Below are 55,385 nucleotides of genomic sequence, written 5' to 3'. Positions count from 1 at the left end.
ACCTGGTACGACCCGACCGCGCTGCTCGACCTGCGCGCCGGCGGCCGCTACTGGTACTCCGGCGGCATCGCGTGGCGCGCCGTCATCGCCTGGGCCGTCGCGATCGTCGTCGGGTTCCTGTTCACGAGCGTGCAGGTCGGTGACGCCGACCCGGTGTTCGTCGGCGCGTTCTCGAGCACGTGGATCGGCGCGAACGGGCTCGGGTGGGTCGTCACCTTCGTCGTCGCTGCCGCCGTCTACCTGCTGAGCGGGGGTCCGAAGGGCCTGCTGCACGAGCAGGCCGACGAGTCCGCGCCGCTGACGTTCGCCGGTCGCCGCTGATGCCCCGACTGGTCTCCGTCGGCAACGTCATCGTCGACCTGGTGATGCGGGTGGGTGCGCTCCCCGAGCCCGGCGGCGACGTGATCGCCTCGTCCTCGGACATCACGGCGGGCGGTGGCCTGAACACGATGGTCGCCGCCCGGCGCGACGGGATGGAGGTGGTCTTCGGCGGCCAGTACGGCACCGGACCCTTCGGCGACGTCGTCCGTCGCGCACTCGTCGACGCCGACGTGCAGGTCGTGCAGCCCGGCATCGACGACGTGGACAGCGGGTACTGCGTCGCGCTCGTCGATGCCTCGACCGAGCGCACCTTCGTCACGTCCGTCGGCGCGGAGGGGCGGCTCGGGCCGGCTGACCTGGCCCGCATCGCGCTGCGGGACGACGACACGCTGTTCGTCTCCGGCTACGGCCTGGCGCACGCCGAGAACGGCGCCGCCATCGCCGACTGGTTGCCGACGGTGCCGGCGTCGGTGCGCGTGGTGCTGGACCCGTCACCGCTCGTCGACACGCTCGACCCGGGGGTGCTCGGCCCCGTCAGGGCACGTGCGGACGTGCTGTCCACGAACGCCCGGGAGGCCCGGCTCATGTCCCCGACGTCGGCCGACCTGCGGCAGGCGGTCACCGCCATGGCCGCCGGGGCGCGCGGCGCCGTGCTGGTCCGCGACGGCGGGGCCGGGTGCTGGGTGGCCGACCGGTCGCTGCCGGACGGTCCGGTCCTGGTGCCGGGCTTCCCGGTCGCGGCGGTCGACACGAACGGCGCCGGCGACGCACACGGCGGCGTCCTGGTCGCCGCGTTGACCCGCGGTGAGCCGGTCCTCGACGCGGTCCGGCGTGCGAACGCGGCCGCGGCGATCGCGGTGTCCCGCCTCGGCCCGGCGACGGCACCCACGCGGGCCGAGACCGACGCCTTCCTCGCCGCCCACCCGGCCTGACCCGCGCGCCGGACCGGTGCCGGGCCTCCCGTCCCGCCTTCCGGGCCCGCCGGGGGACAGTCGGCTGACGGGGCCGGGAGGCGCGCTGCGTACCGTCGAGGACATGACGGACCAGCAGATCGACCAGTACACGATGCAGGACCCGACCAAGCTCTACGCGGACAAGAAGCCCGACGAGCAGTACCTCCAGGGTGCCGGCACCGACGAGGAGATGGCGAAGAACGTGCCGGCCGACCACGGCGAGGACACCTACCGCGGCTCCGGTCGGCTCGAGGGCCGCAAGGCACTCGTCACCGGAGGCGACTCGGGCATCGGCGCGGCCGTCGCCATCGCCTACGCCCGCGAGGGCGCCGACGTCGCCATCGGCTACCTCCCGGAGGAGCAGGAGGACGCCGACCGCATCGTCGGGCTCATCGAGGCCGCCGGTCGCAAGGCCGTCGCGATCCCCGGCGACATCACCTCGCTCGAGTTCTGCGAGCACCTCGTCGCGACCGCCGTGCAGGAGCTCGGTGGCCTGGACATCCTGGTGAACAACGCGGGCAAGCAGCAGAACGTCGACGACATCACGAAGATCTCCGACGAGGAGTTCGACGAGACCTTCAAGACGAACGTCTACGCGACGTTCCGCATCACGAAGGCCGCCGTCCCGCACCTGAAGCCGGGTTCGACGATCATCAACACGACCTCGATCCAGGCGTACGCGCCGTCGCCGCACCTGGTGCACTACGCGGCCACGAAGGCGACCGTGAACAACCTGGCGAAGGGCCTGGCCGCGCAGCTCGCGCCGAAGGGCATCCGCGTCAACGCCGTCGCACCGGGCCCGATCTGGACCCCGCTGCAGCCGGCCGGTGGCCAGCCGCCGGAGGCCCTGCCCTCGGCCGGTGAGCAGACCTACCTCGGTCGCTGGGGCCAGCCCGCCGAGCTCGCGCCGGCGTTCGTGTTCCTGGCGAGCGGCGAGTCGTCGTACGTCGTGGGCGAGACGCTGCACGTCGACGGCGGCATGCCGACGCCGTAGGGCGTCGCACCCGCTGGCGCCATCGGGCGCCGCACAACCAAACGCACCTCGAACCACGGACGTCCGTGGTTCGAGGTGTTCTTGGTTGTGCGGCGGCGAACCGCACCACGCACGCCGAGCCGGTCAGCCGACCCCGCAGCTCCGGGCCATGCGCTCGAGGAGCTCGCGCGCGGACAGCGCCGCAGCCAGTTCGACCTCGACCGGGTTGATGCCGAACGCCCGCTCGAGCCGTCGGCGCTCGGCCTGCGCGGCGACCGGGACCTCGGGACGCTGCGGCAGCACGGCGATGGCGTGTGCCGCGGCGTCGAACGCACCCTGCGGACGCCCGAGTTGCTGCCACATCGTGCGGACGTCGTGCGCGACCTGGTCAGGGTCGCCGCCGAACTCGAAGCCGGCGGAGGCCATCGTCGCCAGGCCCTGGGCGGTGGGGTGGTCCGGGGTCATGCCCGCATCGTCACACAGGACGCCGGGAACGCGCCAGGGGGTCGACCAGCGCCGGTCCTCCTTCCTGCCGACCCCCGTACCGGGGATTCTGTTCCACCCCGCGAACCGCTTGGATGGGTCGAGCGGACAGGACGTCCGCGATCGGACACGGGTCCCGCTGACGTCGACCCGCCGTCCCGGATCGACGGAGGGCATGATGCTCGAGGACACCAGCGCGGACACCGCGGCAGCCGCCGCCGCTGCCGCGACCCTGCACCTGCGGATCACGATCGTCGGGACCACCGTCGACCTGCTCCGCGACGTGCCGTTCCACGAGGCGAGGCCCGAAGCCGTCGCCGAGCGGCTCGACATCACGGTGGAGGAGCTCCGGCAGCACTTCCCGTCGTGGGACGGCCTGGTCCTCGCCGCCCTGGACCGCTGGAACGGCACCCGCATGGACGAGGTCGCACGTGAGGTCGGGGACGGCACCACCGTGCAGCTCCTCCGGGCGATCGTCGCCTCGAACGCCGACGACCCGGCACTGATGCGGTTGCTCGTCGCGCTGCTGTCGGTCGCCGGCAACGCGGCGCACCCGATGTCGTCTTACCTGCGCTCGCGGTACCAGCTCTTCTTCGCGCAGATCAAGCGCGGGCTCGAGCACGACGTCGCCGTCGGCCGTGCTCCGCACACGATGGACCCCCGGCGCGGCGCGGAGCAGCTCATCGCGCTGTACGAGGGGCTGCAGCTGCAGGCGCTCCTGCGGGCCGACCTCGACCTCGTGCCGGCGTTCGACCGGGCCGTGGCGCGGCTCGAGCGCGGCTGGATGGAGCGGTACCAGCCCCAGGCCGCGCGTCGACTGTCCACGTGGTCGGATGACGGCTGGGACCTGTAGCGCGGTCCCGCTGGCCGCGGAACGCGACGCTGGACCGTCGCCGAGACCCGCTCGCGTAGTCCTGGTGGTCCACCGAACGAGGAGCCCCCATGGCAACGCCGAACCCGATCCAGATCCAGAAGTACCTGAGCGGCATCGACTACCCCGCCTCGAAGGACGACATCGTGTCGACCGCCGAGCAGCAGGGTGCTGAGGGCGACGTCCTGGACGCGCTCAAGGGCATCCCGGACGGCGAGTACGACGCCCCGACCGCCGTCTCGAGCGCCGTCTCCGACGCGAGCTGACGGGCACCGTGACCCCTCGGGCGCTCAGTGCGTCCGGGGGAGTCGCGGGACGGTCCCGTTGCCCGGGTCGTACCCGCTGTCCCGGATGACCCGCAGTGCGGTGGTGTCGCTGTGGACCGAGTGCACCACGACCCGACGGGTCCGCCGGAGTGCACGCCGGGCCCCCGGGGTCGCGAAGAGGCCGCCGAGCACGAGACCGGCGCCGATGCCGAGCGCGACGGACACCGCGGCGACGAAGTCGAGTGCAGCGCTCGAGGTCCCGGACATGAAGTTCAGCAGCGCGTTGGACACCGCGACACCGGGCAGCAGTGCGCCGCAGAACGCCGGGACCGAGATCGCCGACACCGCCGTCCGCATCCGGACCGCGGCGTAGGTCGACAGGACACCGAGCAACACCGCGGCGAGGAACGTCGCGCCGAGCAGCGGGAGTCCGAGCTGCCGGAGTCCCCAGAGTGACGCCCCGGCAGCGACCGAGAACACGACGGCCACGGGGATGACGCGGGCGCTGGCCTGCTGGACGAAGCAGTTCGCCGCCGCGGACACCACCGTCAACGACAGGGACGCCCAGAGCGGCAGGGTCTGCGTGACGATGCCCGACGGGTCCACCTCGAGGTGCAGCCACTTCGTCAGCGCGATCCCCGCGGGCACCCCGACCACGATGGCGGCGATCACCAGCCCGATGTAGAACGCCCGGGCCACGGCCATCGCCCGGAACCCGGAGATCGCGTCCTGTGCCCAGGTGACCAGCGCCACGTGCGGCAGGAGCAGCACCACCAGCGCGGCGACCATCGTTGCGGCGCCCGCGGGCTGCAGCACCCCGGCGCCGATCGCGAGCGTGCCGATCACCGACGCGACGGCTCCCTGCGCTCCGGAGACGAAGAACTGGGGGTAGCCGCGGCCGGTCAACCAACGCCCGGACACGATGATCCCCAGCATGAGCACGAAGGCGCCGACCCCGGCGCGCCACCCGCCACCGGCCTGCATCGCCACCGAGGTGCCGAGGACCGAGAGCCCGACGTCGGCGACCCACGTCGGCCACCGTGACGGCATCCGCAGCACGGCGACCAGGGCGCTGACCGCCGAGGTCATGTCGCGCTCGTCGTGGATGACGTCGTCGACGATCTGGTTCGCCCACGCCAGCCGGTTGAGGTCCGACCCGTCCGACCGCACCGTGCGTATCTTGACCAGCGCCGGGCCCTCGGCAGGGGCGTACTGGATCGTCACGGAGCTGCCCGAGAAGTCGAGTTCGAGCGGCGCCAGGTTCCACTTCGTCGCCACGGCGACCAGCGCGATCTCGACGCTGCGCGTGTCGGCACCCGAGGCGAGCATCACCTCGGCGACGTCGAGGCAGAAGTCGACGATCTGCACCGCCGTGTACTGGGCGGCGGCCTGGCGGTCCGGCTCGACGTGCTCGTAGATCGAGCCCCGGAGCCGCGCGCGGATGTCCCGCAGGTCGTGCTGCGCGACGCTGCGGGCGCGCGGGCGGTGCGGTGGACGAGGGGGGCGGCCCGTCCGGGGTGCTGGCTGGAGCGGATCGGGCATCACGCCATTGTGCCTGGCGCCCGCCACCGCGTCCTCCACGCGCGCTGGACGCTCGGCTAGCGTGGCCGGCATGACGTCGACGTCGCGGGACACCGCCCGCGCGCTGCTGGCCGATCTCGCTCCCGGGGCCACCCACCTCGACGTGGACGCGCTCCTGCGCGCGGTCGGGTGGACGCCGTCCGGGGTGGGCGACTGGGCCTGGGCGCTCCGGTCACCGGACGGCGTTGTCGTCGCGCGGATCAGTCCGTTCGACCCCGCGGGGCCGTACGCGGCGATGCTCTACCGGATCGCGTCCGACACCGGGCAGGTGCCGGCGCTGTTCGCCCACCGGGTCCTCGACGGCGGTGGTGACCTGATCCTGATGGAGCCGTTGTCACCGGTGCCGGAGGCCGAGGCGGCCACGTTCCTGGCGTCGGTCGTGGTCGGTTCGCCCGCGGTCGGAGCGCTCGCACACCACCTCCACCAGGTCCACGCCCGCGGTGCTGCCGAGCAGCCGTGGTGGGGCCCACTCGACGACAACCCGGCGAACGTGATGCGGGGTGCCGACGGCCGCCTCGTGCTGACCGACCCCTACTACGCGGACGGACCGGACCTGTACCGCACGGTGCTCGAGGACCCGGACCGCGTCGTCCGGGCCTTCCCCGCGGACCGTCGACGGTTCATGACGGAGCTGCCGCTGGCCGGCTCCGGCGGGTGGGCCGCTGGCGAGGCGGAGCGGATGCGCGCGGCGCTCGCCGCGGCGGATGCCCGGCTCAGCGCGGGCGACGGACGCTGAGGCGTCCGGCAGCGAAGGCGGCGGCGACTGCTCCGGCAACGGCGAGGCCGACACCGGTCCACAGCTGCCAGTCGATGGTGCCCGCGACGAACGCATAGTCGGACAGCGGGGCGTACGCGTACCAGCCGGACGAGGGGCGTGGCGTGGTGGCCGCCACGACCACGCCGGCGACGACGGCCGCCAGGCCGAGCCACAGCGTCACGTGGGTCCAGGTGCGGGGGCGGGCCGTCATGCTCTCGAGGGTACTGAGAGACGGACAGGAGGCGCGGTGCCAGCCGGCACCGCGCCTCCTGTCCGTCAGGTGGTGACGACTACTGCTCGAACGTCGCGTTCAGCGAGATGTCGACACCGGTGAGCGCCTTGCTGACGGGGCAGGTCGCCTTGGCGTCCTCGGCGGCCTTCTGGAAGGCTGCCTCGTCGATCCCGGAGACCTCGCCGTGGACGGTCAGCACGATGCCGGTGAGCTTGAACCCGCCGGCGCTGTCGGGGCCGAGCGAGACGTCGGCCTTGACGTCGAGGGCCTCGACGGTGCCGCCGGCTTCGCCGAGGACCGCGGAGAACTGCATCGCGTAGCAGGCGGAGTGCGCTGCGGCGATGAGTTCCTCGGGGCTGGTGGTGCCGTTCGCGTCCTCGGCAGCGCGCTTCGGGAACGACACGTCGTAGGTGCCGACCTTCGAGCTGGAGAGTTCGACCTGGCCGGAGCCGTCGTTCAGGCCACCGTTCCAGGCGGTACGTGCGGTGCGCGTGGGCATGCCGTTCCTTTCGTCGTGGGGGTGCGGCCGATCGGCCTCGCCAGAGCCGAGTCAATCGGAGAACGACCGTTCTCGCAACCCGCTCTCGGTGAAGACGCAGGCTCGCGACGACCCCGGCCCGGCCGACGCGTCCCTGTCCGGTCTCCGCACGCCTCGGAGTGAACGACAGGTGTAGTTTTGCGGGCATGCGTGCAGTCGTCTTCGAGCAGTACCAGACCTTCCCCTCCCTGACCGAGGTCCCGAAGCCGACACCCGGTCCTGGTGAGGTCCTGCTGCGGGTCGCCGGAGCCGGCGCCTGCCACTCCGACGTCGCCGTGTACCGCGAGTTCCAGCAGGGACAGCCCGGTGCGCAGGCGCCCGCGTTCACCCTGGGGCACGAGAACTCCGGGTGGGTCGAGTCCGTCGGGGACGGTGTGACGGGCTTCACCGAGGGCGACGCCTACCTGGTCTACGGCCCGACCGGGTGCGGCCACTGCACCTTCTGCTCGAAGGGGCAGGACACCTACTGCGTGAACGCCGCCACCAACCCGGCGGCGGGCATCGGCCTGGGGCGCGACGGCGGCATGGCCGAGTACGTGACCGTCCCGGCGCGCAACCTCGTGCCGCTCGGCGACGCGGACCCGATCGCCGCCGCACCCCTCAGCGACGCCGGCCTGACGCCGTACCACGCGATCAAGAACGCCCTGCCGAACCTGGCCGGGGGCGGACGCTTCGCCCTGGTCGTCGGCCTCGGCGGCCTCGGCCAGATCGCCGTGCAGATCCTGACGGCACTGACCGGCGCGACGGTCATCGCGACCGACATGAAGCAGGACGCGATGGACCGCGCTGCCGAGCGCGGCGCGGTCACCGTCCCCGGCGGTCCCGACCAGGCGGACCGCATCCGCGAGGTCACCGGTGGCCGGGGCGTCGACGCGGCGTTCGACTTCGTCGGGGCGGCACCCACGATCCGGGTCGCGCAGGCGTCGATGGCCGTGGGCGGACGCTTCACGGTGGTCGGGATCGCGGGCGGCACCACGGAGTGGAACTTCTTCTCGACGCCGTACGAGTCGACGATCACGAACACCTACTGGGGGACGATCGAAGACCTGCACGAGGTCGTCGCGATGTACCGCGCGGGGCAGATCGTGCCGGACGTCGAGCGGTACTCGATGGACGACGCGCTCGAGGCGTACCGGAACCTCGAGGCCGGCGAACTGTCCGGCCGGGCGGTCGTGGTCCCCTCGGCCTGACCCCTCCTGCACGTCAGGAGCCTCCGGACCACCCCCGCAACTGGGGCTGTGTCGCGCCGTCGGCACTTGTGACGATCGTTCGGCAGCGCGAACAGGGCGCGCTGCCAACGACCCGCACCGGGTCGGCGGCCCGCGCCGTTCTCCGCGGGAGCAGGGGAACCATGCGCAGGACCCACATCTGGACCAGGACCGTCACCGCCGTCACCGCGGTGGCGATCGCCCTCGCCGGCGCGCTCGTCGTCGCGGCACCGGCGCAGGCAGCCACCTACACGGCACTGCTGCCCGCCGGCTCGAAGCTCTACCCCGGTGACTCGGTGACGAGTCCGAACGGGCAGTACCGCGTGGTCATGCAGGGCGACGGCAACCTGGTCGAGTACGGGATCGGGAACGTCGTCATGTGGGCATCGAACACCGCGAACAAGCCCGGGGCCGTCGCGGTGGCGCGCAAGGACGGCTACCTGGTGCTCACGATGAACGGCGTCATCTTCGCCAAGTGGGGTCCGAACGGGTACACGTCGATGGGCTTCTCGGTCGAAGCGGACGGGTCGATGCGCACGACGGACACCGCGGGTGCCGTGCGCTGGCAGATCGCGTCGTTCCAGAGCCGGGTCCCCGCTGGCACCGTCCTGACCGCGGGCACGACGCTCCGCACGGACGCCAGCACCTCACGCGTGCTGACGATGCAGGCCGACGGCAACCTGGTGCAGTACACGAACGGCCGGGCGACGTGGTCGACGAGGACCTACCGGAACCCGGGGGCCTGGACCGCGGTGCAGGCGGACGGCAACCTGGTCGTCTACCGCGCCGACCGCAAGGCGATCTGGTCGACCAAGACCTACCGGGCCGGTGGCGGACAGCTGCTCCTGCAGGTCGACGGCAACATCGTGCTCTACGGCAAGGCCGGCACCAGGGTCTGGTCCGCCAAGCCGATCAGCACGATGCAGTGGCCGGTCGTCAGCCGCGTCATCAGCGGCCGCTACGGCGACGACCGCGGCGCCGGGCACGTCCCGCGCTACCACCAGGGCACCGACGCCGCCGTGCCGATCGGGACGCCGGTGTACTCGTCCGGTCCCGGCACCGTCACGAAGACCGTCGCGAACGACCCGTCCTACGGCAACTACGTCGTGGTGACCTACGGCGTGACGACCGTGCTGACGGCGCACCTCAGCAAGATCGAGGTGACGACGGGCCAGACGGTCGGTGCCGAGCAGGAGATCGCGAAGTCGGGCAACACCGGCCAGTCGACCGGGCCGCACGTGCACGTCGAGACGCGGGTGAACGGGAACCTGGTCGACCCGCTGACGGTCCTGCAGTTCCGCTGACGTTCCTGCCTTCCCGCCGCCCTCCGGTTCAGGCCGTCGGGGCGACTGACCGCAGCTCGGCGGCCCGGTTCGACGACGACCGGGCGGCGTACCCGATGCGGCTCTCGCGGACGTGCCACCCCATGCGCTCCGCGGCCTGCTCGACGTCGCCGGCGTCGATCGCAGCCAGGATCCGGCGGTGGTCCGGCCACAGCCGCTTGCCGCGCGACGCGGTGTCGAGCGCGTACAGCCACTCGATCTTCCGGGACAGTTGCACGAGCAGGGTCGCGAGCGTGGTGCTCCCCGACAGCTCGGCGACCAGGAAGTGGAAGCGCTCGTTGAGCTCGACGAGCAGGTCGAGTTCGTCGCGCTCGACGGCGGCGTCACCCGCGTCGAGCACCGTCCCGAGCTCGCGTCGGACACGCCACCAGTCCTCGGGCGGGGCGTCGGCGTCGAACAGGGTGCGCGCACGGACGGCGGCGCGGCGCGCGGTGGCGATCTCCAGCGACTCGCGGACGGCGAACAGGTCGTCGGCCTCGTCGAAGGGGATCTCGGCGATCCGGGACCCGGCGTTCGGTCGGGACACCACGAAGCCCTCGCCCTCGAGCCCGCGCAGGGCTTCGCGGACGGGCACCCGCGAGACGCCGTAGCGCTCCGCGAGGAAGGCCTCGGTCACACGGGTGCCCGGCTGCAGGGCACCCGCCACGATGTCGCGACGGATCGCGTCGAGGACCCCGCCACCGTTCAGCACGTGGGACAGCGTCTCACGCCGCGGTCGGTGCCAGGCCCCGGCCCGCCCCCGGGACGACGCAGTGCGTCGAGCAGGTCCGTCACGCGGCGGCCTCGGTCAGACCCCGGCCCGGGATCGCCTCGAGCAGGTCGCGCGTGTACTGCTCCCGCGGTGCGTCGAACACCGCCCGCACCGAGCCCCGTTCGACGACCCTGCCGCGCCGCATCACCACGACGTCGTCGGCGATCCGCCGGACCACGCCGAGGTCGTGCGTGATGAACAGGTAGCTCAGCCCGAGCCGGTCCTGCAGCTCGTCGAGCAGGGACAACACCTGCTCCTGCACCAGGACGTCGAGGGCCGACACCGCCTCGTCGAGGATGAGCACCTCGGGCTCGAGGGCGAGCGCACGGGCGATGGCCACGCGCTGCCGCTGCCCGCCGGAGAGCTCGTTCGGCCGCAGCTGCGCGACCGATCGCGGGAGTGCGACCTGGTCGAGCAGCGTCGCGACCCGCTCGGTCCGGGTGTCGCGGTCACCCACGCCGAACACCCGCAGCGGTTCGTCGATGATCCGCTCGATGGTCGACGTCGGGTCGAGGGACCCGTAGGGGTCCTGGAACACCGGCTGCACGCGCCGTCGGATCGCCCGTCGTTCGGCTCCGCGCGCCGTCCCGATTGCGTGGCCGTCGATGAGCGCCGTGCCGGAGGTCGGTAGCTCGAGTCCGAGCAGGATCCGAGCGACCGTGGTCTTGCCGGATCCGGACTCGCCCACCACGGCGGTGGTCGTGCCCCGCCGCACCGAGAACGAGACCCCGTCCGATGCCCGGAGCGTCCCCGCGCCGCGCCCGCGCAGCTTGTACTCCTTGACCAGGTCCGACACGACGAGGACCGGCTCACCGTGACCGGTCGGCTCGGCGGAGGCGGCCGACAGTGCCGGGGCCGCCGCGATGAGCCGCTTGGTGTACTCGTGCTGCGGGTCACGGAGGATCGCCTCGGGAGCGCCCTGCTCGACGACCTCGCCGTCGAGCATCACCACGATCCGGTCGGTCCGGTCGGCTGCGACACCCAGGTCGTGCGTGACGAACAGCAGCGTGGTGCCGTGCTGGTCGACGAGGGTCTGCAGGTGGTCGAGGATCTGCCGCTGCACCGTGACGTCGAGCGCGCTGGTCGGTTCGTCCGCGATGAGCAGCTCGGGTTGCCGTGCCAGGGCGATCGCGATGAGGATGCGCTGCCGCATGCCGCCGGAGAACTCGTGCGGGTACTGGTCCGCACGCCGACCGGCCTCGGGGATCCCGGCCTCGGTCATCAGGGCAACGACCCGCTCGCGGACCGCGCGCCGGCCGCGCAGCCCACCGGCCCGGAGCGTGTCGGCGATCTGCGCGCCGACCCGCATCGACGGGTTGAGGTTCGTCGACGGGTCCTGCGGCACCAGCCCGATGCGTCCGCCGCGCACCGGGCGCATCACGGACTCGTCCGCGGTGCCGATGTCGACGGGCCCCAGGTGGATCGACCCGCCCGTGATGTGTCCGGCTCCGGGCAGCAGCCGCAGCACGGCCGCGATGAGTGTCGACTTGCCGGAACCGGACTGGCCGACGATGGCGACGCGCTCGCCGCGTCGGACGTCCAGGTCGACGCCGTGCAGCACCTCGCGCTCGCCGAACGCGACCCGCAGGTCGCGGACCGACAGCAGGGGGTCGCGGTGGTCGACGGACGGGAGGCCCGGCTCGGCCCCGGTGGGTGTGCTGCGGTCGTCAGCGTCCTGTGGCATGGCCCTGTGCTCCTCTGGGGTTGGCGGCGGCGCCCAGGACGCCGGTGGCGGGGTCGCGCGTCACGCACGACAGGCGGCCGAGCGACCAGTCGCCGGCGCGGGTGACGACGTGGCCGAGGTCCTCGAGCCCGGCGATCACGTCGTCGCCGAGGCGGTCCTCGACGACCAGGCCGCCGGGGGTCCACGTGCGGGGCCAGAACGACCCCGGGAACGACGTGGTGTGCAGGGCCGGTGCGTCGATGGCCTGCTGCGGGGAGTACCCGCCGACGATGGTCCGCAGCAGGAACAGCAGCTGCCACTGGTCCTGCTGGTCGCCGCCGGGGGAGCCGAGCGCCGTGACGGGTTCACCGTCGCGCAGCACGAGCGTCGGGGTGAGCGTGGTGCGGGGGCGCTCGCCGGGACGGAGCGTCGAGGCCGTGCCCTCCTCGAGCCAGGTCATCTGCAGGCGGGTGCCCAGGCAGAACCCGAGCTCGGGGATCGTCGGCGAGGACTGCAGCCAGCCGCCGGACGGGGTCGCGCTGATCATGTTGCCCCAGCGGTCCACGACGTCGATGTGGACCGTGTCGCCGCGCGTCTCGCCGGTCTCCATCACGATCGGCTCGCCGCGGTCCTCGTGCAGGGCATCGTCCTCGGCCGGGGCCGCGACGGCGCTGCCGCGTGCTCCGGGGACCGTGGGCTCACCGACACCGGCGATCGGCTCGCCGCCCGGCGTGTAGGTCACACGGAGCGGCGGCAGCGCACCCGCGGGGACCCCGACGGTGCCAGGCCGGAGCTCGCGCGAGGCGCGTTCGCCGATCAGTGCGCGCCGGGTGTCCGAGTAGTCGTCGGCGAGCAGCTGGTCCATCGGCACGTCGCCGTCGCCGTAGTACGCCTCGCGGTCGGCGAGGGCGAGCTTCTGCGCCTCGACGATCGTGTGCGCTCCCCGCACGGTGGACGGGTCGAGCAGGGCGTCGTCGAGCGGGTCGAGCAGGCGCAGGGTCTGCAGCAGCGCAGGACCCTGTCCCCACGGCCCGGTCTTCGCGATCGTGCACCCGCGGAACTCGGCGGTGGTCGCCGGCTCGTACGAGGCCCGGAACGCGGCCATGTCGGCCGCCCGGATCACGCCCGCGTGGTCGGTGCCTGACGCGTGGCGGTGCGGGTCGCGCACGAACCGGTCGACGGCCTCGGCGACGAAGCCCGTGGCCCAGGCGTCGCGCGCCGCGTCGATCCGCGCCGCGCGGTCCGCCGCACCGTCGCCGGTGTGACCGGAGCCGGCGTCGACGAGTCGGTCGAGCACTGTGGCCCAGGTCTCGTTGCGGATGACGGCCCCGGGGACCGGCACCGAGCCTCCCGGCATCCACCGGTCGGCGGAGGACGGCCAGTGGTCCTGGAAGAGGCCCTGCACCGTCGCGATCGTCGCGGCGACGCGCGGAGCGACGGGGTGACCGTCGCGTGCGTACGCGACGGCATAGGCCAGCACGTCGGCGAGCTCCCACGTGCCGTGGTCACGGAGCAGCAGGAACCAGGCGTCGACGGCGCCGGGGACGGCGGCGGCGAGTGCTCCCGCGCCCGGGACCAGGTCGAGCCCCTCGGCGCGGAAGTGCTCGGGAGTCGCTGCCGCCGGTGCCGGGCCCTGGCCGGACAGCACCGTCGGCACCTTGTCGGCGGCCGTCGCGAAGACCGCCGTCATGTCGCCACCGGGGCCGTTCAGGTGGGGCTCGACGACGTGCAGGACGAACGCGCCGGCGACGGCGGCGTCGAACGCGTTGCCACCGCGTTCCAGGACGGCCTGGGCGGTCGACGAGGCGGTCCAGTGGGTCGACGCCACCATGCCGAACGTGCCCTGCAGGTCCGGTCTCGTCGTCTCGACGCTGGGTTCGACGAAGGCGGGGTTGGTGCTCATGGTGCTACTTCCGGTCGGAGGCGGTGGGGTCGAGGGCGTCGCGCAGGGCGTCCCCGAACAGGTTGAAGCCGAGGCAGATGACGGCGATCGCGACACCAGGCACGACAGCGGCCCACGGTGCCTGGCCGAGGTACTGCTGCGCGTCGGAGAGCATGATGCCGAGGCTCGGCGTCGGCGGCTGGATGCCGAGCCCCAGGAACGACAGCAGTGCCTCGCCGATCACCGCGACCGGCATGATCACCGTCGCCTGCACGATGATCGCCGACAGGCAGTTCGGCAGGACGTGCTGCGCGATGATCCGCGCGCCGCCGGCGTCGAGCGTCTTCGCGCTCGTGACGAAGTCGGCGCTCGTGATCCGCAGCGTCTCACCGCGGACGATCCGGATCATGGCGGGGACGTGCGAGACGCCGATCGCGATGACGGCGTTCGACAGGCTCGGTCCGCTGATCGCGGCGAGGCCGACCGCGATGATCAGGAACGGGAAGGCGAGCGCCACGTCGGTCAGTCGGGAGATGACCGCGTCGAGCCACTTCCAGTACCCGGCGAGCAGGCCGAGCGGCGTGCCGATGACGACCGACACCAGCACGGACAGCGCCCCGACGACGAGTGACACCTGGACGCCGTACAGGGTGCGCGACAGGATGTCCCGGCCGAGGTCGTCGGTGCCCAGGCCGAAGCCGACCGTGAAGGGCACCTGGAACGGCAGGTCGAAGTGGGTCTGCGTCGGGTCGTGGGGTGCGACGAGCGGTGCGGTGAGGGCCGCGAGCACCACGACCGCGAGCATGACGCCCCCGGTCAGCCCGAGGCGGTTCGACCGCACCTGCTGCCACACGCGTCCCCGGCTGCTGCCGAGGTTGGTCAGTGCGATTGCGGTCACTGGGTGCCTCCCACGCGGATCTTCGGGTTGATGACCGAGTACAGGACGTCGACGGCCAGGTTGATGAGCACGTAGCCGACCGTGATGACGAGCACCACGGCCTGGATCACGGGGTAGTCACGGGTGAACACCGCGTCGAGCGTGAGCTTGCCGAAGCCGGGCAGCGCGAAGATGCGCTCGGTCACGACCGCACCCGAGATGAGCCCGCCGAGCTGCAGCCCGACGATCGTGACGACCACGATCATCGAGTTCCGCAGGCCGTACCGGAACAGCACCCGCCCACGGCTCAGCCCCTTCGCGCGCGCCGTGCGGACGAAGTCGGTTTTCATCGTCTCGATCATCGACGCGCGGGTCTGGCGCATGATCACCGCGGCCAGCGACGTGCCGAGGATGAGCGCCGGCAGGGTCAGGTGGTAGACCGCGCTCGCCGGGTTCGTCGTCATCGGCACGTAGCCCGACGCGGGGAACCAGCCGAGGCCGGCGGCCAGCCAGACGATGGCCAGGATCCCGAGCCAGAAGTTCGGCACGGACAGGCCGACCAGCGCTGCGGCGTTCGCCATCCACTCGGGCCAGCGGCCGCGGTACCGCTCGGCGATGGTGCCGAGGGCCACGCCCACGACGACCGCGACGACGATGGCGTAGAGCGCGAGCCACAGCGTGACGGGGAGCGTCCCGCCCAGCAGTTCGGTGACCGGGGTGCCCGTGCGGGTGGAGCGGCCGAAGTCGCCCTGCAACGCGTTCACCAGGAAGCGCCAGTACTGCACCACGATCGAGTCATCCAGGCCGAGCTGCTGGCGGACCACGGCCAGACGCTCGGGGCTCGCCTCCTCACCCGCCAGGGCGAGCGCCGGGTCGCCCGGCAGCTGCCGCACGCCGACGAACACCACGATCGAGGCGAGCACCAGGGTGATCGCGGACTGCCAGAGTCGCGTGGTCACGTACCGGATCACTTGGAACCACCTTCCACGAACGCGGCCTGGCTGAGCCGGACCACGCCGTCTGCGTACGTCGAGACGCCCGCGATGTCGTTGCGGACGCCGGTGATGCTCCGGGTCCGGTAGAGGTAGATGACCGGGTCGTCCCGCTGCACGATCGTCGTCATCTCGCCGTACAGGGCGGCACGCTCCTGTTCGTCGGTGGCCTGTGCGGCGCGGTCGATCAGGTCGTCCACCTCGGGGTTGCTGTACCCGGCGTAGTTGTTGCCGCCGCCCGTCGCCAGGAACCCGCCGATGTTGCCGTGCGGGTCGACGCGGCCCGACCAGCCGAGCTGCAGGGCCTGGAAGTCGCCACGCGTCTGGTCGTCGAGCAGCGTCGTGTACTCGACGGGGGTGATCGTGATCGCGAACCCGCCGGCGCGGGCCTGCGACTGCAGGGCCTGCGCGAACCGGACCGTGTCGGGGGTGTTCGTCACCTCCATCTCGATCGGGAACGGCTGCTGCACGCCGGCCTTCGCCAGGATCTGCTTCGCCCGGTCCGGGTCGTACGCCGGGCATGCCTTGCTGGCGGTCGTCGCGAACACGCTCGTGTTCGAGATCGGCGAGCAGGCGACGTCCGCCCACCCGTGGAAGACGCTCTGGACGAGTTCGGCGCGGTTGATCGACATCGACAGGGCGCGTCGCACGTCGGCGCGCTTCGCCAACGGGGTGTCGATCTGCTCCGGGTCGGTCCCGACGCCGTCCTGGTTGCCGATGTTCACGGTGATGCCCTGGTAGCCCAGCGACCCGACGCGCAGCACGGACAGGTCCTTGCGGGTGCGCAGGTCGTCGACGTCCTGGGTGGAGATCGTGTCCGCGACCTGCACGTCGCCGGACTTCAGGTTGGCGGCGCGGATGCTGGCGTCGGTGATGATCCGGTACGTGATCGTGTCGAAGTGCGCTGAGCCGGGGTCGTGGTACTCCGGGTCCCGCTCGACCTGGATCGAGGTCTGCGGGACGCGCTTGACGAACTTGTACGGGCCGACGCACACCGGGGCGTCCCCGAACGCATCGCCCTCCTGCTGCAGCGCCGTCGGGGACATGACCATGCCGGCCCGGTCCGCCAGTGCCGCCGTGATCGGGGCGAAGGGCGTGTCGTAGTGCAGCCGCACCGTCTGGTCGTCGACCGCCTCGACGCTCGACACCGGGCCCATCTCGCTCTTCCGGCTCGAGTCGGCCTTCGTCAGGTTGCGCTCGAGCGTCGTGACGACCGCAGCCGCGTCGAACGGGGTGCCGTCGGCGAAGCGCACGCCCGTGCGGACCGGGAACGTGACGGTCTTGCCGCCGTCGGTCACGGTCGGCAGCGCCGTCGCGAGCATCGGGACGATCGTGCCCTCGGCGTCGATGTCGTAGAGCTTCTGGCACATCGTCTCCATGACGTACCGGGTGTACAGCGACGACGAGGTCGTGGGGTCGAGGCGGTCGGGCTCGGCCGAGAGCGCCATGACGAGGTCGCCGCCCTCCCGCACCTGCTGGTCGCCGATGGGGGCCGCGGTGACGGTGCCGGCGGTGGTGCCGCCGGCCTTCGAGCGTTGGACGGGGACGCACGCCGTCAGGGCAAGCGTCGCGGCGATGACGACGGCGGGCAGCGCGATGAGGGTTCGGCGGCGCCGGGGGCTGATCGGGGACATGGAGTTCCTGATGCTGGGAGGTGCGTGGCGTTCCTTGTGGGACCGCGCTCAGGAGTTGCTGTGATTGCATACAATCACAGGTGATTGGTTCCGCTTGTACACAATCTGTTTCGATCGTGTAAAACCCGCTCTTCTCCACAGATGTGTGGGACGGCCGTTCCGCGGGCCGTGCCGGCGTGAGTCTGACGGGATGCGCCGCCCTCCCCATCGCCCGACTGCGGTCGTGTACATCGACGGGTTCAACCTGTTCCGGCGCGCGCTGCAGGGGCACGATGAACGCAAGTGGCTCGATCTCGAGGCCCTCTGCATGCGGTTGCTGCCGGGCTACGACGTCGGGCAGATCCGGTACTTCACAGCCCGGGTCCGACACGTCGAGGGGAACGACCCGCGGGCGCCGCAGAACCAGGAGCGGTACCTGCGGGCCCTCGGGACGCTGCCGTCGGTGTCGCTGCACTTCGGGACGTTCCGAGCGGACAAGCGGTGGATGGCGATGTCCCCGATCGAACTCGACGACAGCGGTCGACCACGGCGGGTCCGTGTGCGCAAGATCGAGGAGAAGGGGACGGACGTGAGCCTCGCCGCACACATGGTGTCCGACGCGATGCGCGGGGTTGCCGACGCGTACTTCCTGCTGTCGAACGACTCGGACTTCGTCGAGGCGCTGCGGATCGTGCGCGAGCGGGCGGGTGCGGAGATCGGGCTCATCGTCCCGGGCGGGAAGGCCGCGCGGGGACTGCTCGACGTGGGCATCGACGAGATGCGCGTGGTCCGGCCCCATGTGCTGCTGGAGAGCCAGTTCCCAGACCGGATCGTGGACGAGTCTGGTGCGTTCCGCCGGCCGCCGTCGTGGAGAAGTGCAGAGGCCCCTCTCCGGAGAGAGGGGCCTCGCGCCGGTTAGCCACGTTCTCGGCACCCCGGGTTGCAGCCTCAGCCTGACACGTCTGGGAGTGATCCGCAACTGGAATTCCACATGCAACAAGTTCGGTCACGGCCCGCTCTGAAGCACAGGGGTCGTCTCGTCGGAGGGCACCTCGCGTCGGCGGAGCCACCCGCGTCGTACCCTGGACGCGATGACCTCCCGCACCGCCCGCCTCCTCGTGCTCGTCGCGATCGGCATCGTCGCCGGTGTCCTCTCCGGCCTGTTCGGCGTCGGCGGCGGTGTCATCGTCGTCCCGGCGCTCATGGCCTTCCTGCACCTGGACCAGCGCAGCGCCTCGGCCAGCTCGCTCGTCGCGATCGCCCCCGCGGCCGTCGTCGGGGCGATCACGTACGCCGCCCAGGGCGAGGTGCACTGGCTCGCAGCGCTGACCCTGGCGGTCGGCAGCGTCGTCGGTGCCCCGATCGGCGCACGGCTGCTCCGTGCGATCTCGCTCCGGGTCCTGCCGTGGGTGTTCGTCGCCTTCATCGTGGTCGTGCTCGTCTCGCTGTTCACGAACACCCCGACCCGCACCGGCGACGTGCACTTCGGCGTCGTCGAAGCGTTCGTCCTGCTCGGCATCGGCCTGCTGTCCGGCGTGCTGTCGGGTCTGGTGGGCGTCGGGGGCGGCGTCGTGATCGTCCCCGGCCTCGAGCTCGCACTCGGCGCCGGCGACCTGCTGGCGAAGGGGACCTCCCTGCTGACGATGATCCCGACCGCGGTCTCCGGCACCGTCGCGAACCTGCGGCGGGGCGCGGTGGACCTGCGCGTCGGGCTGACGGTGGGCATCGCGGCCGCGGTCTGCTCACCAGCGGGTGCCGCGCTCGCGCGGGTGGTCGACCCGCAGGTCGGCACCTGGCTGTTCGCGGCCTTCCTGGTGGTCGTCGCGGTGATCGTGGTGCGACGCGGCCTGCGCACGGCGCGCGCCGACGCGCAGCCCGGACCCGGCGGTCTGGAGGGTGCGGCCGAGTCCGCGACGGGCGTGGCGGACCGGTGAGGGGCCTCCCGGGAGGCCCGGTGCAGGTCGTCGACGCGACTCGCGACGGCACGGCGGTCACCGCGTGAGCCGCGCGAGCGCCGAGGCCGTGTTGGTCGCGTTCGCGCGGACGCCCGGGGACGTCGCCGCTGCGCGGCGCGTGGCGCGGCAGTTCGCCGACCTGGACGAGGGTGAGCGGTCGGCGCTGCTGTGGAGCGAGGACCCGGGCGCCCGGCTGGTCGCGGTCGTGCTGCTGGTACAGGCGATGCGTGCGCGCGCGGACCCCGAGCTGACCGACGAGTACCTGTCGGCAGCGCGGGCCGAGCGCATCGACCGGGCCGAGCTCGTCGACATCGCGGCCGAGGAACTCGTCGGCACGCCGATGCTCGGCGGGTCGACCGGGCCGTTGTTCGCGCTCGCCAAGTCCGACGTCCCGTGGGTCCGGCGGATCGCCGTCGTCGCGACCCTGGCGTTCGTGAAGCAGGGCGACGCCGAGGTGCCGCTGGCGGTGATCGGCCGACTCGTCCGCGAGAAGGGCGACGTCGTGCAGTCGGCCCTCGGCTGGGTGCTGCGCGAGGTCGGCAAGCGAGCGTCGGAACCCGCGCTCGTGGCGTTCCTCGAGCAGCAGGGTCGATTCCTGACGCCCGCGGCGCTGGCGACGGCGACCGAGCACCTGCCGGCGGCCGAGCGCGACCGGATCCTGACGAGCGCGCGTTAGGGCTGCTGCCCCTCGGCGAAGAAGGTGGTGAGGCTCGTGACGACGCCTTCGCTTCGAGCGCGTCCCATCCGGTGACGGAGCCGTCCGGATCACGGAACACGACGTCGGGGGCGTAGCTGCGCTCGATCGCCTGACGTCGGGTCGTGGCGTCACGGTTGCCGAAGACGTCGTGCAGGCTGGCGGTGAGGAGCTCTGAGGTGGTCGACATGGCCAGAGCGTCGACGGCACCGCCGCCGATCACGACCCCGGTCGGGTGAACACGTCGTCGAGCGTGTACGTCGCCAGCTGTCGTTGTTGCAGCAGCTCGTGCAGCCGGGGCAGTGCGCCGATGGTGCCGGGGAAGTTGGCGTGGCCGATCACGATGTGGGCGGGCTGGAACCACTGGTCGGCGAACCCGACGATCTGGTCCGACGTGATGTCGCCCGAGTCCGCCAGCGACCCGTACCAGAGCAGTGGTGTGGTGTACCCGGCGCTGGCGGCCGCGGCGTCGACCCGGGCGTCGTGGTAGCCGAAGGGCGGGCGGAAGTACGGCTTCGCGCTCACGCCGAAGGTGTCCTGGATGAAGTCGTGGTTGCGCGTGAGCTGGTCGACGATGCCCTGGTCGGACAGCTTGGTGAGCGCCGGGTGGTCCCACGTGTGGTTGCCGAGCTGCACCTGCCCGGAGGCCACCAGCGGCCGCAGCAGGTCGGCGTGGTCGGTCCACGACGGGCGGACCCCGTTCACGAAGAACGTCAGCCGGGTCCCGGTGTCGGTGGCGAATCGGGCGTAGGCCTCGACGACCTCGCTCGAGGCGCCGTCGTCCACCGTCCACGCGATGCCCGGCGTGCCGTGCGGCAGCCCCGTGATCGTCCCGCTCGGGAGGGGCTGGCGCTGCAGGGTGGGCGAGGTCGGGGTGGGGGTCGGCGTGGGTGTGGCGGTCGGCGTGGGGGTCGGCGTCGTGCTCGGGGTCGTGTCGGCCGCCGTCGCGGTGGTGCTCGCGCGCGGTGACGGTTCGCCCGCGCACGCGGACAGTGCGCCGGCGAGCACCGCTCCACCGACACCGGACAACAGGACGCGGCGCGACGGCTGCCGGGTGGATCGGAGGTTCATCGCCGCCATCGTCCCGAGCGTCGGGTGACGGGCGCATCAGCACGGAGGACGAACTGCGGTGGCCGACCGGCCATCGGTGCGCGTCGATGGCCGTTGACGGCGGGCGTGCCGCGTGCCGCGGACTGCGGCTGTGAAGCCGCCACGGGGCGGGCGCGTACCCAGGACGTGGACCTGAGCCGCGCCTCCCGGTCGGCTCGACCCGCGACGAGAGGAGCGCTCATGCGCGCACTGACCTGGCAGGGCACCGAGAAGGTGTCCGTCGAGACCGTCCCCGACCCGACCATCCAGGAGCCGACCGACGCGGTCGTGCGGATCACCTCCACGGCGATCTGCGGCTCCGACCTGCACCTGTACCGCGTGCTCGGTCCGTACATCGACAAGGGCGACGTCCTCGGCCACGAGCCAATGGGCATCGTCGAGGCCGTCGGCAGCGCGGTCACGAACCTGAAGGTCGGCGACCGCGTGGTCGTCCCCTTCAACATCTCCTGCGGGCACTGCTACATGTGCCAGCGCGGCCTGCAGTCCCAGTGCGAGACCACCCAGGTGACGGAGTACGGCAGCGGCGCCGCGCTCTTCGGCTACACGAAGATGTACGGCCAGGTCCCCGGTGGCCAGGCCGAGTACCTGCGCGTGCCGCACGCCGACTACGGCCCCATCGTGATCCCCGACGACGGCACGCCCGACGACCGCTGGCTGTTCCTCAGCGACATCCTGCCGACCGCGTGGCAGGCCGTGCAGTACGCCGACGTCCCCGAGGGCGGCACGCTCGCGGTGCTCGGCCTCGGCCCGGTCGGGCAGTTCGCCGCGCGCATCGGCAAGCACCTCGGCTACCGCGTGCTCGCCGTCGACCCGGAGGCCGTCCGCCGCGACCTCGGGGCGAAGTACGACGTCGAGACGTTCGACCTGTCCGACGACGTCGTGGCACAGCTCGTCGACCGGACCGACGGGCGTGGCCCCGACGCGGTCGTCGACGCGGTCGGCATGGAGGCCCACGGCAACCCGCTCGCCGGGTTCGCCCAGCGCGCGGCCGGCCTGCTGCCCGACAAGCTCGCACAGAAGGCGATCGAGACCGCCGGCGTCGACCGGCTTGCCGCCGTGCACGCGGCGATCGACATGGTCCGTCGCGGCGGCACCGTCTCGCTGAGCGGTGTCTACGGCGGCATGGCCGACCCGATGCCGATGATGACGCTGTTCGACAAGCAGATCACGGTGCGCGAGGGACAGTGCAACGTCCGTCGCTGGATCGACGACATCATGCCGCTCGTCTCCGACCCGTCCGACCCGCTCGGGACGCTCGACCTGACCTCGCACCGCGTGTCCCTCGAGGACGCGCCGCACATGTACGAGGTCTTCCAGAAGAAGCAGGACGACTGCGTGAAGGTCGTCCTCGACCCCGCGATGGCCGCGGCCGCCGCGTGACCCGGATCGTCGTCACCGGGGCGACCGGCAACGTCGGCACGGCCGTGCTCCGGCGGCTCGCCGCCGAGCCGGACGTGCAGGTCGTCGGGATCGCCCGGCGTCTGCCTGACGTCCACACCCCGCCGTACGGCGACGCCGTCTGGCACGCGGTGGACGTCGGGGCCGCCGACGCGGTCGACCAGCTGGCGGCGGTGTTCCGGGGCGCGGACGCGGTGATCCACCTGGCGTGGGCGCTCCAGCCGACGCACGACATCCCGGCGCAGTACCGGACGAACGTGGTCGGGACGGCGAACGTCCTGGCCGCGGTCGCCCGGGTCGAGGTGCCGCAGGTCGTCGTCGCGTCCTCGGTCGGGGCCTACCGCGGCGTCGACGTCGAGGGGAAGCGCCGGCGGGTCGACGAGTCGTTCCCCGCCGAGGGCATCCCGACGGCGACGTACGCGATCCACAAGGCCGAGAACGAGCGCGTGATGGACGAGTTCGCAGCGGCGTACCCGTCGGTGGTCGTGACGCGCATGCGGCCCGGGCTGGTCTTCCAGCGGCACGCGGCGGCCGAGCTCCGGGGGCTGTTCCTCGGCCCGGTCGTCCCGATGCGCATCGTCCGGTGGATCCGCTGGGCAGTGCTGCCCCTGCCGTACGCCTTCGTGTTCCAGGCCGTGCACGCCGACGACCTCGCCGACGCGTTCTGGCGGACGGTCGACCGACGGGCCGGCGGCGCGTTCAACATCGCCGCCTCGCCGGTCCTCACACCGCCCCGCATCGCGCGGGTGCTCGGCATGCACGGTGCCGTCCGGATCCCCCTGCGCCTGCTGCGCGGGATCGTGACCCTGACGTGGCGGCTGCGCCTGCAGCCGACCGACGCCGGGTGGATCGACATCGCAGCGTCGGTCCCGGTGATGTCGACCGAGCGCGCGCGCACGGAACTCGGTTGGGAGGCTCGGCACAGCGCCACGGACGCGCTCGGTGAGCTGGTGGCCGGGTTCGCCGACGGCACGAACGTCCCGGGGTCCGGCCCGCTGCGCGGGTAGCCTGCTCGGGTGCTGTTGCCGACCGACCTGCTGGGGACCTGGACCCTGCGACGGACGGTGCTGGATCGCCGCGCCGGGCTGTCCGGGCACGTGGTCGGCTCGACCTCGTTGTCGGTGGTCGGGCAGGACGAGGTCGCGTGGACCGAGGTGGGCACGATGCGCTTCGGCGAACGGGTGACCCCCGTGTCCCGGGCACTGTCGGTCCGTCGGGGGGCCGACGGGCGGTGGCGCGTGCACTTCGCCGACGGCCGGGTCTTCCACGACTGGGTGTGGGGCGCGACCGTCGCGCACGCGTGCGCGCCGGACGACTACACCGGGGAGCTCGCGGGCGACGCGTCGCGGTGGACGGTCCGCTGGGACGCGGTCGGGCCGGCGAAGGACTACCGCCTGGACAGCGTGCTCGACGGTCGGGTCGACCCGGCAGACTGAGTGCATGGCCCGCACCTCCGGCAAGTCCTCCGGCACCGACGCCCCGCGCATCTCGCTGACCGAGCCCGCCGACCTGACCGACTGGCGGCCCGGACCCGGCGACGTGCTGTCGGGTGACCGCATCGACGGGCGACGGATCGCGGCGCTCGACGTGGCCGGTGAGCGCCTGCCCGACCTCGAGCTCGAGGAGTGCGTGATCGAGGAGTGGCACGCCGACGGAGCCGATCTGCGCGGCCTCCGGATCCACGACTGCGTGGTCGAGTCGCTCGATGCACCGGTCCTGCGTGCGTCGAGCAGCACCTGGCGCGACGTCCGGATCGGCGGGGGCCGTGTCGGATCGGCCGAGCTGTACGACGCCGGGCTGAGCGGTGTCGAGTTCGTCGGGATGAAGCTCGGGTTCGTGAACCTGCGCGGAGCGACGGTGACGGACGTGGTGTTCCGCGACTGCGTCATCGACGAGCTCGACATCGCCGACGCCCGGCTGCTGCGCGTGTCCTTCGAGGGGACCCGCATCCGCGCGGCGGAGGGCTCGAACACGAGCATCGCGCACGTGGACCTGCGCGCGGCCGACCTGGACCGGGTGGAGCGGCTCGAGGGCTTCCGCGGTGCGACGATCGGCAGCGACCAGCTGTACACGCTGGCGCCGTTGCTCGCGGCCCAGGCCGGCTACCGCGTCGACTGAGGGGCACCAGCGCGCGGCCTGGGTGCGAGGCTGATCGCGCGGTGCGAGGTTGGTTCCTCGCACGAGGCGATCAACCTCGCACCACGGATCAACCTCGCACCAGTGGTCAACCACGCACGGTGCTCAGCGCGGCCGCCAGGTCGGCCTGGATCAGGTCGCCGTGCACCGCCGCTCCTGCCGTGGTCCCGGCTGCGGCGGACACGATCACCGTGGCCATCGGCGACGCCACGTTCCCGACGGCCCAGACCCCCGGGACGTCGGTCGCGCCCGTCGGCCCGGCGGACACCGCGCTGCCGAAGCGGAAGTCGCCCATGAACTGGTCCACGGCGACCAGGGCGAGCCCCTCGAGGCCGTCGACCCGCGCCTCGGCCGTGCTCGCGGCCGCAAGTGCGTCGAGCTCGACCGTGGACCCGCTGGCGAGGGCGACCCCGGTCAGCGCGCCGTCCGTGGCGAGTACCTGCACCACTGAGTCGTCCACCACGGTGATGCCCCGGGCAGCGAGACCGGCACGAGCAGCGTCGTCCGCGAGCGCGGGGTCCGTCACGAACACCGTCACGTGCTCGCTCAGCGCCCGCCACATGAGTGCCTGGTGTGCCCCGAACGGCGTCGTCACGAGCACACCGATGTGGCTGTCACGGACCTCCCACCCGTGGCAGAACGGACAGTGCACCACGCCGCGACCCCACTGCTCCGCCAGGCCCGGCACGTCCGGCAGGACGTCCACGGCGCCGGAGGCGACGACCACCCGTCGGGCGGTCACGGTCTCGCCGGTGTCGAGGGTCGCGGTGAACCCGACCGGGTCGCTGGTGGTGAGGGGAGTTGCGGAGGCGGCCACGATCCTCCCGGCCGTGGACCGGACGCCGTACTGCGCGACCTCCTCGCGGCCGATGCGGGTGAGTTCGCGCGGACCGACGCCCTCGCGACCCAGGTAGTTGTGCACGCCCTCGGCCGGGGCGTTGCGGGGTTCGCCCGCGTCCACCACCAGCACGGAGCGGCGTGAGCGGCCGAGGATGAGCGCGGCTGCGAGGCCGGCGGCACCGCCACCGATGACGAGGACGTCGAAGGAGTCAGACATGCGCTCATCGTGCGACGTCGAGCCGGATACGGCAACGATCCTTGCTGTTCTGGCAACATGGTGGGATGGCACACGGACACCAGGACCGACTCCCCGCGCGCACGACGGCCGAGGTCGTCGACGGGGTCGGGCCTCGGTTGCGTGCGCTCCGGCAGCGCCGGGACGTCACGCTCGCCGCACTGGCGACGGAGACGGGGATCTCGGTCAGCACGCTCTCGCGGCTCGAGGCGGGGCAGCGGAAGCCGACGCTCGAGCTGCTGCTGCCCTTGGCTCGCGCCTACCAGGTGCCGCTCGACGACCTGGTCGGGGCGCCGCAGACCGGCGACCCGCGGGTGCACCTGAAGCCCGAGATGCACGGTGGTCGGGTGGTGGTGCCGCTGACCCGGCGGACCGGAGGCGTGCGCTCGTTCAAGCAGCTGTTCCCGGCGCACTCGCCCGGGGGCGAGCCCGACCTGCGGACGCACGAGGGCTACGAGTGGCTCTACGTCCTGTCGGGGCGGCTGCGCCTGCTGCTCGGGGAGCGCGACCTCGACCTCGGCCCGGGCGAGGTCGTCGAGTTCGACACGCACACGCCGCACTGGATCGGGAACGTCACCGACCAGGTGACCGAGGTGCTCTGCCTGTACGGGCCGCAGGGGGAGCGGGCGCACGTGCGATCACGGCCGGCGGGGTGACCGGCGTCAGAACACGTGCGCCATCACGTCGTCGAGCAGCCCCGTCGTCGGGACGTTCGCCTGCTTGATCTCGATCCCGATGTCACCGAGGGTGAAGTAGGTGGTGCCGAGCTGCACGCCGTACTGCTCGTCCGTCGAGACCTCCTGGCACCAGTAGCCCTGACCATCCCGTGCACAGTCGATGCCCGGCAGGTCCCGCAGCGCGCCCACTGCCGCCGACGAATCGACCACCCCGACGTCGATGGCCATGGTCGTGATGTCCGCACGAGGGTCGCGCCAGACGCAGTACAGACGCTTGCCGTCGGATTGCCGCACCGGGTCGAAGACCGACTTCGGGATCGCGACGGGCGACCCGACGACCGCCGGGTCGTTGAGCGGCGCGTTCGCGAACTTCCAGCGCCCTGCCGTCAGCAGCCCCTCGCACGTCGCCGGGACGGTGCCGCTGGCGTCGGCCCCCGCAGCGGGCGTCGTGGTCGAGGTCGGACGCGGTGTCGTGGAACCCGCGCCGTCGTCCGGCGTGGACCCGGCCGCGGCGGTGCTCGTCGGGGCGGGTGTCGTCGCGGTGCCTCCGGTCGGGCTCGCCGATCCATCCGGCTGCGCGGCACCACCCGTGCAACCAGCGAGTAGGAAGGCTGCGGCCAGCCCTCCGGCGAGAGCGAGCAGTCGTGTGCGGTGTGTCCGTGTCGTCCCCCGGGTCATGGCTCCGACACTAGGAGCCCGATGACGGCGGAGCCCGCCCCGTGACCGGATCGTTGTCCGGCGTGGCAGGCCGCGCGGGTGGTCGCGCGGGGCTCAGCCGCGCCAGACCACCCGTGGCGCGAGCAGGCGGTGTCCGGTCCCCGCCGGCAGCACGGAGCGGCCGGCGCCCATGAGCAGCTCGACCGCCGCCGAGGCCACGTCGACCAGCGGCTGCTCGACACTCGACAGCCCGACCGCCGCGGCGACGGGGGTGTCGTCGTACCCGACGACGGGGACCGCGGCGCCGAGCGCGAACCGCGCACCGAGCGCCAGGGTGTCGGAGGCGCACACCAGGGCGTCGGGACGGGCCCCGGTCTCGAACGCTGCCTGCACCGCGTGGGTCGCGGCGGCGACGTCGTCCTCGCACGACAAGTCCAGACCGGCTGCGGGCTCGTCCCCGGTCGCCTCGACGACGGCGTCGTGCCAGCCACGACGCCGCTCGTCGCCCTGACCGGACGGGCTCGGCCAGCCGAGGAACCCGATCCGCCGGTGTCCGGCCGCCAGCAGGTGGGCCGTGGCCTCGTGCGCACCGGCGCGTCCGTCGACGTCCACCCACGGGTGCGGTGCCGCGTCCATGTCCGGGATGCCCCATGGTCGGCCGAACGTGACGAAGGGGACGTCGTTCGCGGCGAGCCAGGTGGTGCGCGGGTCGTCGTGGAACGTCGACGTCAGCACGAAGCCGTCGACGTCCGAGCCCTCGACCAGGCGTTCGAACTGTCGGACCTCGTCCTCGGGGTCGGTCGCCGTGAACAGCAGGATGCGCATGCCGCGTTCGTCGGCGGCATCGACCAGGGCGTGCAGGAAGCGGTCGAGCACGGCGCCGGAGATCCCGTGCACCCGCTCGAGGCGGACACCGAGCGTCGAGCTCTGCCGCGTGCGGAGCCGACGAGCGGACGCGTGCGGTCGGTAGCCGAGGTCTCGGATCGCGTCCTGCACGCGCGTCAAGGTCGTCGGCCGCACCACGTCGGGTCGGTTCAGCGCGTTCGACACCGTCTGGCGTGAGACCCCGGCCGCAGCGGCGACGTCGGCGACGGTGGCGGGATGCGACATGGGGTTCACGGTAGCGCCCCGGAGGTGTACCTTCGAGCTGTTTGATCGATCAAATTGAACGATCCAACGCCGACTCGACGAGGAGTACCCCCTGATGCAACGACGCACAGCACGCATGCTGACCGCGGGCGCGATGGCGCTCACCGCGGCACTCACCCTCTCCGCCTGCGGTTCGGGCTTCCAGAGCTCCGGCGGCTCCGACTCCGGAAAGCTGACCTCGAGCGGATCCGACCTGTCGGTCCTGATCGGGTCGTCCGGCGACGCCGAGACCGCCGCCGTCAAGAGCGCAGCCGCCGCCTGGTCGAAGACCTCGGGCACCGGCGTCTCGGTGCAGCCCGCCAACAACCTCGACCAGCAGCTCGCGCAGGGCTTCGCCTCGGGCAAGCCCGCCGACGTCTTCTACGTGTCCACCGGGTCGCTCACCGGGTACGCCACGAACGGCTCGCTGCTGGCGTACGGCGACGACCTGAAGGACAAGGCCGACTTCTACCCGACGCTCACCAAGTCGTTCACGGTCGACGACAAGCTGTACTGCGCGCCCAAGGACTTCTCGACTCTGGCGCTGTTCATCAACACCGCCGACTGGAAAGCCGCCGGGCTCACCGACAGCGACGTCCCGACCACATGGGACCAGCTCGCCGAGGTCGCGAAGAAGCTCACCCGCGACGGCCACGTCGGCCTGGGGATGAGCCCGCAGTACGAGCGCCTCGGGGCGTTCATGGCGCAGGCGGGCGGCGCACTCACGAACGCGGACCAGACGAAGGCCACCGCTGACTCTGCGGCCAACGTCAAGGCCCTGCAGTACGTGAAGGGCCTGCTGACCAGCGGTTCCACGAAGTTCTCGAGCGACCTCGGCGAGAGCTGGGGTGGCGACGCGTTCGGCAAGGGCAAGGCGGCGATGACCGTCGAGGGCAACTGGCTGACCGGCGCGATGTCGTCGAGCTACCCGGACGTCGACTACAAGGTCGTCGCACTGCCCAAGGGTCCCGCTGGGGCGGGCACGCTGCAGTTCACGAACTGCTGGGGCATCGCGAAGGCCTCGAAGAACCAGAAGGCGGCGCTGGCCTTCGTCGAGCAGATGACGAGTACGAAGCAGCAGCTGTCGTTCGCCAAGTCGTTCGGTGTGATGCCGAGCGTCGAGTCCGCGGCGAGCACCTGGAAGCAGGACTACCCGCAGTACGCGCCGTTCCTCGACCAGGCCTCGAGCGCGCAGGGCGTCCCGAACAAGCCGGGCACCGCCGACGTCATCGCGGACTTCGACTCCAAGCTCGGCAGCCTGGCGTCGACCGACCCGGAGACGCTGCTCGAGGGCGTGCAGAAGAACATGACCGCGGCGCTGAAGGGCTGAGACCGTGACCACCGCGAGCGTGCGCGGACCCGTCCGCCGCCGTCGCCGCGCGAACCGCGCCGAGACGGTGTCGGGCTGGCTGTTCACCGCACCGACGATCATCGTCCTCGGGCTGTTCCTGGCCGTCCCCGTGCTGATGGCGGCATGGGTGAGCGTGTCCGACTGGCAGGGAGTGGGCAGCCCGTTCGCCTCCGGCGTGCAGTTCGTCGGCGGGCAGAACTACGCCAAGATCCTGGGCGGGGGCGGCCTCGACGAGCAGAACTTCGGCACGGCGCTGCGGAACAACCTCTGGTACGTCGTGTTCGTCGTGCCGCTGCAGACCGCCGTCGCGCTGGGGCTCGCGGTCCTGGTGAACGGCCGGGCACTGCGCGCTCGCGGGTTCTTCCGCACCGCGTTCTACTTCCCGTCCGTCACCAGCTCGGTCGCGATCACCGTGCTGTGGCTCTTCCTGTTCTCGTCGTCCGGTGCCGTGAACAAGATCCTCGGGTGGATCGGCGTCAACGGGCCGAACTGGTTCAACCAGCCGACCGGCCTGTTCCACCTGGGTGCCGGTGACCCACCGGCCTGGCTCGCCGACCACACCGCGCTCGGGATCTCGTGGTGGGAGTGGCTGGCCGGTCCGTCGGTCGCGATGACCGCGTTCATCCTGCTGGCGGTGTTCACGACGAGCGGCACGTTCATGCTGCTGTTCATCGCCGCGCTGCAGAACCTGTCAGCCGACGTCGACGAGGCAGCGATGATCGACGGTGCCGGTGCGTGGACCCGCTTCTGGCGCATCACGCTGCCGCAGCTGCGTCCGACGCTGTTCACGGTGCTGACGCTCGGGCTGATCGGCACGTGGCAGGTGTTCGACCAGATCTACACCGGCACGAAGGGCGCTCCGGCGAACACGACCCTCACCCCGGCGTACCTGTCGTACACGTCGGCGTTCACCAGCCAGCAGTGGGGTGTCGGCGCGGCGATCGCGTTCATCCTGTTCGGCATCATCGTCGTCTTCACGCTCCTGCAGCGCTGGGCACTCCGCGACCGCCCGGTCTCGCGGCGCCGCATGCGCTGGATCGAGACGCCCTCACGGAAGGAGGGGGCGCGATGAGCGCACCCACATCGGTCGCCGCGACGCGCGTGGCGGCGGCGGGTCGGGCCTCCAGCCCGGGAGGCCCGGTGCCGGCGAGCAGGCGACCTCGCCGCATCGGGATGGCCGGGCTTGCCTGGATGGCGGGCGGTCTGCTGATCGCGGTCGTCTACCTGCTGCCGTTCTACGTCGCGATCGTGAACGCGTTCAAGACCGACCAGGACGCCTCGCTGAACCCGCTGGCGCTGCCGACGACGTGGACGTCGGCGGCGTTCAGCACGCTGTTCCAGAACTCGGACTTCGGGGTGTGGACGCTCAACTCGGCGATCGTCGCGGTGTGCGTCACACTCGGGCGGATCTTCTTCGACTCGCTCGCCGGGTACGCCCTGGCGCGCCTGCGGTTCCGCGGCCGGCAGACGGTGTTCGCGGCGGTCGTCGCCGTGATGGCGGTCCCCGGTGTCGTGCTGCTCATCCCGAAGTTCCTGGTGATCAACCAGCTCGGCATGTACGACTCGTACTCGGGCATGATCGTGCCGCTGCTGGTCGACGCGGCCGGGGTCTTCATCATGAAGAACTTCTTCGAGTCGATCCCGGTCAGCGTCGAGGAGCAGGCCAGGATCGACGGCGCCGGCACCTTCCGGACGTTCTGGTCGGTCGTGCTCCCGATGGCCCGGCCAGCTGTCGTGACGATCACGATCCTGTCGTTCCAGGCATCGTGGAACGAGCTGCCGCACTTCATCGTGTCGTCGTCCTCGCCCGCGCTCACCACCCTGACGAAGGGCGTGGCGTCGCTGGCGTCCGGGGCGCTCAGCGCGGGCAACCAGTACCCGATCAAGCTCGCCGCGGCGTTCGTGATGACCATCCCGGTCGCCGTCGCGTTCTTCGTGTTCCAGAAACGGATCATGAACACCAGCGACGGGGCGGTCAAGGAGTGACCGCGGCGACGACGACTGCACGGACCGACACCACGAAGGCCGAGGACCGCCCGATGCCACTGCAGCCCCTGCTCCACGACGAGGTCGCCGTCATCGCGGCACCGACCCAGGCGTGGTCGGCAGCCTCCGGCGACGTCGGTGCGAACCCCGTGCACGGCTACTGGACCGGCGACCAGCGCGTCGTGTCCGCGGTCGCGCTCGAGGTCGCCGGTACCGGTATCGAACCGATCGCGACCGTGTCGACGAGCGCGCGTGAGGTGGTCTTCACCGGGCTCCTGCGGGGGCTCGACGGTGCGGGGGCCGATCCGGACGTCCGACTGGACCGTCGGCGCCGCGTGCGTGTCGACGGCGTGACGGAGTCGGTGCGCATCACGGACCGGCGCGCCCCCGGTGGCTCGCTCGACGTCGTCGTGCGGATCACACCGGACGCTGCGGCCATGGACGCGGTCAAGGGCGGCGGGGGTGCCGTGCCGGTGACAGCCCGAGTGCACGACGGCGGGTCGGTCACGTGGCGGTCCGGGTCGGTCGACGTGGTGCTCACCGCACCCGGTGCCCGTGTGGGCGTCGTCGACGGGGCCGTGGTCCTGTGCTGGACGCTCGACCGGGCGCGGACGATCGAGGTCGGCTGGGACTGCGCGGTCGCCGTGCCGAGCGGCGTCGAGGGGGCCGTCGTCTCGGGCGTGCGCAGCCGCCGTCCGTTCGACCCGCCCGCTGACGTAGCCGACGACCGGCTGCGCCGCTGGCTCGACCGGGCGACGGACGACCTCGACGCGCTGCGCCTGGCCCGACCCGAGGGGGAGTTCCTGGCCGCCGGAGCGCCCTGGTTCTTCACGCTGTTCGGCCGTGACTCGCTGTGGGCCGCCCGGTTCCTGCTGCCCGTCGACACCACGATCGCGGCCGGGACGCTCCGGGTGCTCGCCGCGCTGCAGGGCACCCGGGTCGACCCGTCGACCGCCGAGCAGCCGGGCAAGGTCATGCACGAGCTGCGCCAGGGGTCGCTGCCGATCGACAACGAGGAGCTCTCGCTGCCGCCGCTGTACTACGGCACGGTCGACGCGACGCCGATGTGGGTGTGCCTGCTCCACGACGCGTGGCGTGCGGGGATGCCCGACGACCAGGTTCGTGCGCTCCTGCCGGCGCTCGAACGGGCGCTGGCATGGATGCGCGACCACGGCGACGCCGACGGCGACGGGCTGCTGGAGTACGTCGACGAGTCCGGCCGTGGGCTCGCGAACCAGGGTTGGAAGGACTCCGGCGACAGCGTGCAGTGGCGCGACGGCACCCTGGCGGACGGGCCGATCGCGCTGTGCGAGGTGCAGGGCTACGCGTACGAGGCGGCGGTGCACGGCGCGGACCTGCTCGACGCCTTCGGCCGTCCGGGTGGCGACGACTGGCGTGGGTGGGCGGACCGGCTGGCCACGCGCTTCCGCGAGACCTTCTGGGTGCGCGATGACGTCGGCGCCCACCCGGCGATCGCCCTCGACGCCGACAAGCGGGCGGTGGACTCGGCCACCAGCAACATCGGACACCTGCTCGGCACCGGTCTGCTGTCGGCGTCCGAGGAGGCCGTCGTCGCCGCACGGGTCGTCGCCCCGGACATGGCGAGCGGCTTCGGGCTGCGGACCATGTCGACCACGGCCGCGGGGTACTGGCCGCTGAGCTACCACGGCGGCAGCGTGTGGGCGCACGACACCGCGGTCGTCATCGCCGGGCTGACCCGGTCGGGGTTCTCGTCCGAGGCCCGGACCCTCGCCGAGCAGCTGCTGGCGGCGGCCGTCGCGTTCGACTTCCGGATGCCCGAGCTGCATGCCGGGGACGCGGCGTCCGAGGTCGGGCGTCCGGCGCCGTACCCGGCCGCGTGCCGACCGCAGGCATGGAGCGCAGCGGCGGCGTTCCCGGTGTGGGTCGCGATGCGCTGACGCCGGGTCGCGACGCGGACGTCGGGTCGCGACGCGGACGCCGGGTCGCGACGCGGACGTCGGCTGGGCCGGTGCGGACGTCGGGTCGCGACGCGGACGCCGGGTCGCGACGCGGAAGCCGGCTGGGCCGGTGCGGAGGACCACCCGAGCAGCCTGGACGTATGGCTGACGCACCCACGACCGCCGTCCTCTTCGACATCGACGGCACGCTCGTCGACTCGAACTACGCGCACGTGGACGCGTGGTGGCGCGCCTTCCGTGTCGTCGGCGCCTCGGTCGACGCCTGGCGCATTCACCGCCTGATCGGCATGGACTCGACGCGGCTGCTCGAGGAGCTGCTGCCCGACGCGTCGGAAGACGACCGCGACACCGCGAAGCGGTACCAGTCGGCGTACTTCGCCGAGCACATGCCGCGCCTGCGCCTGCTGCCCGGGGCACGTGCGCTCCTGCAGGGTGTGGCAAAGCGCGGGCACCAGGTGGTGCTCGCCACGAGTGCCCCGCCGAACGAGCTCGGACGGCTGCTGGAGCTGCTCGACGCCGAGCAGTGGGTCGACGTCGTCACCAGCGGCGAGGACGTCGAGCAGGCGAAGCCGGCACCGGACATCGTGCGGGTCGCCCTCGAGCGGTCCGGTGTCGACCCGTCGCGCGCCGTGATGGTCGGCGACGCGATGTGGGACGTCGAGACCGCCGGCAAGGTGGGGGTCGCGTGCATCGGGGTGATGACGGGCGGCATCGGTGGCGACGAGCTGCGCGGTGCCGGGGCGGCGGCCGTGTACGACGACGCGGCGGCGGTGCTGGCGGGCATCGACGACGGGCCGATCGGGGCCCTCGCGCGCTGACCGCGTGCCAGGATGGTCGATCGTGATCACGATCGAACGCGTCTCCTGGGAAGACCCGCGCGCAGTGGAGCTGCGCGCCCGGATGGACGAGGAGATGCACGAGCGGTACGGGTCGGCGAACGCCGACGAGGACCCCGCCGTCGTCGCCGAGCGCAACCGGGCACTCGCCGTCGATCCGGCCACCGTCATCACGTCACTGCTCGCGATCGACGAGTCCGGCGACGCGATCGCACACATCGCCGTCCGGTGGCTCGGCAGCGAGGTCGAGCTGAAGCGCCTGATCGTCCTGTCCAGTGCCCGCGGCAAGGGTGCGGCCACGGCGCTGCTCGACACGTGCGCCGAGGTCGGCCGCGAGGTCGGCGCGAGCCGGCTCGTCCTGCAGACGGGCGACAAGCAGCCCGACGCCGTCGCCCTGTACGAGAAGACCGGCTGGCGGCGGATCCCGGTGTACGAGCCCTACGCGGCGACCATGCCGTGGTCATTCTGCTTCGACAAGGCGCTCTGACCACAGCGCCGTACTTGCACTATGCGCCACTGAGTGCAATTCTTGCTCGGTGAGCACCGCCGAACGCACCCGCACGCTGCGGCGACGCATGATCGTCGAAGCACGTCGGTCGACGGTGGAGCACGGGCTGAGCGGTTTCACGATCGAGCAGCTCTGCGCCGCGGTCGGGGTCTCGCGGCGCACGTTCTTCAACCACTTCGGGTCGAAGGAGGACGTCGTCCTCGGCATCGAGCTGCACGCGGACACCGAGCTGCTGCAGGCCTTCGCGCGCGGCGACGTCGTGCCTCGGGACCTCGACCCACTGAGCGCGATCGTGGCGCTCGCTGTCGAGCAGGTCCGCACCATGGAGCTCGACCGGGCGGAAGAGGTGCTGGTGCGGACGGTCCTCGACCGCGAACCCGCGCTGCTCGCCCGGTTCCTGTCGGCGACGGACGTGCAGCTCGCGCACGTGGCCGACGCCGTCCGTTCCCGGTTCGGCTGGGATGCGGCGGCTGACCCACGTGCGCGCCTGGTCACCGAGTCCGCGGCGGCACTGCTGCGGGTGACCGCCGACCACTGGTTCGACGACGCGTTCGACGAATCGAGCAGCCCGCCCTTCGACGAGCTCCTCGCCACCAACCTCCGCCTCCTCAGGGCGGTCATCACCACCGGACAGGACGACACCCCATGAGCACCTCAGCGCCGCGCACCGCCAAGCGCGCCCGACCCGGGACGGACGGGCCGCTGCTCCTCACCCAGCGACGGATCTGGATCATCTTCGCCGCGCTCATCGCCGGCATGCTGCTGTCCAGCCTCGACCAGACCATCGTCTCCACCGCGATGCCGACCATCGTCGGCGACCTCGGCGGCGTGGCGCACCAGGCGTGGATCACGACCGGGTACCTGCTGGCGTCGACCATCGTGATGCCGATCTACGGCAAGTTCGGTGACGTGCTCGGGCGCCGCAACCTGTTCCTCATCGCCATCGCGCTCTTCACGCTGGCGTCGCTCGGCTGCGCGGTGTCGACCGACTTCTGGCAGTTCGTGGTGTTCCGCGCGATGCAGGGCCTGGGCGGCGGTGGCCTGATGATCCTGTCCCAGGCGATCATCGCCGACATCGTCCCCGCCTCGGAGCGCGGCAAGTACCTCGGCCCGCTCGGTGCGGTCTTCGGCCTGTCGGCCGTCGGTGGCCCACTGCTCGGCGGCTTCTTCGTGGACCACATGACCTGGCACTGGGCGTTCTGGATCAACCTCCCCGTGGGCATCGCGGCGTTCTTCGTCGCCTGGTTCGCGCTGACGCTGCCGAACAAGAAGGCGACCAAGCGCATCGACGTCCTCGGAGTCGCACTGCTGTCCGCCACCACGGCCTGCCTGGTCTTCTTCACCGAGTTCGGCGGCAACCGCCAGCACGGCTGGGGTGCGCCGGAGACCTGGGTCTGGGGTGCCGGGTTCGTCGTCGCCGCCGCGCTCTTCGTGTTCGTCGAGGCGCGGGCCCAGGACCCGATCATCCCGCTGTCGTTCTTCCGCAACCGCACCTTCGTCACCGCGACGGCGATCGGCTTCGTGCTCGGGCTCGGCATGTTCGCCGCGATCGGCTTCGTCCCGACGTTCCTGCAGATGGCGTCCGGCACCTCGGCCGCGGTCTCCGGGCTGCTGATGCTTCCGATGATGGCGGGCCTGATCGGCACGTCGATCCTGTCCGGAACGCTCATCACCAAGACCGGCAAGTACCGCATGTTCCCGATCATCGGCACGATCGTGGTCGGTCTCGCGATGCTCGGCATGACGACGCTGGCCGCCAGCACCCCGATCCCGCTCATCTGCGTCTACCTGTTCGTCTTCGGCGCCGGCCTCGGCCTGATCATGCAGGTCGTCGTGCTCGTGGCGCAGAACGCCGTGCCCGCCGAGCAGGTCGGTACCGCGACGTCGACGAACAACTACTTCCGCGAGGTCGGTGCCTCGCTCGGTGTCGCCGTCTTCGGGGCGATCTTCACGTCCCGCCTGACGGACAAGCTGACCGACGTGTTCACGGGTGCCGGGGGCAGTGCCTCGCAGGCCGCGAACGCCAGCGCCAGCATCGACCCGACGCAGCTCGCGAAGCTGCCCCAGGCCGTGCAGGACGGCATCGTGAACGCCTACGCCGACTCCCTGTCGCCGGTGTTCTGGTACCTGCTGCCCTTCATCGCGGTCGCCCTGGTGCTCGCGCTCTTCATCCCGCAGATGCAGCTCAACGACGTGGCCGGCATGGTCGCCCGCGGGGAGGCCGTCGGCGGCGCCGAGGCGGACGAGCTCGACCGCGCGCAGCGCGGGGGAGCGGAGCGCGTGTCCACGGGGTCGGTCCCGACGACGCGGCACGACGAGTAGACGCTCGCCCCCACGGACGGGAGGCCCGGTGCCAGCTGGCACCGGGCCTCCCGTCCGTCGTGGGGCCGCGTCCGGTGCGACGAGTCCGATGTCGTACGACAGCGACGGTGTCGTGTGGGTGGCGGGCTGTCGGCGGTGCGACGAAGCCGATGTCGTACGACAGCGACGGTGTCGCGTGAGTGGCGGCAGCCCCCGCGACGCGCGCGTCAGGCGCCCGTGCTCGCCCGCGGGACCAGCCGGGTGGGCAGCGCCGGCGCTGCCGGTTCCGTGCCGTCGAGCATCGCGAGCAGCCGCAGTGCCGCCGCACGACCGAGCTCGGCGCCCGGCAGTGCGACGCTCGTCAGCGCCGGCGCCGTGACCGACGACGAGGGCAGGTCGTCGAACCCGGCCACCGCCAGCGCTGCCGGCACCGCGATTCCCCGAGCCGACGCGACCCGGAGCACCCCGTACGCCAGGGTGTCCGCGGCGGCGACCACGGCCGTGACCCCGTCGGCGAGCCAGGCGTCGACGACCCCGTCGACAGCGGAGGCCGCGGCGTCGATCGTCAGGTCGGCGCTGGCGGACATCGGCGTCAGGGAGATGTCCGCCTCCGCACACGCCTGCTCGAACATCGACCGGCGGAGCGCGAACGTCGTCGCCCGCGAGGTGCCGTCGAGGTAGGCGACACGACGGTGCCCGGCCAGGGCGAGGTGCGACACCAGCGCCGAGACGCCGGCGGACAGGTCGTAGTTGACGGCGTCGGGGCCGCCGGGTGCGTCGAGCAGCACGACGGGGACGCTCGCGGTCATCGCCTGGTCGGCGGCCGGAGCGTCGACGAGGATGCCGGCCGGCCGGAGCCGCTCGAAGCGCCGGACGTCTGCGGTGACGGGCTGCGCACCGCGTTCCGTGACCGAGAGCACCAGCTGGAACCGGTCGCCGACGGTGTCCCGCACGCCGCGGATGACTTCGGCGAAGAAGGGGTTCGACAGGTCGGGGGCGATGAGGACCACGAGGTCGCCGCTGCCCCGCGCCAATGAACTGGCGGCGTGGTCGACGACGTAGCCGAGGTCGTCCACAGCGTCACGGACCCGAGCGACGATCGGTGCCGAGACCCGGCCGCGCTCCTTGCCGTTGACCACGAGCGAGACCGTGGCGATGCTCGTCCCGGCGCGCTCCGCGACCATCGCTGCGGTGACACGGCGGCTGTTCGGGGCGGGGGACGGCACCTCCCGATCGTAGCGAGCAGCGGTCGCCGACTTGACGTCAAGCGTTTGATGCGCTGTGATGTCAAACNNNCCCCCCCCCCCCCCCCCCCCCCGGGCGCGACCCGGATCCCCGACGAAGTGGAGCCCCTGTGCCCGAGAAGATCATCCTGGACTGCGACCCCGGTCACGACGACGCCGTGGCGATGCTGCTGGCGCACGGCAACCCGGACATCGAGCTGCTGGCCGTGACCACCGTCGTCGGCAACCAGACGCTGCCGAAGGTCACGCGCAACGCGCTGGCCGTCGCCCGCATCGCGGGGATCACCGGTGTCCCCTTCGCCGCCGGTGCCGACCGCCCGCTGCTGCGTGAGATCGAGGTCGCGGGCGACATCCACGGCGAGAGCGGCCTCGACGGTCCGATGCTGCCCGAGCCGTCCTTCGCGCTCGACGAGCGGCACGCGGTCGACCTGATCATCGAGACCGTGATGGCGCACGAGCCCGGCACCGTCACCCTGGTGCCGACCGGCGGCCTGACGAACATCGCCCTCGCCGCGCGCAAGGAGCCCCGCATCGTCGAGCGCGTCAAGCAGGTCGTGCTGATGGGCGGCGGCGTGCACGTCGGCAACTGGAGCCCGGTCGCCGAGTTCAACATCGTCATCGACCCCGAGGCCGCGTCCATCGTCTTCGACGCCGGGTGGGACGTCGTGATGGTCGGCCTCGACCTGACGCACCAGGCACTCGCCACCACCGAGGTCGCCGAGCGCATCGCCGCCGTCGGCACTGCACCGGCGGCCTTCGTCGGGGAGCTCCTCGACTTCTTCGGCCAGACGTACCGGGACGCGCAGGGCTTCGACGCCCCGCCCGTGCACGACCCCTGTGCTGTCGCGTACGTCATCGACCCGACGATCGTGCGTGCCGTGAAGGTCCCGATCCACGTCGAGACCCAGGGCACGCTGACCCTCGGCATGACCGTCGCCGACTTCCGAGCTCCCGCGCCCGCGGACTGCCACACGAGCGCCGCCCTGGAACTCGACCACACCCGGTTCTGGGACCTGGTTGTCGATGCCCTCGAGCGCATCGGCGAGACGCCGGACACCGGATGGGCCCCCCGCGCCACCGCCACCGCCACCACCACGACCACGACCACGACCACGGAGATCTGAGACCCATGACCACCACATCGACGAAGAAGTCGATCGGCGCCCTCACGGCGGCGCTCCTCGCCGCGTGCATCGCGTTCCAGCTGAACGCGAGCATGCTCAGCCCCGCGCTGGTCACGATGGCGCGCGAGCTCAAGACCGACGACGCCACGATCGGCCTGTCCCAGACGCTGTACTTCACGCTCGCCGCGCTGTTCTCGCTGTTCCTGCCGCGCCTGTCCGACATCGTGGGCCGCAAGCGCGTCCTGGTCGGCATGCTCGCCGTGATGCTCGTCGGCAGCATCGTCGCCGCGCTCGCGGTCAACGTGCCGATGCTCTTCACGGGCCGCATCATCCAGGGCGTCACCGGACCCGTCGTCCCGATCTGCCTGCTCGTGCTGCGCAACGAGATCAGCGACCCGAAGCGCTACGGTGCCTCCCTCGGCCTGCTCACCGCGGTCAACGGCGGCATCGCGGGCATCGACTCGCTCGCCGGCGGGTGGATCGCCACCAACTTCGGCTTCCGCGGCATCTTCTGGGTCATCGCCGTCGTCACCGTCATCGCGCTGCTGTTCGTCGTGGTCTGGGGCGTCGAGTCCCGTCCGTCGCAGGGCACCCGGATGGACTGGGTCGGCGTGGTCCCGCTCGTGGTCTCGGTCGGGGCGCTGCTGACCGCGTTCAACGAGGCCGGCAAGCTCGGAGCCGCGAACCCGGCGATCGTGATCGGCGGCATCGTCGTCGCCCTGGCCGCCTTCGCCGTGTTCTGGGCCGTCGAGTCGCGGGTGCGCGAACCGCTCGTCGAGACCCGGTTCCTGAAGCGCCGGGGCACGTGGGCGCTCCTCGCCACCACGTTCCTGACGATGACGGGCGTCTTCGCCGTGGTCAACGGGCTGGTCACGTCGCTCGCACAGAACCCCGACGCGGGCTTCGGGATGGAGGCCGACCTCGCCTCGCTCGTGTTCCTCACGCCCTACGCGCTGGTCGGCTGGATAGTCGGACCGTTCGCCGGTCGGCTCGCGCCCACCATCGGCTACCGCGCGATCCTGCGCGTCGGGTTGACCGGCAGCATCCTCGCGACCCTGCTGATGGCGTTCGTCGGTGTGCACTCCCTGCCGGTGCTCGTCGCCGCGACGGTGCTGATCGGCATCACCTACGCCGGCATCGCCAACATCATCCTGAACGGCCTGGGCATCGTGCTGTCGCCCGCGTCGAACCCCGGCTTCCTGCCCGGGCTCAACGCCGGTGCGTTCAACCTCGGCGCCGGCGTGAGCTTCGCCGTGCTGCCCGCGCTGCAGATCGCCCTCGGCGTCGGAGGGTCCTCCGGCACCGCGGGCTACTCCGGTGGCATGCTCCTCGGTGCCGTCATCACCATCGCCGCGCTCGCGGTATCGTTCCTCATCCCGCGGCCGGCCGACGCCGAGACCACCGCCCCCGCCCCCCAGAAGGAGACCGTCCGGTGAACACGATCGTCGTCGTCGGGTCGCTCAACGCCGACCTGGTGGTCCGGACCGAGCGCTTCCCGAAGCCCGGTGAGACCCTGCACGGGTCCGACCTCGCCACCCTGCCCGGCGGCAAGTCCGCCAACCAGGCGGTGGCAGCCGGGAGGCTCGGGGGAGCCGTGCGCATGATCGGTGCGGTCGGCGACGACGGCAACGGTGCGCTGCTCCGCGACTCCGTCGCGGCGGCGGGCGTCGACACGACGCACGTCGCCGTCCGACCGGGAACGGCCACCGGCACCGCCGTCATCACCGTCGACGGTCAGGGCGAGAACACCATCGTGATCTCCGGCGGTGCGAACGCCACGCTGACGCCCGCCGACCTCCCCGCCGACGCGTTCGCCGACGCCGCGGTGCTCGGGCTCTGCCTGGAGGTCGCGATGGACGTGGTGCTCGCCGCTGCCCGGGCCGCGCACGACGCCGGGGTGACGGTGCTGACGAACCTGTCCCCGTTCGGCGACGTGCCGCGCGAGCTCCTCGACCTGACCGACGTGCTGCTGGTCAACGAGCACGAGGCCGAGCTGCTCGGGGACCACGGCGTCGCCCGGTCGATCGTCACGCGGGGCGGGGCCGGGTCGGTCGTGCACGACGGGGACGTGCCGCCCGTCGAGGTCCCGGCGGTCCCCGTCGACGCCGTCGACACCACCGGCTGCGGCGACGCCTTCATGGGTGCGGTGGCGCTCCGGCTGGCGGCCGGGGATGCCCTCGTCGACGCCGCGCGCTTCGCCGCAGGGGTCGGGGCGTACGCCGCGACCGGGGTGGGGGCACAGGCCTCCTACCCGACCACGGACCAGCTGGCGGCGTTCCTGCGGGCCTGACCACGGCCTCCCGTCCGGTGCGTGCCGAGCATGCCGGTACGGTTTCCGTCATGCGCGTGGGAGTCCTCGACATCGGGTCCAACACCGGTCACCTGCTGGTGGTCGACGCCCATGGCGGCGCTGCGCCGCTGCCGGCGTCGTCGTACAAGCGGCCGCTGCGGCTCGCCGAGCACCTGGACGAGGACGGCGCCGTGACGCGGGTCGGGATCGACGCGTTGACGGACTTCGTCGCCGCGTCGGTGCGGGTCGCCGAGGACCGCGGCTGCGAGGACATGCTCGGGTTCGCGACCTCGGCCGTCCGCGACGCCGTGAACTCGGACGCCGTCCTGGCGCACGTCGAGGACCGCACCGGGGTCGAGCTCGCCGTGCTCTCCGGCTCGGACGAGGCGCGGTTGACGTTCCTCGCAGTGCGGCGATGGTTCGGCTGGTCGGCCGGGCGGCTGGCGGTCTTCGACATCGGGGGCGGGTCGCTCGAGATCGCCGGCGGTGCGGACGAAGCGCCCGACGTGGCGTGGTCGATGCCGATCGGCGCGGCGCGGCTCGCGCGGTCGTTCTTCGCCGCGGGGACGCCGACCGAGGACGACGTCCGGCGCCTGCGGCACGACATCCGCGTCGAGATCGCCCGGGACGCCGGCAAGCTCCTGCGCGCGGGCGCACCCGACCGGGCCGTCGCGACCTCGAAGACGTTCCGGTCCCTCGCCCGGATCTGCGGAGCGGCGCCGTCGGCGGCCGGTCCGCTCGTCCCCAGAGCGCTCGACGGTGCGGTCCTGCGTGACCAGCTGCCATCGCTGCTGCGGATGTCGGTCGACGAGCTCGCCGCACTGCCCGGGGTCTCACCGAGCCGGGCGCACCAGGTCGTCCCCGGAGCGCTCGTCGCCGAGGCGTGCCTGGACATCTTCGACCTGCCGGCGCTCGAGATCTGCCCGTGGGCGCTGCGCGAGGGCGTGATCCTCGAGCGACTCGACCAGCTGTCGGTGCTCGGGACGCCCTAGTCCCGACGCCGCCTGGGCGGTGCGAGCAGCCACGGACGGATCAGCGTCGTCACGAACGGCAGCACCCAGAAGGTCATGATCGGCGTCAACACGAGCGTGGTGATCAGGACGCGGGGCAGCGCCGCGAGACCCGCGAACGACGGCACGAGCAGCCCGACCAGGACCGTGAAGGCGAGGTTGACCGGGAAGAACCCGAGCCAGATGCTGACCGCCTGCTTCCACCGCGGGGGAGCACTCGATGCCGGGGTGTCCGACGGGGCGTCGAACCAGCCCTCGATGCCGGTGCGCTTCTCGACGCGGGACTCCACCACGAGGTCGCGGCCGAGGTCGAGCCACCGCAGTCGGTCGTCGGAGTTCTCCCACGTCGACAGGGAGTCGTGGTCGGCGAACCGGTAGAGCATGTGCCACTCGCGGGACTGTGCGCGGGAGCGGACCCATCCGGAGCCGAGGAAGCCCGGGTAGCGGTTCGCCAGGTTCACCCCGGACTGCACCCAGCGGGTGGCCTCGGTGATGCGGTCCGGCTCGACCAGGCGGGTGATGGAGACGGTGACGGGTGGGCCGGCGGTCTCGGGTGGCGACGACACGGCCCCAGGCTCTTCTGGAGTCATCCGCCCAGTGTCGCCGATGCCTGTTTCGCGCTGATGACGTGATCAAGAACGGGCACGTCTTCGCCCCCGACCGCGGCTTCCTCGCGTTCACCGCCCCCGGGATGGCCGACTTCATCCACCGCACCGTCACGACGTGACGGCCGAGGCTGGCGCCCGGAACGGCTAGCTGGCCTGCTTCTTCGCCGCGGGCTTCTTCGCAGGGGCCTTCTTGGTCGCCGGCTTCTTCGCGGGCGCCTTCTTCGCCGGGGCCTTCTTCGTCTCGGTGTCCGCCGCGTCGTCGGCGTCGGATCCCTTCGACGCGGCGCCGGAGCCGGACCCAGACGACCGTGAGCCGCCGGACGAACGCGACCCCGAGCCTCCCGTCCGCTTCTTGTCCACGGACGCGCGCAGCGCGGCCATCAGGTCGATGACGTCACCGCCCTCGTCGTCGTCCGTCGCGGCCTGCTCGCCGAAGGTCGCGGAGGTGTCGACGTCGTCACCCGACTCGAGCTTGGCGTCGATGAGCTGCTGCAGCTCCGCCTGGTACTCGTCGGTGTAGCGGTCCGGGTCGAAGTCGGTCGACATGCTCGCGACCAACGAGGACGACATCTTCAGCTCGTTCGCGCTGACCTTCACCGAGGTGTCGAGGGCCGTGAAGTCGGCGGCGCGGACCTCGTCGCCCCACAGCAGCCCCTGCAGCAGCAGCACGTCGTCGTGCACCCGCAGGACGCCGAGCCGGGTCTTCTGCCGCAGCGTGAACTGCACGATCGCCAGGCGGTCGGTCTCCTCGAGCGTCCGTCGGAGCAGGACGTACGCCTTCGGGGAGCGGGAGTCTGGCTCGAGGTAGTAGGTCTTCTCGAACATCATCGGGTCGACCTGGTCGACGGGGACGAACTCGAGCACCTCGATCTCGTGCGACTGCTCCTGGGGGAGCTTCTTGAAGTCGTCGGCCGTCAGCACGACGGTCTTCTCGCCGTCGTCGTACGCGCGCTGGATGTCGGCGTACTCGACCTCGTGGCCGAGCTCGCACACGCGCTTGTACCGGATGCGGGCCTTGTCCTCGTCGTGGACCTGGTGCATCGACACGTCGTGGGTCTCGGTCGCGGCGTAGACCTTGATGGGCACGTTGACCAGCCCGAACGCGATGGAGCCCTTCCAGATCGACCTCATGCGCTCATGATGCCCGGATGCACGTGGGAGCGTGCGGGTTTTCCCTGCTCCCTCGGTGTGACGGGGGGAACGAGCGAGCACGATGGACGCATGAGCCAGCTGGACAAGGACGACCCGCGCACGCAGTACGCACGGCCGCCGTTCCCCGCGCAGACGCAGCAGGGGTCGGGACGGGCCAGCGAGATGGACCCGCCGCCGGACCACGGTGAGACGAGCTACGTCGGCACGGGGCGGATGACCGGGTACCGGGTGTTGGTCACCGGCGCCGACTCCGGCATCGGTCGCGCGGCGGCAATCGCGATGGCGAAGGAGGGTGCCGACGTCGTGCTGAACGCCCTGCCCGAGGAGATCGACGACCTGACCGAGGTCCGCGACCTGATCGGCGACCTCGGGCGCAAGGCGGTCATGTTCCCCGGGGACCTGACCGACGAGGCCTTCTGCCAGGAGCTCGTCCGGACTGCCGTCAGCGAGCTCGGCGGCCTCGACGCCCTGGTGCTCGTCGCCGGCAGCCAGCAGGTGCACGAGGACGTCGCCGAGCAGTCGACCGCGGACTTCGACCGGACCATGAAGGTCAACGTGTACGCGATGTTCTGGCTGGTGCGGGAAGCCGTCCCGCACATGGCTCCGGGCAGCGCGATCGTCACGACGAGCTCGGTGTCGGCGTACGAACCGCAGGGTCGCATGATCGACTACGCGGCGACCAAGGCAGCGATCATCACGTACACGAACGGCCTCGCGCGGCAGCTCGCAGCGAAGGGCATCCGCGCCAACACCGTGGTCCCCGGCCCCGTGTGGACGCCGCTGCAGCCGATCAGCTACCCCGGCGACGAGATCGCGTCGTACGGGCAGGGCACCCCGTTCGGTCGGCCGGCCCAGCCGGTCGAGCTCGGCAGCGCCTACGTGTACCTCGCCGGGCCGGAGTCGTCGTACACGTCCGGGACGACGCTGACGGTGGCGGGAGCGACCGGGGTCGCGCTGTGAGCCCCGCGGCGCGGACGGGTCCCGCGGCGCGGACGGGTGCCGCGGCGCGGAAGACCACCGTGCTGGTCGGCAACCGTCGACTCGCGCTGACGAACCTCGACAAGGTGCTCTACCCGGAGACCGGCACGACCAAGGGGCGGGTCGTCGAGTACTACGAGCGTGTGGCCCCCTGGATGATCCCGCACGTCAAGGACCGGCCGATGACCCGGAAGCGCTGGGCGAACGGCGTCGACGGCAAGGTCTTCTTCGAGAAGAACCTGCCCGACTCCGCGCCCGACTGGGTCCGGCACCACACGATCGAGCACTCCGACCACGACAACGAGTACCCGGTCGTCGACGACCTGCCGACGCTGGTCTGGATGGCGCAGCAGGCGGCGCTCGAACTCCACGTCCCGCAGTGGCGCTTCGGCCCGCGCGGCGGGCGGCAGGACCCCGACCGGCTGGTGCTCGACCTGGACCCCGGCGAGGGCGTCGGGCTCGCGGAATGCGTCGAGGTGGCGGTCGCCGCCCGGGAGGTCCTGCAGGGCATGGGACTCGACCCCTACCCGGTGACGTCGGGGTCGAAGGGCATCCACCTCTACGCCGCACTCGACGGCCGGGCCTCGACCGACCAGGTGTCCGAGGTGGCGCACGAGCTGGCCAGGGCACTCGAGCAGGACCTGCCCGACCTGGTGCTGTCCTCGATGAGCCGGGCCGAGCGGCGGGGCAAGGTCTTCGTCGACTGGTCCCAGAACAACGGCAACAAGACCACGATCGCCCCGTACTCGCTCCGGGGCCGGTCGACGCCGACCGTTGCTGCACCGCGGTCATGGGGCGAACTGACCGAGCAGGGGCTCGCCCAGCTGACGCTGGACGAGGTGCTGGAGCGACTGCAGGACCACGGGGACCTGCTGCACCCCGTCGCCGCCGGCGCGCTGTCGGTCGGGAGGCCCGACTCCGGTCACTGGGACAGCGATCGGACCCAGCGGGCGAACGACGCCGAGCAGCCTGGTCGCGACCGGCTCGCCGCCTACCGTGCCAAGCGGGACGCGTCGAAGACACCCGAGCCCGTCCCGCAGGACGCCCCGACGGTGCGGGCGGACGGCACCCCGACCTTCGTGATCCAGGAACACCACGCGACCCGCGACCACTACGACTTCCGGCTCGAGCACGACGGTGTGCTCGTCAGCTGGGCCCTGCCGAAGGGCGAGCCGACGGACCCGGGGAAGAACCACCTGGCCGTCATGACCGAGGACCACCCGCTCGAGTACGGCTCGTTCGAGGGCACGATCCCGCACGACGAGTACGGGGGTGGGACCGTGACGCTGTGGGACGACGGCACGTACGACCTCGAGAAGTGGCGCGAGGGGGAAGAGGTCATCGTGACGCTGCACGGCCGGACCAACGGCAACCGGCGTCTGGCGATCCTGCACACCCGCGGCCGGGGACGCGGGCGCGACGGCGACGAGAAGAACTGGCTGATCCACCGCACGAAGGAGCAGCCCGACGACGCAGCTGAGGCAACGGGGAGCGGAACAACGGCGGTGGTCGGCCGGGGAGCCGGCCCGCGAGCACCGCGGACCCCTGCGACGGCGCCGGCGTCGACCCCGCCGTCCGACCGGCAGACCATGCAGGCGACGCTGGCGAAGGGGCCACCGGACCTCGACCCCGCGGACTGGGCGTTCGAGATGAAGTGGGACGGCGTCCGCGCGCTCGCGACCGTCCGTGACGGCGAGGTCACCCTGCGCAGTCGCAACGGCAACGACCTGACGGCGCAGTACCCCGAGCTGCAGGAGCTCGGCGAGCGCGCGGGCGTGGACGGGGTCTTCGACGGCGAGGTCGTCGCGCTCGACGACCGCGGGCGCCCGCGCTTCCAGCTGCTGCAGGACCGCATGGGCCTGACCAGGAAGCGCGAGGTCGACGCCGCACGCGAACGCACCCCGGTGCGGTTCATGCTCTTCGACGTGCTGGAGGCGGACGGACACGAGCTCACCCGGTTGTCGTACGACCGTCGCCGCGAAGCGCTCGAGACGGTGGTCGAGCCGGGTGGGGCGATCGAGTTCCCCGCCGCGGTCGACGGCGACCTCGCGAAGGCGGTCGCCGACTCGGCGCGGGCCGGGCTGGAGGGCGTGGTCGCGAAGAAGCGCTCGTCCCGGTACGCAGAAGGACGCCGCTCCGAGGCATGGCTCAAGATCAAGCACCACGCCACGCAGGAGGTCGTGGTCGCGGGCTGGAAGCCGGGCAGCGGGCGACGCGAGGGTGGGATCGGGTCGTTGCTGCTCGGCATCCCGGGCGACGACGGGCTGCAGTACGTCGGCAAGGTCGGCACCGGGTTCAGCGACCGGGACCTCGACGAGATCGCGGAGGTGCTCGCACCGCTCGGCCGGGACACCTCGCCCTTCGTGGACGTGCCCCGCGCCGACGCCCGGGACGCACACTGGCTCACCCCGGCGCACGTGGGCGAGGTCGAGTTCGCGGAGTGGACCGCCGACGGCCGACTGCGCCAGGCGTCGTGGCGTGGGTGGCGCGCGGACAAGTCGCCGGACGACGTGGTGCGGGAGTGAGCGCGCACGCGGCACCATGCGTGCGCATCGGCTCCGCTGGAGGCGAACTTCCGTCCCCCGACGACGCCGTCGATGGGGGACGATCCTGTCTGCCCCGCCGTGATCGACCGCGGGGCTGTTACGTTCGCCGGGACGAGAGGTGCGGCGATGGGCGCGAGCAACTACCTGCCACCGTTCGACGCGGACGAGCGCGCCACGGCGTCCGGGAACGACACAGGGGCCGACGGGGGACGACGAGCACCGCGGGCTGCGGGCGAGTCGAGCGCGGTGATGACGGCAACGGACGCCGAGGTCACGTACGCCGACTTCCTCGGCGACGAGGTCGAGGACTGATGCCGGTCGATCCGTCGGCACCGTTCGCGCCACAGCGGGTGGGGCGGCCCGTGCGCCGGATCAGGGAGCGCACGGACCGCCGCCCAAGCGCCGTGACCGGTCGTTCAGGGTGACCGGCCACGGCGCGCTCGACCCGTCCGCGCGACGGCGGACGGCAGCTCCGTACTGACGACGAACCGACAGCACGTTTCGTCACGCACGAATCCGACCACGATCCGGGAAGGCCCGACCACTGACCGAGCAGCAGCCGCTCGCGTCCCTGTCGGACGCCTCACTCGTCGAGCGTTCGGCCGACGGCGACGCAGCGGCGTTCGGCGTGCTGATCCGTCGCTACGGCCCGCTCATGCGCGCGTACGCGGCGCGCATCCTCGGGTACGGCGACGGAGAGGCGGACGATGCGGTGCAGGAAGCCGCGCTGCAGGCCTGGCAGCGGATGGAGCGCGTCGAGGACCCCGACCGCGTCCGGACGTGGCTGTTCCGCATCGCGGCGAACAAGGCGCTCGACCGCCTGCGGCGGCGGCACCCCCACCTCGACCTGGAGGCCGTCCCCGAGCCCCCGACGGACCGCACGGTGGACCAGGTGGTCGAGACCCGGATGCAGGTCGACGAGCTCGCGAAGGTCGTCCGCAACCTGCCGGACGCGCAGCGAGCAGTCTGGGTGATGCGGGAGGTCGGGGGCGCGTCCTACGCCGAGATCGCGGAGCAGACCGGGATGTCGGCAGCAGCCGTCCGTGGGTCCCTGGCACGTGCGCGGCGAACAGTGCTCGAACAGATGGAGGGGTGGCGATGACCGACGACCAGGTCGACGACCGCTACGGCGCCTTCACGCTCGACGAGCTCTCCGACTACCTCGACTCGGGACGCGACCCCGTCCGTGACGACATCGAGGCCGACCCGGCGGCGACGGATGCCCTGCAACGGCTGGAACGGCTCCGCGCGGCGTCCTCGGACCTGCTCGACGCGGACGTCCGCACTGCCGGTCGGGATGACGAAGGGTGGATCACCGGCGTGCTCGCGACCATCCGGACGACCGCGCACGCCGGACGGGACATCCCTGTGCCCGACGCAGACCCCGCGTCGGCGCTCGTCGTGACCGAGGGCGCGCTGCGTGGACTCGTCCGCGGGCTCGGGGACGCGATGCCCGGTGTGCTCGTCCGGCGCACCCGGTTCACCGGCGACCTGTCGACACCCGGGGCCGACATCGACGTCGAGGTGACGATCGCCGCGGCAGCGGACGCCCCGCTCCGGGACCGGGCGGAGGCCCTGCGGGTCGTCGTGCACGCTGCGCTCGAGGAGCACGCGCCGTTCACCGTCCGGGCCCTGACCGTGCGCGTCGCCGACGTGCTGGACCCCGGGAGCGCATCGTGACCGCAGACACCCGGGCGCTCTCACGCGCCGTGACCGAGGCGGTCCTCGCCGTGCCGGCCGTCCGGTCGGTCATCCCGCCGGGACCGAGCCTGGCGGTGCTGGTCCGCGACGTCCGGTCGGTGCTGGACCTGCCGCGTGACGGTGGCGCGGTCCTGGTCGAGGACCGCGACGACGGCGTCCGGGTCCGGGTGGTCGCCGCGGTCGGAGCCCAACGGTCGGCGATCGCGAGCGTGCGAGCCGTGCGCGACGCGGTCGTGGCGAGCGTGGAACTCGCGACCGGCGAACGCCCCGTACGGGTCGACGTCCGGGTCATCGAGATCCTCTGACCTGTCCGGACACGACCTGGTCCGGCTGCCGGAGCGGCCTGATGTGGTCCGGCGTCGGTCCGGCGTCGGTCAGGCGGCGGGAGCGGGCCCGTCGGTCGGCTCGGCGTGGTCCGCGACCGGCAGACCCTCGTCCACGAGGTCGTCCTCCTCGGGCTCGACCACGTCGGCCGCTGCGGCCTTCGCCTCGTCGATCGCCTGCTGCGACTCGCGCAGGAGTCCGTCGTCGCCGGTGGGTGCCTGTTCGCTCATGACCGCGACGTTACGCGGGAGCGCCTGAACCGGTCTCACGGCGCGGACGGCGCTGCGGCTCGTAGTCGACGGCCGAGGTCGGGGCGGGCGAGGTGGGCATCATCGGGAGCGCCGGTGCACCGTGTGCGTCGGCGGCGTCGAGCACCGCACGCGTGGCCGCAGCGGCCAGCCGGAGTGCGTCGCCGACGGGCAGCGCACGGTGGGCCGGTGTCCGGACCTCGACGCCCCACGGTTCGTCGTGGCCGAGTTCGCGGGCGACACGGACGACCCCGGGGACGTCCCACGCCGCGGCGCCCGGCAGGTAGCGTGCCGAGCGCGACTCCTCGGCGAGGGTCATGCCACTCGGGGTCGAGAGCAGGCCGTCGCTCAGCTCGACCGCTGCGAGCACCGACGGGTCGACGCCCTGGCGGATCGACGCGAGCGTGGACCCGCCCCGCAGCGCGTGCATCACGTCCAGCAGCACGCCGCCGCTCCCCGCCGTCGTGACGAACCGCGAGGCCCGCTCCACCGTCGGCAGGTTCGACCACGGTTCCGGCTCGAGGACCAGCTGTGCCCCCACCCCCTCGGTCTGCCGTGCCAGCGCCACCCAGTCGTCGAGCATCGCGGCGGGGGAGACGCCCGGCAGGGACACGTCAGCACGAGCCACCACCTGCCACGCGCTGAGCGACGCCGCGGCCTCGAGGAGGACCCCGCGCTCGCCACCGGACCCGGCCGTCGCGTCGGAGCCCGTCCACCACGTGCTGAGGGTCCCGAGCTGCACCCAGACGATCCCGGCATCGTCGAGCATGCGTCGCAGCCGGGCGAAGCCGATCGTGGCGCGGACCTCGTACAGGTCGTCGAGTGCGAGGGCGATCCCCGCGAACCCGGCGTCACCGACGGCGCGGACTCGCTGGTCGATCGGTTCGTCGCCGTCCCAGGTCCAGGACGTCGCCAGCAGGTCGTGTTCGAGCACGTCGCACCTCTTCCCCGGTGCACGCGCGGCGGTCGCCCTCGACCCCGCCGACACCGATCAGGACACCGCGATCCCGACACGGCGTCGGGTCCAGGGATACCCGCCGTGCCTCCGAGCGCTCACAGCGCCCGGCAACACCCTCGACACGCGCTCACACCAGTCGCGTGCGGACGCTCCCGACCCCGGCGATCGTGCCCTCCAGTGTGGAGCCGAGCGCGACCACACCGACACCCTCCGGGGTCCCCGTCATCACGAGGTCGCCGGGTTCGAGCCGCACCGCGCGCGACAGCTCGGCGATGACCTCGGCGACCGACCAGATCTGGTCACCCAGGTCACCGTGCTGGCGGCGCTCGCCGTCGACCAGCAGCTCGACCGTGCCCCGGGTCGGGTCGACCGTGCCCGCGGGGACGACGGCGCCGATCGGGGCCGAGGCGTCGAACCCCTTCGCCATGTCCCACGGTCGCCCGAGCCGCTTGGCCTCGGCCTGCAGGTCGCGGCGCGTCAGGTCCAGCCCGACGGCGTAGCCCCAGACGTGGTCGAGCGCGTCCGCCACGGCGATGTCACTGCCGCCGCTGCCGATCGCGACCACGAGTTCGACCTCGTGTTCAAGTCGTTCCGTCATGGACGGGTAGGACGTGTCCGCGTCGTCGGCCACCACCGCGTCGGCTGGCTTGGTGAAGAAGAACGGCGGCTCGCGGTCCGGGTCGTGCCCCATCTCGCGGGCGTGCGCCGCGTAGTTCCGTCCGACGCAGAACACGCGGCGGACCGGGAAGCGCCCGCCCGTCGTCGTCGGGACGGTCGGGAGGGCCGGGGCCGGGATCACGAGGTCGGACACGTCCTCAGCCTGCCAGACCACGGCGGCCCGGCGCCGGTCAGTCGGCGAACGACGCCTCGTACCGCAGTGCCCGCGCCCGGGCACGCTCCTGACGCTCGCGCCACTCGGCGCGGAGCTCTGCGAGTTCGACGTCGCGGCCCTTGGCGCGCATCAGCGGGCCGTAGTGCGGGTTCGCCAGCAGGCGCGGGATGCAGACCTCGGCACGCCACAACTCGAGTCGGAACTCGTCATCAGTCAGATCGGAGATCATTGTCGTCCCTTCGGCCTGTTCTCGCGCGCACGATCCACCGGAGCGCGTCGTACATCCACTCGTCGTCGTCAGTCGTCCAGGAGCGCGTGGCCAGCGCATCCGCCAACAACGCGGCGGCGGCACGCCGGTCCGTCTGCCCGGACAGGGCCCGTTCCGTGACCCACGACCAACGCTGCCACCACTGGTCGCGGTGCGCCAAGAACTCCGTATTCCGCCGCATCGCGCGGCCCTCGCGCAGGGTCACGAAGGTCGCGCCGACCGCCGCACATGCGCTCAACACCGACACGAGCACGCTCGCCCACCCGATCCCTGATCCGTCCATGTGGACAGCGTCGCGCGCAGGGCGGGTCCGCAGACGGGCCGGCGGCCGTCCTGTGGAGACTGCGCCGGGCCTCCTGGATGTGGAGGACTAGTTCCCCGGAGCGGCCGCCTCGGTCTCGCCCTCACCGGGGTCGCCGCCCGTCCCGCCGACGGCGGGCTCGTCCTGCGGCCAGCCGGAGAACTGCCAGCCCTCGACGGACGGGTGGTCCTCGCCCTTCGCGTACGCGTACGCCCGTGCCGCGTCGCGCGCCTCGGCGAGCTTCGCGATGAGCCCCGCGTAGCGGTCCGGGTCGACCCGGGTCAGCGCGTCGTGGGCCAGCGCGAACCGGTCCATCTCGTTGCGCATCAGCATGTCGAACGGCGACGTGGTGGTGCCCTGCTCGAGGAAGCCGTGCACGTGCAGGTCGTCGTGCCCGTGGCGACGGTAGGTGAGCTGGTGCACGAGTGAGGGGTACCCGTGGAAGGCGAACACCGCCGGGGTCCCGGGCAGGAAGAGCTCGTCGTACCGTTCGTCAGGGATCGGGTGCGAGTGCTTGCGGGTGTCGCCGAGCGAGAGCAGGTCCACCACGTTGACGACGCGGACGCCGACCTCGGGAGCGAGCTGGTTGATCAGGTCAGCGGCGGCGATCGTCTCCACGGTGGGCACGTCACCAGCGCTGACGAGCACGACGTCGACGTGGCCGACGCGCTGCTCGGTGCCGGCCCAGTCCCACACGCCGACCCCGGCGTCGGCGTGCGCGATCGCGTCCTCCAACGACAGGAACACCGGCTCCGGGTGCTTGCCGGCGACGATCACCTCGATGCGGTCGGTCGTCTCCATCGCGTGGGTCGTCACGGCGAGCAGCGTGTTCGCGTCGGCGGGGAGCTTGATCCGGACGAGGTCCTGCTGCTTCGAGGCGACGACGTCCAGGAAGCCGGGGTCCTGGTGCGAGAAGCCGTTGTGGTCCTGCCGCCAGACGTGCGACGACAGCAGGATCGTGAGGTTCGACACCGGTGCGCGCCAGTCGATGCCCTCTGACGACTCGAGCCACTTGGCGTGCTGCCCGACCATCGAGTCGATGATGTGCGCGAAGGCCTCGTAGGTGTTGAGGATGCCGTGGCGACCGGACAGGACGTAGCCCTCGAGCAGCCCCTCGAGCAGGTGCTCGGACAGCACCTCGATCACGCGGCCGGTCGGGGCGAGGTGCTCGTCCTCGGGGTCGTTGCCGGCACGCCAGACGCGGTTCGTCACGTCGAACACCGCGTCGAGCTTGTTCGACACGGTCTCGTCCGGCCCGAACAGCCGGAACGACGACGGGTTGCGTCGTGCCAGCTCGGCCAGCCACGGGCCGAGCGTGCCGGTCGAGGACGCGTCGGAGCCGGCCTCGACACCGAACTCCGTCAGGTCGGGGCGGTCGAGCGCGGTGCGGATACGTCCACCGTTGGCGTGCGGCGTCGCACTCATGCGCTTGTCGCCCTCGGGGCGGATCGACTCGAGCAGCCCGATGCCGGCCCCCTCGGCGTCGAACAGCTCGGACGGGTCGTAGGACTCCATCCAGCCCTGCAGCTGCTCCAGGTGCTCACGGTTGTCGCGGACGGCCGGGAGCGGCACCTGGTGGGCACGGAACGTCCCCTCCACGCGCTGGCCGTCGACCTCCTTCGGCCCGGTCCAGCCCTTCGGGGTCCGCAGGACGATCATCGGCCAGCGCGGCCGGATGTCCGATGCCCCGGCCATCTCGCCGGCGGCGGCACGGGCCGCCTGCGCGCGGGCGGCGGCCTGGATGTCGTCGATCGCGGCGAGGGCACGGCGGAGGGCGCCGTCGAACAGGGCGTGCACCGCGAAGGGGTGGTCGCCGACCCGGGAGGAGTCGACGATGATCGGGTCGTACCCGAGCCCGCGGAAGTACGCCGTCAGGTCCTCGGCCGGGATGCGCGCGAGGATCGTCGGGTTCGCGATCTTCCACCCGTTCAGGTTGAGGATCGGGAGCACCGCACCGTCGGCGACCGGGTCGAGGAACGTGTGGGCCTGCCACGAGCCGTTGAGGGGGCCGGTCTCGGCCTCGCCGTCGCCGACGACGCAGGTCACGACGAGGTCGGGGTTGTCGAGTGCCGCCCCGTAGGCGTGCGCGAGGGAGTACCCGAGTTCGCCGCCCTCGTTGATCGAGCCCGGGGTCTCCGGCGCCGCGTGCGACGGGATCCCGCCCGGGAAGGAGAACTGGCGGAAGAACTGCTGCAGCGTCGTACCCGGGTACAGCTCCTGCCAGGTGCCGTCGAGCCAGGCGTTCGCGTTCATCGCGGGACCGCCGTGCCCCGGGCCGCAGATGTAGAGCATGTCCCGCCCGGAGGACGCGATCAGTGCGTTGCAGTGGGCGTAGACCAGGTTGAGCGCCGGTGAGGTGCCCCAGTGTCCGAGCAGGCGCGGCTTGATGTCGTCCGGGGTCAGCGGGCGTTCCAGCAGCGGGTCGTCCAGCAGGTAGATCTGCCCGACGGTCAGGTAGTTCGCCGCACGCCACCACGCGTCGATCGCGCGGATCCGGTCGGTCGTCGGCAGGTGCTCAGGAGCCATGCCACCACCGTACGGACGGCGGCTGCGGCGGTGTCGGGAAAACTCGTCCCAATCCGTTCTGCGAGGGGTGCCGAATCAGCAGCACAGGGCGAACGCCCAGAAGGCTTCCCGGTCTCGTCCGGTCGGGGCTCAATCAACTCACAGAAGAGGAACGATCACCATGCGCAAGATCACCAAGACCACCCTCTCGGTCGCCGCTGCCGGCGCGATCATCCTCGG

57 protein-coding genes (1 of these 57 running past the window's edge) are annotated in these 55,385 nt (G+C 72.0%); 34 read left to right on the top strand and 23 right to left on the bottom strand.

Annotation, left to right across the window (positions count from 1 at the left end):
* From ASG04_RS16070 to ASG04_RS16060, 3 genes are all read left to right on the top strand, one after another.
* Positions 1–321, top strand: partial view of a purine-cytosine permease family protein gene (locus ASG04_RS16070; RefSeq protein ID WP_056126403.1) — the 3' end only. Its footprint begins 1,167 nt before the window's first position; the window shows 321 of its 1,488 coding nt (coding positions 1,168–1,488); the start codon falls outside the window, past its left edge; its stop codon occupies positions 319–321.
* Positions 321–1,253 carry a PfkB family carbohydrate kinase gene (locus tag ASG04_RS16065; RefSeq protein WP_056126401.1) on the top strand — a complete coding sequence of 311 codons (933 nt, stop codon included), beginning with the start codon at positions 321–323 and terminating at the stop codon, positions 1,251–1,253. Before ASG04_RS16070 ends, ASG04_RS16065 begins: the two co-directional genes overlap by 1 nt.
* 103 nt (positions 1,254–1,356) lie before the next feature.
* Positions 1,357–2,268, top strand: a complete 912-nt coding sequence (locus ASG04_RS16060) for an SDR family oxidoreductase (protein ID WP_056126399.1) — start codon at positions 1,357–1,359, stop codon at positions 2,266–2,268.
* 123 nt (positions 2,269–2,391) lie between these two features.
* Here ASG04_RS16060 and ASG04_RS16055 read toward each other — a convergent pair whose 3' ends face one another.
* Positions 2,392–2,712: a hypothetical protein gene (locus ASG04_RS16055; protein WP_056126398.1), complete on the bottom strand. Its 321-nt coding sequence runs from the start codon at positions 2,710–2,712 to the stop codon at positions 2,392–2,394.
* A 193-nt stretch (positions 2,713–2,905) separates the two neighbouring features.
* Here ASG04_RS16055 and ASG04_RS16050 point away from each other — a divergent pair, with 193 nt between their 5' ends.
* Both ASG04_RS16050 and ASG04_RS16045 read left to right on the top strand, forming a co-directional pair.
* Complete coding sequence (locus tag ASG04_RS16050) at positions 2,906–3,583, top strand: TetR/AcrR family transcriptional regulator (RefSeq protein ID WP_056126396.1); 678 nt, start codon at positions 2,906–2,908, stop codon at positions 3,581–3,583.
* Positions 3,584–3,672: 89 nt separating this feature from the next.
* On the top strand, positions 3,673–3,867 hold the full coding sequence (locus tag ASG04_RS16045; RefSeq protein WP_056126391.1) for a DUF2795 domain-containing protein: 195 nt from the start codon (positions 3,673–3,675) through the stop codon (positions 3,865–3,867).
* A gap of 24 nt (positions 3,868–3,891) precedes the next feature.
* Here ASG04_RS16045 and ASG04_RS16040 read toward each other — a convergent pair whose 3' ends face one another.
* Positions 3,892–5,409, bottom strand: a complete 1,518-nt coding sequence (locus ASG04_RS16040) for a threonine/serine ThrE exporter family protein (protein ID WP_056126389.1) — start codon at positions 5,407–5,409, stop codon at positions 3,892–3,894.
* 70 nt (positions 5,410–5,479) lie between these two features.
* Between ASG04_RS16040 and ASG04_RS16035 the strand changes: the two genes are divergently transcribed.
* Positions 5,480–6,184 carry a hypothetical protein gene (locus ASG04_RS16035; protein WP_156463717.1) on the top strand — a complete coding sequence of 235 codons (705 nt, stop codon included), beginning with the start codon at positions 5,480–5,482 and terminating at the stop codon, positions 6,182–6,184.
* On the opposite strand, the gene ASG04_RS16030 is transcribed toward ASG04_RS16035, so the two are convergent.
* Both ASG04_RS16030 and ASG04_RS16025 read right to left on the bottom strand, forming a co-directional pair.
* Complete coding sequence (locus tag ASG04_RS16030; protein WP_056126385.1) at positions 6,162–6,416, bottom strand: hypothetical protein; 255 nt, start codon at positions 6,414–6,416, stop codon at positions 6,162–6,164. The genes ASG04_RS16035 and ASG04_RS16030 overlap by 23 nt on opposite strands.
* A gap of 79 nt (positions 6,417–6,495) precedes the next feature.
* Positions 6,496–6,936, bottom strand: coding sequence for an OsmC family peroxiredoxin (locus ASG04_RS16025; protein ID WP_056126383.1), 441 nt, complete (start codon positions 6,934–6,936; stop codon positions 6,496–6,498).
* A 185-nt stretch (positions 6,937–7,121) separates the two neighbouring features.
* Here ASG04_RS16025 and ASG04_RS16020 point away from each other — a divergent pair, with 185 nt between their 5' ends.
* Together ASG04_RS16020 and ASG04_RS16015 are read left to right on the top strand one after the other, a co-directional pair.
* Positions 7,122–8,165: an NAD(P)-dependent alcohol dehydrogenase gene (locus ASG04_RS16020; RefSeq protein WP_056126381.1), complete on the top strand. Its 1,044-nt coding sequence runs from the start codon at positions 7,122–7,124 to the stop codon at positions 8,163–8,165.
* 161 nt (positions 8,166–8,326) lie between these two features.
* Positions 8,327–9,487 carry a peptidoglycan DD-metalloendopeptidase family protein gene (locus tag ASG04_RS16015; protein ID WP_056126379.1) on the top strand — a complete coding sequence of 387 codons (1,161 nt, stop codon included), beginning with the start codon at positions 8,327–8,329 and terminating at the stop codon, positions 9,485–9,487.
* 28 nt (positions 9,488–9,515) lie between these two features.
* Here the strand turns inward: ASG04_RS16015 and ASG04_RS16010 are convergent, their stop codons facing one another.
* The 6 genes from ASG04_RS16010 to ASG04_RS15985 all read right to left on the bottom strand — a co-directional run bounded on the left by ASG04_RS16010 (position 9,516) and on the right by ASG04_RS15985 (position 17,325).
* The gene (locus tag ASG04_RS16010) at positions 9,516–10,217 is read right to left on the bottom strand and encodes a GntR family transcriptional regulator (protein WP_235515575.1); all 702 of its coding nucleotides are present in this window, start codon (positions 10,215–10,217) and stop codon (positions 9,516–9,518) included.
* Between the two features lie 79 nt (positions 10,218–10,296).
* Positions 10,297–11,961, bottom strand: a complete 1,665-nt coding sequence (locus ASG04_RS16005) for a dipeptide ABC transporter ATP-binding protein (protein ID WP_056126377.1) — start codon at positions 11,959–11,961, stop codon at positions 10,297–10,299.
* A complete protein-coding gene (locus ASG04_RS16000; protein WP_056126375.1) occupies positions 11,945–13,843 on the bottom strand; it encodes a gamma-glutamyltransferase family protein in 1,899 nt (632 codons plus the stop codon). The genes ASG04_RS16005 and ASG04_RS16000 overlap by 17 nt, the downstream gene beginning before the upstream one ends.
* A 4-nt stretch (positions 13,844–13,847) precedes the next feature.
* Positions 13,848–14,720 (bottom strand): ABC transporter permease, encoded by an 873-nt coding sequence (locus ASG04_RS15995; RefSeq protein WP_056126373.1) that lies wholly within the window; start codon positions 14,718–14,720, stop codon positions 13,848–13,850.
* Positions 14,717–15,670, bottom strand: coding sequence for an ABC transporter permease (locus ASG04_RS15990; protein WP_056126371.1), 954 nt, complete (start codon positions 15,668–15,670; stop codon positions 14,717–14,719). Before ASG04_RS15990 ends, ASG04_RS15995 begins: the two co-directional genes overlap by 4 nt.
* Positions 15,667–17,325 carry an ABC transporter substrate-binding protein gene (locus tag ASG04_RS15985; RefSeq protein ID WP_056126369.1) on the bottom strand — a complete coding sequence of 553 codons (1,659 nt, stop codon included), beginning with the start codon at positions 17,323–17,325 and terminating at the stop codon, positions 15,667–15,669. Before ASG04_RS15985 ends, ASG04_RS15990 begins: the two co-directional genes overlap by 4 nt.
* Before the next feature lie 223 nt (positions 17,326–17,548).
* Here ASG04_RS15985 and ASG04_RS15980 point away from each other — a divergent pair, with 223 nt between their 5' ends.
* The 3 genes from ASG04_RS15980 to ASG04_RS15970 all read left to right on the top strand — a co-directional run bounded on the left by ASG04_RS15980 (position 17,549) and on the right by ASG04_RS15970 (position 19,935).
* Positions 17,549–18,223, top strand: coding sequence for an NYN domain-containing protein (locus ASG04_RS15980; RefSeq protein ID WP_056126367.1), 675 nt, complete (start codon positions 17,549–17,551; stop codon positions 18,221–18,223).
* A gap of 172 nt (positions 18,224–18,395) precedes the next feature.
* Entirely contained in the window at positions 18,396–19,238 is an 843-nt protein-coding gene (locus ASG04_RS15975) for a sulfite exporter TauE/SafE family protein (RefSeq protein ID WP_082518302.1), read from the top strand.
* 64 nt (positions 19,239–19,302) lie between these two features.
* Complete coding sequence (locus ASG04_RS15970) at positions 19,303–19,935, top strand: DNA alkylation repair protein (protein WP_056126366.1); 633 nt, start codon at positions 19,303–19,305, stop codon at positions 19,933–19,935.
* 237 nt (positions 19,936–20,172) lie between these two features.
* On the opposite strand, the gene ASG04_RS15965 is transcribed toward ASG04_RS15970, so the two are convergent.
* On the bottom strand, positions 20,173–21,024 hold the full coding sequence (locus ASG04_RS15965) for a polysaccharide deacetylase family protein (protein WP_056126694.1): 852 nt from the start codon (positions 21,022–21,024) through the stop codon (positions 20,173–20,175).
* A 219-nt stretch (positions 21,025–21,243) separates the two neighbouring features.
* Between ASG04_RS15965 and ASG04_RS15960 the strand changes: the two genes are divergently transcribed.
* From ASG04_RS15960 to ASG04_RS15945, 4 genes are read left to right on the top strand one after another with little or no spacing between them, the layout of a single operon-like run.
* Positions 21,244–22,443, top strand: a complete 1,200-nt coding sequence (locus tag ASG04_RS15960) for a zinc-dependent alcohol dehydrogenase (RefSeq protein ID WP_056126364.1) — start codon at positions 21,244–21,246, stop codon at positions 22,441–22,443.
* On the top strand, positions 22,440–23,468 hold the full coding sequence (locus ASG04_RS15955; RefSeq protein WP_056126362.1) for an NAD-dependent epimerase/dehydratase family protein: 1,029 nt from the start codon (positions 22,440–22,442) through the stop codon (positions 23,466–23,468). The genes ASG04_RS15960 and ASG04_RS15955 overlap by 4 nt, the downstream gene beginning before the upstream one ends.
* Positions 23,469–23,477: 9 nt before the next feature.
* Positions 23,478–23,897: a DUF6314 family protein gene (locus tag ASG04_RS15950; RefSeq protein WP_056126360.1), complete on the top strand. Its 420-nt coding sequence runs from the start codon at positions 23,478–23,480 to the stop codon at positions 23,895–23,897.
* Between the two features lie 4 nt (positions 23,898–23,901).
* Positions 23,902–24,579: a pentapeptide repeat-containing protein gene (locus ASG04_RS15945; RefSeq protein ID WP_056126358.1), complete on the top strand. Its 678-nt coding sequence runs from the start codon at positions 23,902–23,904 to the stop codon at positions 24,577–24,579.
* Positions 24,580–24,685: 106 nt separating this feature from the next.
* Here ASG04_RS15945 and ASG04_RS15940 read toward each other — a convergent pair whose 3' ends face one another.
* On the bottom strand, positions 24,686–25,654 hold the full coding sequence (locus tag ASG04_RS15940; protein ID WP_056126355.1) for an NAD(P)/FAD-dependent oxidoreductase: 969 nt from the start codon (positions 25,652–25,654) through the stop codon (positions 24,686–24,688).
* A 65-nt stretch (positions 25,655–25,719) separates the two neighbouring features.
* Between ASG04_RS15940 and ASG04_RS15935 the strand changes: the two genes are divergently transcribed.
* Entirely contained in the window at positions 25,720–26,328 is a 609-nt protein-coding gene (locus ASG04_RS15935) for a helix-turn-helix domain-containing protein (protein ID WP_056126354.1), read from the top strand.
* A gap of 6 nt (positions 26,329–26,334) precedes the next feature.
* Here the strand turns inward: ASG04_RS15935 and ASG04_RS15930 are convergent, their stop codons facing one another.
* Positions 26,335–27,027, bottom strand: a complete 693-nt coding sequence (locus ASG04_RS15930; protein ID WP_056126352.1) for a hypothetical protein — start codon at positions 27,025–27,027, stop codon at positions 26,335–26,337.
* Between the two features lie 93 nt (positions 27,028–27,120).
* Positions 27,121–28,116 (bottom strand): substrate-binding domain-containing protein, encoded by a 996-nt coding sequence (locus ASG04_RS15925; RefSeq protein ID WP_056126350.1) that lies wholly within the window; start codon positions 28,114–28,116, stop codon positions 27,121–27,123.
* A 94-nt stretch (positions 28,117–28,210) separates the two neighbouring features.
* Between ASG04_RS15925 and ASG04_RS15920 the strand changes: the two genes are divergently transcribed.
* The 8 genes from ASG04_RS15920 to ASG04_RS15885 all read left to right on the top strand — a co-directional run bounded on the left by ASG04_RS15920 (position 28,211) and on the right by ASG04_RS15885 (position 37,077).
* Positions 28,211–29,464, top strand: a complete 1,254-nt coding sequence (locus ASG04_RS15920) for an extracellular solute-binding protein (protein ID WP_056126348.1) — start codon at positions 28,211–28,213, stop codon at positions 29,462–29,464.
* 4 nt (positions 29,465–29,468) lie between these two features.
* Entirely contained in the window at positions 29,469–30,557 is a 1,089-nt protein-coding gene (locus ASG04_RS15915; RefSeq protein WP_414835839.1) for a carbohydrate ABC transporter permease, read from the top strand.
* A 101-nt stretch (positions 30,558–30,658) separates the two neighbouring features.
* The gene (locus ASG04_RS15910) at positions 30,659–31,471 is read left to right on the top strand and encodes a carbohydrate ABC transporter permease (RefSeq protein WP_200938552.1); all 813 of its coding nucleotides are present in this window, start codon (positions 30,659–30,661) and stop codon (positions 31,469–31,471) included.
* A gap of 53 nt (positions 31,472–31,524) precedes the next feature.
* A complete protein-coding gene (locus tag ASG04_RS15905) occupies positions 31,525–33,390 on the top strand; it encodes an amylo-alpha-1,6-glucosidase (protein ID WP_056126689.1) in 1,866 nt (621 codons plus the stop codon).
* A gap of 161 nt (positions 33,391–33,551) precedes the next feature.
* Entirely contained in the window at positions 33,552–34,229 is a 678-nt protein-coding gene (locus tag ASG04_RS15900; protein ID WP_056126346.1) for an HAD family hydrolase, read from the top strand.
* 22 nt (positions 34,230–34,251) lie between these two features.
* Positions 34,252–34,734, top strand: coding sequence for a GNAT family N-acetyltransferase (locus ASG04_RS15895; protein ID WP_056126344.1), 483 nt, complete (start codon positions 34,252–34,254; stop codon positions 34,732–34,734).
* 49 nt (positions 34,735–34,783) lie between these two features.
* Positions 34,784–35,404, top strand: a complete 621-nt coding sequence (locus ASG04_RS15890; protein WP_056126342.1) for a TetR/AcrR family transcriptional regulator — start codon at positions 34,784–34,786, stop codon at positions 35,402–35,404.
* The gene (locus tag ASG04_RS15885) at positions 35,401–37,077 is read left to right on the top strand and encodes an MDR family MFS transporter (RefSeq protein ID WP_056126340.1); all 1,677 of its coding nucleotides are present in this window, start codon (positions 35,401–35,403) and stop codon (positions 37,075–37,077) included. The genes ASG04_RS15890 and ASG04_RS15885 overlap by 4 nt, the downstream gene beginning before the upstream one ends.
* Before the next feature lie 206 nt (positions 37,078–37,283).
* On the opposite strand, the gene ASG04_RS15880 is transcribed toward ASG04_RS15885, so the two are convergent.
* Positions 37,284–38,282, bottom strand: a complete 999-nt coding sequence (locus ASG04_RS15880; RefSeq protein ID WP_235515574.1) for a LacI family DNA-binding transcriptional regulator — start codon at positions 38,280–38,282, stop codon at positions 37,284–37,286.
* A 128-nt stretch (positions 38,283–38,410) separates the two neighbouring features.
* On the opposite strand from ASG04_RS15880, the gene ASG04_RS15875 reads away from it, so the two are divergent.
* Genes ASG04_RS15875 through ASG04_RS15860 form a run of 4 tightly spaced genes read left to right on the top strand, consistent with a single transcriptional unit; the run spans position 38,411 to position 42,706 of the window.
* On the top strand, positions 38,411–39,424 hold the full coding sequence (locus ASG04_RS15875; RefSeq protein ID WP_056126337.1) for a nucleoside hydrolase: 1,014 nt from the start codon (positions 38,411–38,413) through the stop codon (positions 39,422–39,424).
* Between the two features lie 5 nt (positions 39,425–39,429).
* Positions 39,430–40,860, top strand: coding sequence for an MFS transporter (locus tag ASG04_RS15870; RefSeq protein ID WP_056126336.1), 1,431 nt, complete (start codon positions 39,430–39,432; stop codon positions 40,858–40,860).
* The gene (locus ASG04_RS15865; RefSeq protein ID WP_056126334.1) at positions 40,857–41,714 is read left to right on the top strand and encodes a ribokinase; all 858 of its coding nucleotides are present in this window, start codon (positions 40,857–40,859) and stop codon (positions 41,712–41,714) included. Before ASG04_RS15870 ends, ASG04_RS15865 begins: the two co-directional genes overlap by 4 nt.
* 50 nt (positions 41,715–41,764) lie before the next feature.
* Positions 41,765–42,706: a Ppx/GppA phosphatase family protein gene (locus tag ASG04_RS15860; RefSeq protein ID WP_056126332.1), complete on the top strand. Its 942-nt coding sequence runs from the start codon at positions 41,765–41,767 to the stop codon at positions 42,704–42,706.
* On the opposite strand, the gene ASG04_RS15855 is transcribed toward ASG04_RS15860, so the two are convergent.
* Entirely contained in the window at positions 42,703–43,314 is a 612-nt protein-coding gene (locus tag ASG04_RS15855; RefSeq protein ID WP_056126328.1) for an antibiotic biosynthesis monooxygenase, read from the bottom strand. The two genes, ASG04_RS15860 and ASG04_RS15855, sit on opposite strands and share 4 nt — an antisense overlap.
* Before the next feature lie 162 nt (positions 43,315–43,476).
* Positions 43,477–44,463, bottom strand: a complete 987-nt coding sequence (locus ASG04_RS15850) for a Ku protein (RefSeq protein ID WP_056126326.1) — start codon at positions 44,461–44,463, stop codon at positions 43,477–43,479.
* Between the two features lie 90 nt (positions 44,464–44,553).
* On the opposite strand from ASG04_RS15850, the gene ASG04_RS15845 reads away from it, so the two are divergent.
* From ASG04_RS15845 to ASG04_RS15820, 6 genes are all read left to right on the top strand, one after another.
* On the top strand, positions 44,554–45,444 hold the full coding sequence (locus tag ASG04_RS15845) for an SDR family oxidoreductase (protein WP_056126324.1): 891 nt from the start codon (positions 44,554–44,556) through the stop codon (positions 45,442–45,444).
* A complete protein-coding gene (locus ASG04_RS15840) occupies positions 45,441–47,987 on the top strand; it encodes an ATP-dependent DNA ligase (protein WP_056126322.1) in 2,547 nt (848 codons plus the stop codon). Before ASG04_RS15845 ends, ASG04_RS15840 begins: the two co-directional genes overlap by 4 nt.
* A gap of 147 nt (positions 47,988–48,134) precedes the next feature.
* Entirely contained in the window at positions 48,135–48,320 is a 186-nt protein-coding gene (locus ASG04_RS15835) for a hypothetical protein (RefSeq protein ID WP_056126320.1), read from the top strand.
* Between the two features lie 202 nt (positions 48,321–48,522).
* Positions 48,523–49,110 (top strand): RNA polymerase sigma factor, encoded by a 588-nt coding sequence (locus ASG04_RS15830; protein WP_414835841.1) that lies wholly within the window; start codon positions 48,523–48,525, stop codon positions 49,108–49,110.
* Positions 49,107–49,688 (top strand): hypothetical protein, encoded by a 582-nt coding sequence (locus ASG04_RS15825; RefSeq protein WP_146245284.1) that lies wholly within the window; start codon positions 49,107–49,109, stop codon positions 49,686–49,688. The genes ASG04_RS15830 and ASG04_RS15825 overlap by 4 nt, the downstream gene beginning before the upstream one ends.
* Entirely contained in the window at positions 49,685–50,014 is a 330-nt protein-coding gene (locus tag ASG04_RS15820) for a hypothetical protein (RefSeq protein ID WP_056126314.1), read from the top strand. Before ASG04_RS15825 ends, ASG04_RS15820 begins: the two co-directional genes overlap by 4 nt.
* Positions 50,015–50,083: 69 nt before the next feature.
* On the opposite strand, the gene ASG04_RS15815 is transcribed toward ASG04_RS15820, so the two are convergent.
* The 6 genes from ASG04_RS15815 to ASG04_RS15790 form a co-directional block, all read right to left on the bottom strand.
* Positions 50,084–50,263, bottom strand: coding sequence for a hypothetical protein (locus tag ASG04_RS15815; RefSeq protein ID WP_056126312.1), 180 nt, complete (start codon positions 50,261–50,263; stop codon positions 50,084–50,086).
* A 10-nt stretch (positions 50,264–50,273) separates the two neighbouring features.
* Positions 50,274–51,215 carry a sugar phosphate isomerase/epimerase family protein gene (locus ASG04_RS15810; RefSeq protein WP_056126310.1) on the bottom strand — a complete coding sequence of 314 codons (942 nt, stop codon included), beginning with the start codon at positions 51,213–51,215 and terminating at the stop codon, positions 50,274–50,276.
* A 151-nt stretch (positions 51,216–51,366) separates the two neighbouring features.
* The gene (locus ASG04_RS15805; RefSeq protein ID WP_056126686.1) at positions 51,367–52,050 is read right to left on the bottom strand and encodes a fumarylacetoacetate hydrolase family protein; all 684 of its coding nucleotides are present in this window, start codon (positions 52,048–52,050) and stop codon (positions 51,367–51,369) included.
* A 37-nt stretch (positions 52,051–52,087) separates the two neighbouring features.
* A complete protein-coding gene (locus ASG04_RS15800; protein ID WP_056126309.1) occupies positions 52,088–52,300 on the bottom strand; it encodes a hypothetical protein in 213 nt (70 codons plus the stop codon).
* Positions 52,281–52,622 carry a hypothetical protein gene (locus ASG04_RS15795; protein ID WP_056126307.1) on the bottom strand — a complete coding sequence of 114 codons (342 nt, stop codon included), beginning with the start codon at positions 52,620–52,622 and terminating at the stop codon, positions 52,281–52,283. The genes ASG04_RS15800 and ASG04_RS15795 overlap by 20 nt, the downstream gene beginning before the upstream one ends.
* An 87-nt stretch (positions 52,623–52,709) precedes the next feature.
* Complete coding sequence (locus ASG04_RS15790) at positions 52,710–55,166, bottom strand: phosphoketolase (protein ID WP_056126305.1); 2,457 nt, start codon at positions 55,164–55,166, stop codon at positions 52,710–52,712.
* Positions 55,167–55,385 lie beyond the last annotated feature (219 nt).

The organism is Curtobacterium sp. Leaf183, from assembly GCF_001424385.1.
GTDB lineage: Bacteria > Actinomycetota > Actinomycetes > Actinomycetales > Microbacteriaceae > Curtobacterium.
The sequence above is the reverse complement of the archived record's forward strand: the minus strand, read 5'-3'. Positions and strand labels throughout refer to the sequence as shown.

Excerpts from the sequence above, each read along its gene's own strand:
- ASG04_RS15900 (WP_056126346.1), top strand. The coding sequence starts at position 33,552 with ATGGCTGACGCACCCACGACCGCCGTCCTCTTCGACATCGACGGCACG.
- ASG04_RS15910 (WP_200938552.1), top strand. The coding sequence starts at position 30,659 with ATGGCCGGGCTTGCCTGGATGGCGGGCGGTCTGCTGATCGCGGTCGTC.
- ASG04_RS15790 (WP_056126305.1), bottom strand. The coding sequence starts at position 55,166 with ATGGCTCCTGAGCACCTGCCGACGACCGACCGGATCCGCGCGATCGAC.
- ASG04_RS15850 (WP_056126326.1), bottom strand. The coding sequence starts at position 44,463 with ATGAGGTCGATCTGGAAGGGCTCCATCGCGTTCGGGCTGGTCAACGTG.
- ASG04_RS15930 (WP_056126352.1), bottom strand. The coding sequence starts at position 27,027 with ATGACCCGGGGGACGACACGGACACACCGCACACGACTGCTCGCTCTC.
- ASG04_RS16025 (WP_056126383.1), bottom strand. The coding sequence starts at position 6,936 with ATGCCCACGCGCACCGCACGTACCGCCTGGAACGGTGGCCTGAACGAC.
- ASG04_RS16005 (WP_056126377.1), bottom strand. The coding sequence starts at position 11,961 with ATGCCACAGGACGCTGACGACCGCAGCACACCCACCGGGGCCGAGCCG.
- ASG04_RS16055 (WP_056126398.1), bottom strand. The coding sequence starts at position 2,712 with ATGACCCCGGACCACCCCACCGCCCAGGGCCTGGCGACGATGGCCTCC.
- ASG04_RS15975 (WP_082518302.1), top strand. The coding sequence starts at position 18,396 with ATGACCTCCCGCACCGCCCGCCTCCTCGTGCTCGTCGCGATCGGCATC.
- ASG04_RS16030 (WP_056126385.1), bottom strand. The coding sequence starts at position 6,416 with ATGACGGCCCGCCCCCGCACCTGGACCCACGTGACGCTGTGGCTCGGC.
- ASG04_RS15825 (WP_146245284.1), top strand. The coding sequence starts at position 49,107 with ATGACCGACGACCAGGTCGACGACCGCTACGGCGCCTTCACGCTCGAC.
- ASG04_RS16035 (WP_156463717.1), top strand. The coding sequence starts at position 5,480 with ATGACGTCGACGTCGCGGGACACCGCCCGCGCGCTGCTGGCCGATCTC.
- ASG04_RS15870 (WP_056126336.1), top strand. The coding sequence starts at position 39,430 with ATGACCACCACATCGACGAAGAAGTCGATCGGCGCCCTCACGGCGGCG.
- ASG04_RS16045 (WP_056126391.1), top strand. The coding sequence starts at position 3,673 with ATGGCAACGCCGAACCCGATCCAGATCCAGAAGTACCTGAGCGGCATC.
- ASG04_RS15985 (WP_056126369.1), bottom strand. The coding sequence starts at position 17,325 with ATGTCCCCGATCAGCCCCCGGCGCCGCCGAACCCTCATCGCGCTGCCC.
- ASG04_RS15945 (WP_056126358.1), top strand. The coding sequence starts at position 23,902 with ATGGCCCGCACCTCCGGCAAGTCCTCCGGCACCGACGCCCCGCGCATC.
- ASG04_RS15885 (WP_056126340.1), top strand. The coding sequence starts at position 35,401 with ATGAGCACCTCAGCGCCGCGCACCGCCAAGCGCGCCCGACCCGGGACG.
- ASG04_RS15795 (WP_056126307.1), bottom strand. The coding sequence starts at position 52,622 with ATGGACGGATCAGGGATCGGGTGGGCGAGCGTGCTCGTGTCGGTGTTG.
- ASG04_RS15835 (WP_056126320.1), top strand. The coding sequence starts at position 48,135 with ATGGGCGCGAGCAACTACCTGCCACCGTTCGACGCGGACGAGCGCGCC.
- ASG04_RS15940 (WP_056126355.1), bottom strand. The coding sequence starts at position 25,654 with ATGTCTGACTCCTTCGACGTCCTCGTCATCGGTGGCGGTGCCGCCGGC.
- ASG04_RS16060 (WP_056126399.1), top strand. The coding sequence starts at position 1,357 with ATGACGGACCAGCAGATCGACCAGTACACGATGCAGGACCCGACCAAG.
- ASG04_RS15920 (WP_056126348.1), top strand. The coding sequence starts at position 28,211 with ATGCAACGACGCACAGCACGCATGCTGACCGCGGGCGCGATGGCGCTC.
- ASG04_RS15815 (WP_056126312.1), bottom strand. The coding sequence starts at position 50,263 with ATGAGCGAACAGGCACCCACCGGCGACGACGGACTCCTGCGCGAGTCG.
- ASG04_RS15845 (WP_056126324.1), top strand. The coding sequence starts at position 44,554 with ATGAGCCAGCTGGACAAGGACGACCCGCGCACGCAGTACGCACGGCCG.
- ASG04_RS15960 (WP_056126364.1), top strand. The coding sequence starts at position 21,244 with ATGCGCGCACTGACCTGGCAGGGCACCGAGAAGGTGTCCGTCGAGACC.
- ASG04_RS15965 (WP_056126694.1), bottom strand. The coding sequence starts at position 21,024 with ATGAACCTCCGATCCACCCGGCAGCCGTCGCGCCGCGTCCTGTTGTCC.
- ASG04_RS16065 (WP_056126401.1), top strand. The coding sequence starts at position 321 with ATGCCCCGACTGGTCTCCGTCGGCAACGTCATCGTCGACCTGGTGATG.
- ASG04_RS16020 (WP_056126381.1), top strand. The coding sequence starts at position 7,122 with ATGCGTGCAGTCGTCTTCGAGCAGTACCAGACCTTCCCCTCCCTGACC.
- ASG04_RS15905 (WP_056126689.1), top strand. The coding sequence starts at position 31,525 with ATGCCACTGCAGCCCCTGCTCCACGACGAGGTCGCCGTCATCGCGGCA.
- ASG04_RS15935 (WP_056126354.1), top strand. The coding sequence starts at position 25,720 with ATGGCACACGGACACCAGGACCGACTCCCCGCGCGCACGACGGCCGAG.
- ASG04_RS16015 (WP_056126379.1), top strand. The coding sequence starts at position 8,327 with ATGCGCAGGACCCACATCTGGACCAGGACCGTCACCGCCGTCACCGCG.
- ASG04_RS15800 (WP_056126309.1), bottom strand. The coding sequence starts at position 52,300 with ATGATCTCCGATCTGACTGATGACGAGTTCCGACTCGAGTTGTGGCGT.
- ASG04_RS16040 (WP_056126389.1), bottom strand. The coding sequence starts at position 5,409 with ATGCCCGATCCGCTCCAGCCAGCACCCCGGACGGGCCGCCCCCCTCGT.
- ASG04_RS16000 (WP_056126375.1), bottom strand. The coding sequence starts at position 13,843 with ATGAGCACCAACCCCGCCTTCGTCGAACCCAGCGTCGAGACGACGAGA.
- ASG04_RS15860 (WP_056126332.1), top strand. The coding sequence starts at position 41,765 with ATGCGCGTGGGAGTCCTCGACATCGGGTCCAACACCGGTCACCTGCTG.
- ASG04_RS16050 (WP_056126396.1), top strand. The coding sequence starts at position 2,906 with ATGATGCTCGAGGACACCAGCGCGGACACCGCGGCAGCCGCCGCCGCT.
- ASG04_RS15855 (WP_056126328.1), bottom strand. The coding sequence starts at position 43,314 with ATGACTCCAGAAGAGCCTGGGGCCGTGTCGTCGCCACCCGAGACCGCC.
- ASG04_RS15925 (WP_056126350.1), bottom strand. The coding sequence starts at position 28,116 with ATGTCGCATCCCGCCACCGTCGCCGACGTCGCCGCTGCGGCCGGGGTC.